Source organism: Micromonospora sp. C97 (genome assembly GCF_018070385.1).
GTDB classification, from domain to species: domain Bacteria; phylum Actinomycetota; class Actinomycetes; order Mycobacteriales; family Micromonosporaceae; genus Micromonospora; species Micromonospora parva.
In genome coordinates this window covers 507382-565052 of sequence record NZ_JAGPXU010000002.1, presented here as the reverse complement: position 1 = coordinate 565052, position 57671 = coordinate 507382, and the positions used below count along the sequence as shown (strand labels likewise).

Sequence of the window (57671 nt, the reverse complement as noted above, 5' to 3'; positions counted from 1 at the left end):
TGACCAGTCGGCCACGCCCCGGCGGCAGTGGTCCGGGCCGGACCGGCCCGACGAGCGCGCCCTCCTCGGGGCTGCCCGCCATCACCAGGCCGGCGGTGGACAGCTCCCGCAGACGCTGCACGATCGGCTCGTACTGGGCGCGGCCCGCCCCACCGGAACGGCGGACCAGCACCAGGTGCAGTCCGATATCCCGGGCGTGCGGCAGGTGCTCCTCCAGCGCCCGCAACGGGTTCGCCGGCCCCGCCGCCACCAGGTCGTAGTCGTCCACCAGCACGAACAGCTCCGGCCCGGACCACCAGGACCGGTCCCGCAGCTGCTGCGGGGTGACCTCCGGCCCCGGTGCCCGCCGCTCCAGGTAACCGGCGGCCGACTCGATCAGGTCGGCGGTGTGCGCGGCGGCGGTGCCGTACCCGATCAGATGTGGTGTCTCGATCGCGCCGAGCAGGCTGCGCCGATAGTCGACGAGGATCACCCGGGCCTGCTCGGGAGTGAACCGGGTGATGATCGACGTGGCCAGCGCGCGCAGGAACGACGACTTGCCGCACTCCGAGTCCCCGAAGACCACGAAGTGCGGCTCGGCGGCGAAGTCGAGCAGCACCGGGCGCAGGTCCGCCTCCGCGATCCCGATCGGCAGCCGCAGCCCGGTCGTCGAGGTGAGGTCCAGATCGGCGTACGGCAGCGCCGGCGGGAGCAGCCGCACCCGGGGCGCCACGGGACCCGCCCACCCCTCGGCGGCCCGCTTGACCAGATCGGCGGTGTCGCCACCGGCGGTACCGAGCTGAGGCAGTGCGGTGAGGAAGTGCAGGCCCTCCGCGGTCACCCCTCGGCCGGGGCGCTCCGGCACGTTCGCGGCGGCACGCCGGGCCACCAGCGAGTCGGCCGGGTCGCCCAGGCGCAGCTCCAGTCGGGAGCCGAACAGGTCCCGGATCGCCGGGCGGAAGTCCAGCCAGCGCAGCGTGGTGGCGACCACGTGCAGTCCGTACGACAGGCCCCGGGTGGCCAGGTCGGTGACGAGTGGCTCCAGGTCGTCGTACTCGCCGCGGATGGTGCTCCACCCGTCGATCACCAGGAACACGTCACCGTACGGGTCGACGCCCGGCTGGCCGGCCGTCCCCGCCGCCGCTCGCCGCTGCCGGTACGCGGCCATCGACTCCACGCCCAACTCCGCGAAGCGGCGTTCCCGATCGACCAGCAGGGTGGTCATCTCGCCGACGGTGCGTCGTACCGCGGTCGGGTCGGCGCGGCCGGTCACACCGCCCACGTGCGGGAGGTCGCGCAGTGCGGCCAGCCCGCCGCCACCGAAGTCGAGGCAGTAGACCTGCACCTCGGCCGGCGTGTGGGTGAGCGTCAGCGCGCAGATCAGCGTGCGCAGGGCGGTGGACTTGCCGCTCTGCGGCGCACCGACCACCGCGACGTGCCCGGCGGCGCCGTCCAGTGCCAGCCAGAGCAGGTCCCGGCGCTGTTCCAAGGGTTTGTCCACGATCGCCATCGGCACGCCGAGTGCGCCGTGCAGCTCCGGGTTGCCGACGGTGAGCCCGCGCTTCGGGTGCACCTCGACCGGGCCGAGCACCTCGTCCAGGGCCGGCGGCTGACCGAGCGGTGCGAGCCACACCTGGTGCGCCGGGGGGCCCTGCCCGACGAGCCGGTCCACCAGCAGGTCGAGCAGCGTGCTGCCCCCCTCCTCCTCCGTCACGACCGGTACGACCGGGGACGCCGGCTCGGCCACCGGTACGACGTGGGTGGTGAAGGTGAGCAGCCGGGCACCCCCCTCGGCGGCGGCGACGCCCGGTGCGGTCCGTCGGCGGACGGCACCGGACACGTACGCGGCCTTGAAGCGGGCCAGCGGGTCGGTGCCGGCGCGCAGGTAGCCGTGGCCCGGCGAGCGGGGCAGCTCGTGGGCGTCCGCGACGCCGAGCACCGTGCGGGACTCCAGCGCCGAGAAGGTGCGCAACCCGATCCGGTACGAGAGGTGGGTGTCCAACCCACGGAGCCGGCCTTCCTCCAACCGTTGGCTGGCGAGCAGCAGGTGCACGCCGAGCGACCGGCCCAGTCGGCCGATCTGCACGAACAGGTCGATGAAGTCGGGCTTGGCGGAGAGCAGTTCGGAGAACTCGTCGCAGATCAGCAGCAGTGACGGCAGCGGTGCGAGCGGGCTGCCGGCCGCCCGGGCCCGCTCGTAGTCGCGCACGCTGGCGAAGTTGCCGGCGCGCCGCAGCAACTCCTGACGGCGGACCAGCTCCCCGTTGATCGCGTCCACCATGCGGTCGACGAGTGGCAACGCGTCGGCCAGGTTGGTGATCACGGCCGCGGTGTGCGGCAGCCGGTCGAACGAGGCGAAGGTGGCCCCACCCTTGAAGTCGACCAGCACGAAGTTGAGCTGCTCGGAGCTGTGCGTGGCGGCGAGCCCCAGCACCAGCGTGCGGAGCAGCTCGGACTTGCCGGACCCGGTCGCCCCGATGAGCAGGCCGTGCGGGCCCATGCCGTCCTGGGCGGACTCCTTGAGGTCCAGCTCGATGGCGCCGCCGTCGGCGCCCACCCCGATCGGCACCCGCAACCGGTCTCGTGCCGAACGCGGCAACCAGCCCTGTTCCGCTGTGAAGCTCTCCGGGTCGCCGAGACCGAGCAGCTCGGGCAGACCCAGGTCGGCCTGGAACGGGGCGTCCGGCCCACGGGCCGTGCCGGCGAGGCGCAGCGGCGCCAACCGTCGGGCGACCGCCTCGGCGTCGGCCAGGTCCAACTGGTCGGCGGTGCCCACCTCGGCGTGCCCGTCGGACGACCACGAGTGCAGCCGTCGGCCGTGCAACTCCAACAGCAGCGCGTACCGGTCCAGCAGTCGGGGCGGCGGAGTGTCCAGGTCCAGCACGGTGACCGCGTCGATGCCGCCGTCGCCGGTCAGCTCACTGGCCCCGGTCAGGTCGCCGCCGTCGAGGACCACCACCACGTGCGGGCCGTCGGTGGCCGGGCCGGCCGGACTGAACCGGGACCGGGTGGCCAGCACGTCGGCCAGCAGCGACTCCAGTTCGGCGGCGGAGCTGGTGACCAGCCGTACCGGGCCGAGCGCGTCGGTGCGGGTGGGGTGGTGGGCGTGCGGGAGCCACTTCACCCACTCCCAGCAGGCACGGCGTTCCGGCCCGGCGCAGACCGCGACGAGCAGTTCGTCGGGGGCGTGGAAGACCGCCAGTTGGGTCAGAACGGCCCGGACCAGCGCCTGCGCCGCCGGGTCCGCGCTGGGGGGCGCGCCGGTGGTCGGGGTGGTCGCCGGGGTGCGGCCGGCGGGTCGCACGTGCACCCGGGCGAAGCTGCGCAGCGACAGCGCCACCGGCAGGTCCGGCACCACTGAGTACGCGTCCAGGAAGCGGCGCAGCGCGCCGGCGGTCATCGGCTCAAGCTCCTCCAACGGTCGGGTGACCGGTGGGACGAGTGGCGTGGCGAGGGTCTGCGGCCCGACGGCGACGCGTACCACGGCGAAATCCCGGTCGGCGGGACGCCGCTCCCAGACCCGGTGGCTGTCCACCGTCGACCAGAGCCGACCCGGATCCGGGTGCCGGTAGTAGAGCCCGGCCCGTTGTTGGCCGGCGGTCCGCCGGACCCGCCGCCGCAGCGTGGCCAGGTGGCGCAGGTACTCCCTGCGGGCGGCCATCATCTCGGACTTCTTCGGGGTGCCGGAGGCGCTGCCCCAGGAGGTCACCAGCATCGCCAACGAGGAGAGCCCGAACATCCCGCCCACCACGTACGAGTAGGCGCCACCCCCGCGGCCGAACATCATCGCCATCGCCACCGTGCCGCCGAGCATGGGCAGCACCATGAGCATCTGCTGCCACCGTCCACCGGTCACCACGGGGATCTCCGGCGGCGCGTCCACCGACACCTCACCGGCGGGAATCTCCGGCGCTGGTCGGCGTGGTGGGCGCTTGATGACGACGGTGGACACTCGGCCTCCTGACAGCGCTGGGTAACCCGAGCCTGGCTCATGGTAGGTAAAGTCCTGTCGTCCGCGCAGCCTCCGATCCCACTCGATATGGAGATCAGTCGATGACTACCGGGCTGGCACGCGTCACCATCAGCGCGCCGCAACGACGGGTGGACGTCGCCCTGCCGGAGCAGGTGCCGCTGGCCGAGCTGCTGCCCGACGTGCTCCGACACGCCGGTGTCGGGCTGGCCGACGACGGCGAGCAGCACGGCGGTTGGGTGCTCCGCCGCACCGACGGGGCGCTGCTGGTGACGGCACAGGCGTTGTTGCCGCAGGGGGTCCGCGACGGTGAGGTGCTGCACCTCGTGCCGGCCCGCGCCCACTGGCCCGAGTTGGAGTACGACGACGTCATCGAGGCGATCGCCGAGGGTGCCCGTCGCCGGGGTGGCGCCTGGTCGCCCACCGCCACCCGGGCGGCCGGTCTGGCCGGTGCTGCCGTACCGCTCGCTGTCGGAGTGCTCGCGCTGCTCGCCGGTGGACCGACCCACCGGGCCGGTTGGCTGGCGGCCGGCGCGGTGGCGCTGGTGCTCACCGTCGCCGCCACGGTGGCCTCCCGGGCCAACGGCGACGGTGCCGCCGGGGCGACGCTCGGCGGCTACGCGCTGCCCTACGCGTTCACGGCCGGAGCCCTGGCGGTCGGCTCCGGCGACCCGGTCGGACCGTTCGGGCCGGCCCGCTGGGTGGGCGCTCCGGAACTGCTGGCCGGCTCGGTCGCGCTGCTGCTGGTGGCGCTGATCGGTTTCCTCGGGGTGGCCAGCCGGCTGCGGGTCTTCGTGGCCGGTGTCACTGTCGGGCTGATCGGTGCGGGGGCCGCGCTCGGTGCGCTGGTGATGACCACGGCCGGCACGGCGGCGGTGCTGCTCAGCGCACTGGTCTTCGCCGTCGGCGTGATCCCGCTGCTGGCCATCCGGCTGGGCAAGTTGCCGCTGCCGCCGATCACCCTGCCGGCTTCGACGCCCGCGCCGGAGCCGGAGCGGGCCCGGGACCTGCCGGACCGGGGCCGGGTGCACGCCGCGGTGATCCGCACCGAGGAGATGCTCACCGGGATGCTGATCGGCCACGCCCTGCTGGCGGCGGCCACAGCGGTCGTACTCGTGGTTTCCGGTGGCACTGCCGGTCGGGTGCTGGTGGCGGTCACGTCGGCCGTGCTGTTGCTGCGGTCGCGGCTGTTCGTGGCGCTGCGGCAGCGGGTGCCGACGGTGCTCGCCGGGCTGGCCGGCTACGCGGTGCTGGGCGCGGCGCTGGTCGGTCGGGCCGACGAGACCGGGCGGTTGGTGCTGGTCCTCGGCGGGGCGGCGCTGGCCGTGGTGGCAGTCGCCAGCGGCACCGGGTACGCCCGCCGGCCGGTCTCGCCGTACGTCGGGAGGGTCGCGGACCTCACCGACACGGCACTGGTGGTCGCCGTGGTGCCGATCGCCTGCGCGGTGCTCGACCTGTACGACCGGGCCCGAGGGCTGCTCGGCTGAGCGGCCCCCGGGCCCGGTGCGTCAACGGTCGGTCAGTGCATGGTTTCGCCGCGCGCCTCGGCGTCCCTGGCCCGCTGGTAGGAGGCGTGGATCTCGGCCTCGGCCTCGGTGCGGCCGACCCAGGTCGCGCCCTCCACCGACTTGCCGGGCTCCAGGTCCTTGTACACCTCGAAGAAGTGCTGGATCTCCAGGCGGTCGAACTCGCCCAGGTGGTGGATGTCGCGCAGGTGCTCCTGGCGGGGGTCCTCGTAGGGCACGCAGAGGACCTTGTCGTCCCCGCCCTTCTCGTCGGTCATCCGGAACATGCCGATGGTGCGGCAGCGGATCAGGCAACCCGGGAAGGTCGGTTCGGGGACCAGCACGAGGGCGTCCAACGGGTCGCCGTCCTCGCCCAGCGTGCCCTCGATGAACCCGTAGTCGGCCGGGTACTGGGTGGAGGTGAAGAGCGTGCGGTCCAACCGGATCCGGCCGGTCTTGTGGTCCACCTCGTACTTGTTCCGGTGACCTTTGGGGATCTCAACCGTCACGTCGAAATCCATCTGCACGCTCCCTCGTCTGCCCACGCTGGCTAACGGAACCACTGGCGGCCCTCCGGACAGGTGAATGCCCACCCGCCGACTCCGGCCGCCGCATAGTCTTCGGACCGAAGTAGTGTCACCCAAGCCGATTTTCGCTGGGGGAGGAGGGGGTCGTGGGGAGGGAAGATTCACACTACCGCCCGGACGGGGGCTCCGCGCACGGTACCGGACGATCCGGCTCGGGCAGTGCCAAGGGACGGGTCCCGGTGCCCGAGGCTCACCTCCCTCGGGCTCCCGAAGCACCGAACACGGCACCGGAGACGGTGCCCGAGCGGCCCCCGCCGCTGCCCTGGCGTCCGCCGGCCGGTCCGGCGTCACCGACCCCGAACACCGGGCACTTCCCGGTAGCCGGCGGTGAGCGGCCGGTGAGCGGCCCGCCACGCGGCAGTGCCACGGTCCCGGTCAGCCCGGCGCCGGTCAGCCCGTCGTTCGGTGCCGGCCCCGGTGGGGTCCCCCCGGTGGGCCCGCCGATCTCCGCGTTGCCGGCACCGGCCGGCGCCACGCCCACCCCCCAGCCCTCGCCCGCGTCGCGCCGCCGGCGGTTGCCGCTGGTGCTGGCCGCCGTGCTCGTGCTGGTGCTCGCCAGCGTCGCAGTGGTGATCACCCGTCCCGGCCCGGTCGCCGGGTGGCTGGGCGACGACGCCGCGGCCGGGCCGAACGCGGGCGGCGTGCCCCCGGACCCCGCCCCGTCGGAGGTGCTGGCCGGCCCCGATTCGAACGCCCCGGTGCCCACCCCCGAGGGGGTCAGTGCCGTGCTCGATCCCCTGGTCGGCGTCGCCGCCCTGGGTGACCGGGTGAACGTCTCGGTCGCCGACGTGATCACCGGTCAGACGCTGTTCGCCAAGGGGGCGGACGACGGCACCGTCCCCGCCTCGGTGACCAAGCTGGTGACCGCGGTGACGGTGCTGGCGGCCCGGGGGCCCGGCTACCGGATCCCCACTCGTGCGGTGGCCGGCGCGAAGGCTGGCGAGGTGGTGATCGTCGGTGGCGGTGACCCGACCCTGGCGATCGACAAGAAGGGCTACTACCCGGGCGCGGCACGGCTCGACGATCTGGCCGCCCAGGTGCGTTCCGCGCTCGGCGGGACACCGCCGACGAGCGTCACCGTCGACGGCTCGGTCTACTCCGGGCCGGTCTACGGCCCCGGCTGGGACGACGACATCCCCACCGGTGGGTCGGGCGGCGCGGTGACCGCGTTGATGACCGACGGCGCGCGTACGGACCCGGGCGTCGAGCACGGGTCCGCCCAGCGCTTCGCCGAGCCGGACCTGGCCGCCGGCAAGGCGTTCGCCCGGTTGCTCGGAGTGCCGACCGACGCCGTGAAGCGTGGCTCGGCCCCGGCCCAGGCCGCGGCGGGCCCCAGCCCGGCGCCGGGAACCGAGTTGGGCGTGGTGCAGTCTCCGCCGCTGATCCGGCTCGTGGACGTGATGATCAGCGAGAGCGACAACCTGGTCGCCGAGGCGCTCGCCCGTCAGGTCGCGTTGGCCCGCAACCAGCCGGCCTCGTTCGACGGGGGTGCCGCAGCCATGGACGCCGAGGTGGCGGAGTTGGGCCTGCCCGCCGACGAGATCAGCGTCTCCGACGGAAGTGGCCTGTCCCGTCGTAACCGGATCAGCCCGTCGCTGCTGACCGATCTGATCCGGTTGGCCGCCAGCCCGGACCACCCGGAGTTGGCAGGTGTCTTCGGTGGTCTGCCGGTGGGCGGTTGGTCCGGGACGCTGAACGAGCGCTACCGCAACACCGCGGGCACCGCCGCCGGCGCGGGTAGCGTCCGGGCCAAGACCGGCACGCTGACCCAGGTGCACTCCATCGCGGGCCTGGTCACCACCGCCGACGGTCGGTTGTTGACCTTCGCGGTGCTCACCGACAAGGTGCCGGGGGGCAGGGAGACCGCCCAGCCGGCGCTGGACCGGATCACCGCCGCGCTGGCCGGTTGCGGCTGCGGCTGACCTGCGCCGCTGCGGCGGGACGCGGTCGCCATCGGTGTCGATCGAGGGCGCGAGCCCGGGCCGGGGTGTCGCGGCGCGGGTACGGTGGGTCCATGGCGCAGTTCGTGGACTGGGATCTGGCCGCCGCCACGGCGGGGGCGTTGAGCAAGTCTGGCCCCCGCGTGTCGTACGCCGAAGCCACCGACGTGGTCGGCGACCTGCGCCGGCTGACCGACGAGGCGGCCGGGCACGTGGCCGACTACACGGGGCTGCGGGCGCAGGTGTCGCATCCGCCGGTCCGGGTGGTCGATCGCCGCGACTGGGCGGCGACCAACATCGCCGGGCTCCGCGAGGTGATCACCCCGCTGGTGAGTCGGCTCTCCGGCGACAAGCAACCGGGAGCGTTGACCGAGGCGATCGGGTCCCGGCTGACCGGGGTGCAGGCCGGCACGGTGCTGGCCTACCTCTCCGGCCGGGTGCTCGGCCAGTACGAGGTCTTCTCGGCCGAGCCGGGCCAGCTGCTGCTCGTCGCACCGAACATCGTCGAGGTGGAACGCAAGCTCGGCGCCGACCCTCGGGACTTCCGTCTCTGGGTGTGTCTGCACGAGGTCACCCACCGCACCCAGTTCACGGCCGTGCCGTGGATGCGGGCCTACTTCCTCAGCGAGGTGCAGGCGTTCGTGGACGCCTCGTCCAGCGGGAGCGAGCACCTGGTCGAGCGGTTGCGGCGCGGGGTGGCCACGTTGTCCGAGGCGGTCCGTGACCCGGAGAGCCGCACCAGCGTGCTGGACATCGTGCAGACCCCGGCGCAGCGGGCGGTCCTGGACCGGCTCACCGCGTTGATGACCCTGCTGGAAGGGCACGCCGAGTTCGTGATGGACGGCGTCGGCCCGCAGGTGATCCCGAGCGTCGAGCGGATCCGGGCGTCGTTCAACCGTCGCCGGGAGGCGGGCAACCCGCTGGAGAAGGCGATTCGCCGGCTGCTCGGGGTGGACGTCAAGATGCGCCAGTACGCCGAGGGGCGCAAGTTCGTGCACGGCGTGGTGGAGCGGGTCGGCATGGACGGCTTCAATTCGATCTTCAACTCGCCGCTGACCCTGCCCCGACTGTCGGAATTGGGCGACCCGGACGCCTGGGTCGCCCGGGTGCACGGCCCGGCCGGCACCGTCCCGGCCGCCGGCTGATCACCCGCCGGTGGCCGCGCTCGCCCCGCCGGTGGCCGCGATCCGGGTGGCGGTACGCCGCGCCCTGACCGGTCTGCCGTCCGGCGGTGTGCTGGTCGCCTGCTCCGGCGGGGCCGACTCGTTGGCGCTCGCTGCGGCCACCGTGTTCGTGGCACCTCGGCTGGGCCGCACCGCGATGCTCGTCACCGTCGACCACGGCTTGCAGGACGGCTCCGCGGCCCGCGCGGAGGCGGTGGCCGCCTGGGGTCGGGAGGTTGGGTTCGCGTCGGCGACCGTGGTCCGGGTGCAGGTGGCCGGGCGCCCCGGCGGGCCGGAGGCGGCTGCCCGCGAGGCCCGCTACCAGGCGCTGACCGAGGTGGCCCGGCAGCAGAACGCGGTAGCGGTGCTCACCGGGCACACCCGCGACGACCAGGCGGAGACGGTGCTGCTCGCGCTCGCCCGGGGCGCCGGCCCGCGCGGGCTGGCCGGGATGCCCGCCCGGCGGGATCTGGGCGGGGTGCCGCTGCTGCGCCCGCTGCTGGAGGTCGGTCGGGAGCAGACCCGGGCCGCCTGCGCCGTGCTCGGGCTGAGTCCGTGGCAGGACCCGCACAACACCGACCCGTCGTACGCCCGGTCGAGGGTGCGGGCTGACCTGCTGCCGGCGCTGGTGCGGGCGCTCGGTCCCGGCGTGGTGGACAACCTCGCGCGTACCGCCCGGCTGGTGGCCGCCGACAACGCCGCGCTCGACGAGTTGGCGGGGGCGGCGCTGGCGGCGGCCCGGTGTCCCGACGGAGGGCTGTCCGTTGCGGCGCTGCTGGGCCTGGTGCCCGCCGTACGCGGTCGGGTGCTGCACGTCTGGGCCCGTGAGTTGGGCGCGCTGCCGGGCGCGCTGTCGCACCGGCACGTCGCCGCACTGGACGCCCTGGTCACCGATTGGCACGGTCAGGGCCCGGCCGACCTGCCCGGGGGTGTCCGGGTGCTGCGCCGCGACGGCCGGCTGACCCCGGGCTGAGCTGTCCGGTCAGCCGCTGTGTGCCCGGTCCCGGAAGGTGGTCCGGTAGCTGTGCGGGGTGGCGCCGACCCGGCGGCTGAAGTGGTGCCGGAGCGCGGCGGCGTCGCCGAAGCCGGACTGGTCGGCGACCGCCTCCACGCTCAACGGGGTCTCCTCCAGCAGCCGGCGGGCGAGCAGCACCCGCTGGTTGGTGAGCCAGTCGTGCGGGGTGGTGCCGGTTTCGGCGCGGAACCGGCGGGCGAACGTGCGGGGTGCCATGCCGGCGCGGGCGGCCAGCTCCTCCACGGTGATCGTCCGGTCCAGGTGGCCCATCATCCACTCCAGCACCGGTTCGAGGGTGGGTGCCTCGGGCGCCTTCGGGATGGGCGCCTCGACGTACTGGGACTGGCCGCCGTCACGGTGCGGCGGGACCACCATCCGCCGGGCCAGCCGGGTCGCGGTGGCCGAGCCGTGTTCCTGGCGGATCAGGTGCAGGCACGCGTCGATGCCGGCCGCGGTGCCGGCGCTGGTGAGGAGCCGGCCGTCCTGGACGTAGAGCGAGTTGCAGCGCACCCGGGCGCGGGGGTGGCGGCGTTGCAGCTCGTCCACGTACCGCCAGTGGGTCGTGCACTCGCGGTCGTCGAGCAGGCCGGCCTCGCCGAGCAGGAAGGCTCCGGAGCAGACGCTGAACAGGTGCGCTCCGCGGGCGTCGGCACGGCGTAGCGCGTCGAGCACCGGGCCGGGGACGGTGGTGCCCTGGCTGTGCGCGGGGATGGCCACCAGGTCGGCCTCGTCGACCGGGCCGAGGTCCGCGTGTGGGGTCAGGTGGAAGCCGGACGAGGTCCGCACGGGATCGCCGTCGGGGCTGCACACCTGGAAGCGGTAGGCGGGGAAACCGTCGGCCGTCCGGTCGGTGCCGAACACCTCGGCGAGAACGCCGAGCTCGAAGGGAGCGACCTGGTCGAGGGCGAGGACGGCAACGGACCGCAGCATGTGACGAGGGTAACCCGACAGGTGGCAGTAAATCGATGACCAATGGCATTCCTGCCACTGTCCGGTTGCTCCGGCAGGTCGCAGACTGGTCTCAGTCCGGTGCGCACCGGCGGCGAAACCGACAGCAATCATGCGAAAGCGAGCGCCGCCATGGAGTTCCTGTTCTTCCTCCTGTTCCTCGTCCTGCTCGTCGCCGCCTCGGCGGCCGGCCTCACCGTCGACAGCCACGACTCGGCCGACTGGAAGCCCAGCGACGACGGCCGCCGCTGGCGGTCACGTACCAACTGATGTGATTGGCGTTGTTTGCCCAGAAAATCCTCGGCGGGACCGCGCGAAAAGGTGCGGCCCCGCCGACGGAGGCCAGCAGACGTACGGCAGGCTAGGAGTCATGGCTGACGGCTCCTGGTACGACGCCGACATCGACCACGTGATCATCTCTGAGGCGCAGATCCGCGAGAAGACGGCGGAGCTGGCCAAGCAGGTCTCCGCCGACTACGCCCACGTGGGCGACGGGCTGCTGCTGGTGTGCGTCCTCAAGGGTGCGGTGATGTTCATGGCGGACTTCGCCCGGGCGCTGGGCCGCAACGGCCCGCCGGCGGAGCTCGACTTCATGGCCATCTCGTCCTACGGCCAGGGCACCACCTCCTCCGGTGTCGTCCGCATCCTCAAGGACCTGGACCGCGACATCGCGGGTCGGCACGTGGTCGTCGTCGAGGACATCGTCGACTCCGGCCTGACGCTCTCCTGGCTGCTGCGCTACCTCGAGTCCCGGTCGGCGGCGAGCGTCGAGGTGGTCGCGCTCTTCCGCAAGCCGGACGCGGTGAAGGTGCCGGTCCCGGTGAAGTACGTCGGCTTCGACATCCCCACCGAGTTCGTGGTCGGGTACGGCCTCGACTTCGGTGAGCGCTACCGGGAGTTGCCCTACGTCGGGGTGCTCAAGCCCGAGGTCTACGCCCGCTCCTGACGACGGGTCCCACCCCGTCGGGGTGGCCCCTCGGGCGTAATGAGCCCAACTCGCATCGGCATCCATCAAGCCGACGTTCAGCGCGCTCTCAGCTGATGCGGTTACCGTGTAGCACGGTGGCCCGGAGGTTACTCCGCGCTCGACCCCCTCGATCGCGTGACCGGGCGCTCGGGTGGCCGAGCCGGACTCCCCGCCACGCCGGCTCCACCCGGACTCGCCGTACGTTGGCTGCGGGGCTGGTGGGCCTGCCCACGGTGCGTGTCGTCGATGTCGAAGGCGCGCCGAGTGCGGAGGCTCGCAGGCTCGCTGTCGGCGTCCTCGGTCTTTTGATGGTGCACGACTGCGGGGCTCGCAAGCTCACTCCTCGCGTACACCGCTGTGATTGTGTACGACTGCGGGGCTCGCAAGCTCACTCCTCGCGTACACGGTGTACCGTCGAATGACCGCGGCGCGGCAGTTTTCGCGTCTCGGGGTCGAGCCGGCCCGCACGGCGGCTCCGGCCGCCGCTCAGCGCGGCGACACCATCAGACGGTCAGGACGTCGATCAGGAGGATGCGGGCGCTCCGGCGCTCGACAACAGTATGGAACGTACGCGTTTCTTCCGCCGACCGGTGGTCTGGATCATCCTGGTCATCCTCGGCGCCGTTGTGCTCAGTCAGCTGTTCACCGCTGGTCCCAGCTACCACCGCGTGGACACTTCCGTTGCGCTCGATCAACTGCACACCGCCAAGATCAATAAGGTTGTCTTCCAGGACAAGGAGCAGACGCTCCAGCTGGATCTGGCCCAGAAGACGAAGTTCGGCAAGACCGAGACCGACCGGATCGAGGCCCAGTTCCCGTACCAGGCTGGCGACCAGATCTGGAACGAGGTGCTGGACGCCAAGGCGGCCAACCGGGTCACCGGCCCCGCCGACGCCAAGGTCTCCTCGGACAGCATCTGGGTGAGCCTGCTGGTCAACCTGCTGCCGATCGCGCTGCTCGTCCTCCTGCTGCTGTTCTTCATGTCGCAGATGCAGGGCGGCGGCTCCCGGGTGCTCAACTTCGGCAAGTCCAAGGCCAAGATGATCACCAAGGACACTCCGAAGACGACCTTCGCGGACGTCGCGGGTGCCGAGGAGGCCGTCGAGGAGCTGCACGAGATCAAGGACTTCCTGCAGAACCCGGCGAAGTACCAGGCCCTGGGCGCCAAGATCCCGAAGGGCGTGCTGCTGTTCGGCCCGCCCGGCACCGGCAAGACGCTGCTGGCCCGCGCGGTCGCCGGCGAGGCCGGGGTGCCCTTCTACTCCATCTCCGGCTCCGACTTCGTCGAGATGTTCGTCGGTGTCGGCGCGAGCCGGGTCCGTGACCTGTTCGAGCAGGCCAAGACGAACGCCCCGGCGATCGTCTTCGTCGACGAGATCGACGCCGTCGGCCGGCACCGCGGCGCCGGCATGGGCGGCGGCCACGACGAGCGGGAGCAGACGCTCAACCAGCTGCTCGTCGAGATGGACGGCTTCGACACCAAGGGCGGGGTCATCCTGATCGCCGCCACCAACCGGCCGGACATCCTCGACCCTGCGCTGCTGCGTCCGGGCCGGTTCGACCGGCAGATCCCGGTCGACGCCCCCGACATGGAGGGCCGCAAGGCCATCCTGCGGGTGCACGCCAAGGGCAAGCCGTTCACCCCCGACGTCGACCTCGACTCGGTGGCCCGGCGCACCCCTGGCTTCAGCGGCGCCGACCTGGCCAACGTGATCAACGAGTCGGCCCTGCTCACCGCCCGTAAGGACCAGCGCGCGATCACCAACGACTCGCTCGAAGAGTCGATCGACCGGGTGATCGCCGGTCCGCAGCGACGGACCCGCGTGATGAGCGACCAGGAAAAGAAGATCACCGCGTACCACGAGGGTGGCCACGCGCTGGTCGCCTGGGCGCTGCCGCACGCCGCGCCGGTGCACAAGGTGACGATCCTGTCCCGTGGCCGCTCGCTGGGCCACACCCTGGTGCTCCCGACCGAAGACAAGTACACCCAGACCCGCGCCGAAATGATCGACACCCTGGCGTACGCGCTGGGCGGCCGGGCCGCTGAGGAGCTGGTCTTCCACGAGCCCACCACCGGTGCCGGCAACGACATCGAGAAGGCCACCCAACTGGCCCGCGCGATGATCACCCAGTACGGCATGAGCTCCAAGCTCGGGGCCATCAAGTACGGCACCAGCGGGGACGAGCCGTTCCTCGGCCGCAACATGGGCCACGAGCGGGACTACTCGGACTCGGTGGCCGCCGAGATCGACGGTGAGATGCGGGCACTTGTCGAGCTGGCGCACGACGAGGCCTGGGAGATCCTGGTGGAATACCGGGACGTCCTGGACAACATCGTGCTCGAGCTGATGGAGAAGGAAACCCTCTCCACCGCCGACATGGCGCGCATCTGCTCCCGGGTGGTCAAACGCCCGCCGCTGGCACCGTACAACGGCTTCGGCAAGCGTCAACCCTCCACCGAGCCGCCCGTGCTCACCCCTGCGGAGAAGGACAAGCTCAAGGCGCAGGCCCAGGCCGACGGCGCGCAGGCGTCGGTCGGCGGCGTGGCGCCGTCCAACAACTCGGACGGCACGCACTGAGCAACGACCCGACGGCGACGACGAACTGGACTACGTGGCCGCGCGGCTGATCAGCGGCAAGCTGACCGGCCGCCCCGTCGAGGACGCTGTCGACCTCGGCCGGATCGAGAAGGCCGTCCGCGAGATCCTGATCGCGGTCGGCGAGGACCCGGACCGCGACGGACTCCAACAGACCCCGGCCCGGGTCGCCCGCGCGTACGCCGAACTCTTCGCCGGCCTGCGGGTCGACCCGGCCCAGGTGCTCAGCACCACCTTCGAGGCCAACCACGAAGAGCTGGTCATCGTCCGGGACATCGACGTGATGAGCCTCTGCGAACACCACCTGTTGCCCTTCCGGGGCAGCGCGCACATCGGCTACATCCCCGGCCCCGACGGGCGGATCACCGGCCTGTCCAAGCTGGCCCGGCTCGTCGAGGTCTTCGCCCGCCGCCCGCAGGTGCAGGAGCGGCTCACCTCGCAGGTCGCCGACCTGCTGATGAGCAAACTCGCACCCCGCGGCGTCGTCGTCGTGCTCGAATGCGAGCACATGTGCATGGCGATGCGGGGCATCCAGAAATCTGGTGCCAAGACCATCACGTCGGCCGTACGCGGCATCCTGCAGACGGACTCCAAGTCGCGGGCCGAGGCGATGGCGCTGATCATCCCCCGCTGACAACCCGACGCACCACGGCCGGCCGACACCCCCTGGCGGGGACGGCCGGCCGTTGCGTCCCTGGTGCCCGTCAGCCGGCGAGCAGGGCCAGCAGCAGCCCGGCCGTGGCCAGCACCGCCGGCACCAGGCACACCAACGCGCCGAAACGCGCCGTACGTTCCAACCGCTCGGTGGGACTGACCCGGAACAACCGTCCGATGCCGATCCAACCCGCGACGAACGCCACCGCCGGCATCGGCAGCCCACAGATCAGCGCCGCCACGGTCGCCGGTCCCACCCCCGTGGCCGCCAGCACCACGACCTGGATCAACGGCACCAGCAGCGCAAACGGCCCGTACACCAGGAGGTTGCGCGCTCGCGCGGGCCAGGACCCCGGCCGGATCCGGCGGCGTGCGGCCAACGCCGCGTCGGCCGCCTCGGCCCACCCCCGCGCGGACCGCAACGCCGCCAGCACGGCCGCCGGACCACCCGCCATCGACCGGGCCGCCTCCGACACCTCCGGCGGCGACGGCACCAGAGAGATCGCCGGTACGCCCAACTCACGCAGCCGTTCCTGCTGGCTCGCCAGCCCGGTACGGAGCACCGTCAACTCCTCCCGCGCGGCCTCCGCCGACCGGGCCTGCTCACCGGCGGCCGCAGCAGCGCTACGGCGTACCCCGTCCAACTGACGGGCGGCCGCAAGATACCCCGCCCAGGCCGTGCTGGGCTCGACAGCCGGCAGCGTGGCGTCCCCGGTCGCCGCAGCGGCCCGCTGTCGCACCGGCCCGGTCACCGTCGCGTTCGAATTCACCTCGGCACCCCCCACCCGCGCCACCCGATCAGCCGGCCCCGTCGGCGAACGGCACCAGGACGGTGCCCCGCTCGTCCGGGCCGTCCCAGAGCACCGCCCGGTCGGGGCGCGCGTGCCACTCGACCGGCCGGCCGAAGACCGCGGTCAGCTGCGCGACCGGCACGTCCAGCACTGCCACCGCAGCCAGCTTGTCGACCTCGCCCGCCGGCTCGAACAACGCCGCGAACGGCGGCACCGCACGCCACCAGCCCAGCAGATGCCTGCCCGCCGGAGGCCCGTCCCGCAGTAGCGACCGCAGCCGGTCCACCGGCAACTCCCGAGGACCCGGCCGGTCCAGCCCGAACACCACAAGGTACGTCGGCAGGTCGTCGGCAGTGTCCGCGAACAGCGTCGGCAGATCCACCAACTCGGCCGAATGCCGGGCCGCCAACTCGGCCGTCAACGCCTGCGCCAACGCCCGGGAGCCCGGGTCCGGTGCCGCCACCAGGAAACGGGCGCCACCCGGTGCGTGGTGAGCCGCTGTGCTCCGCGCCGCCGTCGCCAACAGCCCGCCCGCCGCGGTGCCCGAGCCCAGCACCGCGAGGTTGCGCCCGGCCGCCGGCCCCAACGGCACCGCAACCGTCGAACGGGCCACGTCCACCGCCCGGCCCAACAGGGCGGCCGGCCCGTGCGCCTGCCCCGCCAAGGCCGCCCGATGGCGCGGATCGTTGCCGAGCAGAGGCCGGGCGTAACCAGCGAAGACCACCGGCGGCACCGACCCCGTCGGACGCGCCGCCCACAACTCGTGCCGCAACGCCTCCACGACCTCCGGATGATCCTGCGGATCCGGGTGACGGATCAACCGCTCATGACCCCGGATCGCCCCCCGCGGACCGCCGAGCCCACCGGCCGTGTTCACCACCGCACTGCCCACCGGCAGACCGGCGGCCGAGTCGTTCGTCGGCTCCAGTACCGGACTGCCACCCGGCAGCGCCACCCGAACCGGAAACTGCCCGAGCACCGAATCCCGATGACCGGCGTCGGCGCGCGCACTCAACCCCAACTCACCCGCACCGGCCAACACCAGGTGCACGCCGTACGCCCGGCCGGCCCGGGCCAGCGCGTCCAGCTGGGCGGCCACCTCGGCGGCCAGCCGATCCCGCCCGGCGAACAGCAGCGGCACATTGTCCACCACACAGACGATCCGCGGCAGCGGCTGATGCTGACGCAACTCCGCGAAGCGTTGCCCCCCGGCCCGCGCACCCGCCTCCGTGCGGCGCTGGACCTCGGCCGTCAACTCCTCAAGCAGATCCCTGACGTACTCCCGGTCGGCAGCCATCGCCGCCGCCCGCACCTGCGGAACCCACGACCGGTCCCGCTCGGTCTGCAAAAACTCCACGAAGGACTCGCCGTCGCCGAGATCCGCCAGGTAGAACGCCAGGTCATCCGGGCCGTACCGGGCGGCCAGGCCGAGCAGCGCTGTGGTCAGGAACGCCGCACGGGCCGCCGCAGAACGACCGCTCACCAGCCAGTGCGGGGTCAACTCGGTGAAACCCAGCGACACCGACCGGCCTCCGGCATCGCCGACCGTCGTGGTCAACCCGTCGGCCGAGTCCGACTCCCACAGCCGCTCACCCGTCGGCGGCAGCAGGGCCCCCAACGCCAACCGGGAACCCGCCTCCACCTGCTCGGCGAGCCGCCGACAGACCGCGTCGACCAACTCGGCCGGCGGGTCCGACTCCACGAAGACCGGAGAGTTCAAACCACCCGGCGGATCCGCGCCCGGCCCGGCGAACGACGCCCCCGGCGGGTCACCGAGCAGCGCGTACGCATTACGCAACGCCAGCGCGGTGCTGAGCGGCAGCGGTGCCCGGGCCGAGTACGGGCCGGCGGGAGGCCAACCCGCCACCACCAGGTGCAGCCCCGCTGCCGGCCCCTGCTCGGCCAACGTCTCGATGCGCGCCAGATCGGTCGGACCGGTCGACTCCGGCAACGCGGCCACCACCAGCAACAGCGTCCGGTCGTGACGACGACGCCCACTCGCCCCCGGCGTGACCCACTGCTCGGCCTCGGTCAGCACCGCACGCAGACCCGCCACATCCACCGCCGGCGGCGGCAGCAGACCGGCATCCGCGAGTGCCCCGAACGGCGTCAACACCGCCCCGGTGGCATCCACCGCGCGGATCAACAGGGCACCCGCCGGCGCCGCACCCAACAACCGCAGGAGTACGGCCCGGAGCAACCCCGCCACTCGCGCCTCGCGCGCGTCAACGTCCACGCTGAGATGACCGGTGCCGACAAGTGGCACCAACGCGGGGAAACGAGCGTCGTCCAACGGCGCCGCAGTGCCGACCCGAACGAACGGCGGCGGACCATCACCAGCCGGAGAGTCCACGGAAAGTGAATCCAGCGCCGCGCCCGCCCAACCCGGAGCCACCAACGCCGCAGCCGACCGTAGCCGGTCAGCCACCTCGTACTGACGGCGCTGATCCGCCGGAGCCGGCCGCGTCTCGTCCAGGATCCCGGCAGCCGCGGTCGCGACAGCCGTCGCCCGACGGTGCAGGGCTGCGGCGCGGTTCGTGCGAGCCTTCGGACCGGCCACCGCGTCCACCCCCTCTACCCGAGGTTGGCAACCCCTCCCAAGCAGAGACGGTATCCCAGCCGCGGGCGCACCTCCGGGAGGTGCCTCGGCGCTGCGCCGGTGTTGTCGCGGATCTCACCGGTGGGGAGGGGTCCGTCACGATCCGCTGGATCTGAGGCATTGGCTCCGGAGCGTCCAGCCGATAACTTCAGGAGGTGGAATCAGTGCAGCCCCCCGCCGGTTCCCAGGTCTCCCGCGTACCGGCCCAGCGGACACCGTCCGAGCAGCTGCCGCCCGCCCCGGCAGCGCCGGCACCGCAGCCCCCACGCCGCCGGATGCGGACGGTTCTCACCGTCGCCGCTGGCGTGCTCGCGCTGCTGTGTCTCGGCGGAATCGCCACCGCCTACGTCTGGTACGACCGCGCCTCAGCCCCGGATCGCAGCGCACCCGACGTAGTGGTGGACAACTATCTGCGCGCGTTCCTTGTGGATCGCAATGACACGAGAGCAGACCTCTTCACCTGCGAGAGCGGAGCCGACCTTCAGCCCGTTCGAGACCTGCGAGCTGAGGCTGAGCAGCGTGAGGCGAAGTTCGGGGTCACTGTGCGAGTCAGTTGGGGTGCACTGACTCGCACACAGTCGGGTGCGGGAGAAGTTGTTGCCACCACGCTGACTATTTCCGGCGCTGCCGAGGGTGTCGTCCGAAGCAGTCGCCGAGAGGACTGGACGTTTACTGTCGTCGAGGATGACGGCGGTTGGCAGGTATGTGGCGGCGCACGTGCTGGCTGATGTCACTCGATCCAGAGCAGGTGAACCGGAACCTCCAGCGTGGTGGGTGACTGGCCGCGCCAAGCCCAGCGGTACCACTCCACCTCAGGTGTGATCCGCACGCAGATGTCCCCTTCGGCGCCCGAGTAGGTCTCGGTGACCGCTCGAAGGTCACGGTGCTCCAGGCCATTCTCGACGTGCACCACCCGCCGCCCGGTGACCGCGTCGGCTTCGAAGACCGGCGTGGGAGCCCGGTGTGCCGGGCCGTCCAGCGAGACCAACCGGATGCCGGTGTCCCGGGCACCATCCACCACCGGTCGGCTGCCGACGGTCTCCACCCAGACCCGCTCCACCGGCACCAACGGAGCGAACACCTCGACCTGCTCGGCTTCGGCCCGGTACCACTCGTGCTCGGGAATCACCGGCACGTAGGTCCGGGCGTTCTGCACCACCCGGTCGTCCGCGCGCAGATCGCCACGCCAACCCAGCCCGGGCAACCCGACCAGCACCCGTCGCCCGCGTAGGTCGACCCGCTCCGTCGCGGGGACGATGGCCAGCGGTCGAGGTGGTTGCGGTGCCCAGTCGGGCTGGTCGGCGAACGGGTCGGGCAATGGACCGGTCATCCCTGCGGTGACCTCACTCAGCGGCGCGCAGCGGGGCGCCCCGCTCGCGCATGAACGGGACCGGGTTCACCGCGCCGGAGGCGCTGCGGTTGTTGCGCAGGTGTACCTCGAAATGCAGGTGCGGGCCGGAGGAGTTGCCACTGCTGCCGACCTTGCCGATCACCTGACCGGCCGTGACGATCTGGTCCTTTTTGACGAAGGGCTGGACCACCATGTGGCAGTAACGGGTGATGTAGCCACCGGCGTGCAGCAGGTCGACGAACCAGCCGCAACCCCCCTTGCCGGGAAATCCGTCCACGTTGCAGTCCTGGCGGCCGCGGTGGTCCTCGTCGCAGGTCGAGACCAGCACCCGACCGGTCGCTGCCGCGCGGATCTCGGTGCCCTTGGCCGCGCCGATGTCGACGCCGTTGTGGCTGGGCCGGCTGGCGGTGCGGAAACCGGAGCCCACTCGGCCGGGTATCGGCGCGGTCCAGCCGGAGGCGGCGATCTGGCCGCGTTCCGCCGCGTTGCACACCGCCTTGCCGTTGATCTCGACGGTGCGGGCCGCACCGCCGGCCAGCGCGTCCACGATCCGGCTGGCCACCTCCTCGTGTTTGGCGTACGCGTCCGGGTACGCGCTGACCTGTACCCGCTGCGCGACAACTGTCAGCGGTCGGCCCTGCCAGCCCTGAACCTTGACGAGCTTCTCGTAGAACTTGCGGGCCGCGTACGCCGGGTTCAACCGCTCGGCGACGGAGCCCCACCCCGGACGCTGCTGGAACAGGCCCAGCGAGTCGTGGTCCGCGCCAACGCCCTCGTGGGGCAGGGCCAGGGACTCGGGTACGCCGCTGTTCGCCAGGTTGCGAAGGGCGGATTCCTGCATCGCGGTGGCGAGGGCGATCACCCAGCCGCGCGACGGCACGCCCATGTCCTGACCAACCTTGATGATGATCGCGGCATTGCGGACCTGGCTGTCGCCGTACTCGGCGAACCGCGGCAGCTTGCCCGCGACGTTCACCGCTCGGATCGGTCCGCATTCCATGCCCGCTAGGGCGTCCCCGTTCTCGGCGTCGTCGCCGCCGAGCCCGGTGAGGAAGAACGCCGCGGTGCCGCCCGTGCAGCAGAGCAGGAGCAGCATCCCGGTGAGCACCGCGGCGATCAGGCCGAGCCGGGGCCGGCGGCGAGTGGGGCTATCAACGTCGCTCACGGCCGCTCCCAGTCCAGAACGTCGACCAGCCAACCATCGTCGGAGGTGACCAACTCCAGCCGGAGCCGGCCGGTATCGAGGGGGAGCAGCAGTTCGACGAACGTCTCGGTTCGCTCCCGCATGGTCGGCGGACCGGTGACCTTCTCGGCGGGCACGCTCTCGGGCTCGGCGCCGGTCAACTTCTCCCTCAGCGCCGGTGTGGAGAGCGGCCGCAGGCCAGCCTGCCAGTCTTCGGTGGTCATCCCGGGGCGACCCAGCCAGGCTGCGGCGAAGCGGTCAGCGGTCTGTTCGGGGGTGCGGGCACCCGGCGACGTCACGGGTGACGGCGGAGCCGCGCTGTTGAGCAGGCCGTCGTCCCCGGCTGTCGGGTCCACGGTGATGATCGGGCCATCAGGACGGTTGCTCAACCCATCCGTCGAATCGACCGGGTTGCCGACCAGCCGGGCTGCCCCGAGCACACCGACAACCACCACCCCGATCAACAGGGCAATGCCCAGCCGGGACCGCAGCGCCCGGGTGAAGAGGAACTCCAACGCCCGCCGCATGGCTGTCACCTCGCCTCTGAGCGCACCCGAGGTCCGGTGCGATCCGGCGCTCGTTCGGAGGAGCCCGGGCGGTAGACCACGAACGACGGGTTCTCAGCCGGCACATCGGGTTCGGTCCAGGTCGCCGGCTTTCGGCGTCGGGGCTGCGGTGCCACCGGGCGGCTCCGACCGCGACCCTCCTCGGCCAGCGCATCGTCGGGCCGCTCTCGACCGTCCGGACGCACCGTCTCGCTGCGCCGGCCCTCGGCGGCGGCGGTCGGCACCGGGGCCGGGTCCTCCCGCCGCGCCTCTGGTCGTAGCCGGGTCTGCTCCGCGTCGGGTGACCGTCGACGTCCGCCCACCGGTTCGGCGGTGCCGCCCGGCTCCGCCACGTCCAGCCGCGCTGCGGTCCGCATGTCGCGGAAGAACCTGCGGTGCCAGGAGCCGGCCGAACTCACCGCTTCGCTGCTGTCCTTGCCGCCGAGTTGGGTGATCCGTCGGTACGGCCGCAGCAGCAGCCATCCGACCACCCCACAGAGCCACACCAGCACCACCTGAAGCCAACCCGGCAGGGTGGGGGTGCTCATGATCAGATCGACGGCGAACAGGTAGATAGCGGCGCCAGTGCCGAAGATGGCAATGTTGAACACTGCGGCAACGACCGCATTGGCCAGCCGGCGAAGCCCGGCGCTGGCCGGTCGGAGTAGACCGATGGTGCCGAGAATCGGGGCAGCGATCACCGCCCAGCGGAAGATCAGGAAGCCGAGCAGCACGAGCACCGACGCGGTGAGGTCGAACATCGCGAAGAGCACTGCCGCGAGTACCGCGATGAATCCGGACCCAATCCGGTCCATGTCTCGGGTCCCCGTCAGGAACTCGTACGCCTCCGGGTCTTCGGTCTTGATCTGCTCGGCAACCGTCATCCACTGCTGTTGCTTGGCCTTGATCGTGGCATCCCGGGTGGCCGGGTTGGCACGGAGCTTTTCCGACTCCTCCCAGGAGAGGGCCTTCGCGTCGTAGAGTGCCGGCCCGTACTTACGAGCGGTCTCGCTGTCCGCCGAGCCGAGTACTCCACGCAGCCAGTTGCGGTAGAGCATGGATTCGGTGGCAGTGTCGCTGGCCCGGACAGCCGGCGGTCGGTTGTCCTTGCAGGCCTTAGGATCCGGATCGTCGCATTGATCCGGCGGGGTATCCCTTGAAGCCGGGCCTATGGCGTCGTGCACGACGCCGAGCGAGGTGATCAGAGTGCCGTCGGCGATGTTCGCCGACTTGACCGGCCAGGCCGCCAGCGCGGTGACTGCCACCATCACCAGCAATGCCCACCCTGCGGTGGTCATCGCGTTACTCATGTCCGACTGGCGGGAGCGCCAGAGCAGGTAGAGGCCCACCACGCAGAGCGTGACGATCCCGAAAACGCTGAACACCTTCTGGTAGACGGCTTTGGTGGCCTTCTCCACCAGCGGGTCGGCCCAGTCCCACATCGCGCGTGGATCCCAGGCTCGTTCCCGCAGGGCGTTCGAGGCGCCCACGACCGCAGTGGCGATCATGAGCTCACCGTTGGCGACCGTGGTGGTGAACTTGTAGTCCGGATGGAGAATGGTGGAGGCGCAACCACCATCCACGTCATAGGTGTTGAAGCTGTAACCGCCGTACCCGTAGTCGCTGTAGATGCCCTTCGGCCCGGGCAGCTTTGACGAGTCCGGGCGGGAGGCGAACCAGCCGGCAAGGCCAGAATCCGGGGCGGACGGTACAGGTGGCTTTCGGCAATCGATCTCAGCCTGGCTGACCTGCTTCAGCTTGCCCACGCAGGTGCGGAAGTCGGCCTGCCATTCAGCGGTCGTGCAAAGGTCGGCGCGGGCCTGGGCGGCTGGGGGTGCGGCGGCGGCGGCCTCGGCGCCGATCAGCGGCCAGGTGAGGCTGGCCCCGGCCAGTACGCCGAGGGCGAGCAGGAACGACGTGAGCCTTGCCCAGGCTCCCGGGCCTCGGTCACGGCCCTCCGCCTCGGCTCGACCGAGGACCTTGACCCAGGCCCTAGCCATGTCACGCCTCCAGATCCGGCAGGGGGATGCTCGGCAGCACTCCGGCCGCTGCGGCGATCGCGGCGGGCGTCGTGTCGAGGTGGTCCAGCAGGCCTTCGACGTACGAGACGTCGACGCGGACCTTCTGCACCCGGCCGTCCACGTCACGCATCACGAACTCGCGGAAGCCGAGGCGGGCGGCCGAGTTGGCGTCGGCGGCGGAGAGGGAGGCGAGGGTGGCCTCGTATCCGTCGTTGACCGGCACCCGCAGCAGCCGCAGAGCTTCGGAGGCGATCTCGGCGTCCTCGGCGATGCGGCCGACGAAGACGGTGGAGACGAGGTTCTGCACGTCGAGGCCGAGGATGTCGCGGGGGTTCTGGGAGGCGACCAGCGCAGCCAGGTTCCACTTGCGGGAGTCGCGGGCGAGCCGGACCAGGAAGGAGCGCCCGGAGCGCCAGCCTTCCATGAAGTGCGCCTCGTCGAGGCCGACGAGCTTGCGGGACGACATCGAGCCGCCGTAGCAGCGCCGGACGGCGAGCCGGTGCGCGGTGTGCAGCATCGGCAGGGCCAGTGCTTCCTCGGCTGACCAGTACTCGCGTTCGATCTTGAGGTCAGGCAGCCGTAGCCCGGCCATGGTGATCACGGTGAGTGCCGCGTCGGCACCGAGCAGCCCTTCCGGCGGTCGGCCGAAGAAGAGCATGGCCAGCGGCATCTCGGCGGTGTCCAGCAGGAGGTTCGCCAGTTCCTTGCCGGCGTCGTCGTCGAGCCGCCCGAGGCAGCTCACCACGTCGTCCAGGGTGGAGGTTTCCTCGGCGGGGACCTGCCGGACGGCGTGCCGGAACAGGGTGGCTGTCGACGCCTCCCTGGCCACCTGCGGTGGGACGAGCATCATGCAGATGTCCTGGACCAGCATCCGCCGCTCGGCCCGGGCGTTGGAGACGGCGATTTCGAACTCCCGGTCGCCGGAGGCCCCGGGGCCGAACTCGGAGCGCAGCGGCGTCGGGATGAGTGAGTAGGGCGCCAGGGTGCCGTGCTCCGAACCGGTCAGGTTCAACACCCGGGAGTACGGCCGCAGTTCGGGCATCGCGCAGAGGCGGGCCAGCGGGCCGGACGGGTCGAGCAGGGTCACCTGGACACCTCGGCGGGCGGCCAGGTAGCCCAGGGCGCCGAGCAGTGTCGACTTGCCACCGCCCGGTTCGGCGACGAAGACCGCGAGCCCGGAGCGTTCCCGGACCTCCATGGGGAAGTGCAGGTCGAGGAAGACCGGGCGGCGGCAGGTGCCGGCGGTCCGGCCGATGAGGTCGCCCCGCCGGTCGCCCACGTTCGATGCTGCCTGGGGGAGCGCGGCGGCGAGCAACGGCACCGGCATGCGCCGGACGTAACCGGTGTTGGCGATCGGCTCGCCGGGGATGAATTCGCGGGCCAGCCAGTCCTGGTTCTTCGGGTGCTGCAATGAGATGCGCAGCTCCCGGGAGTAGAGCTGGATGAGCCGGCGGGCCCGCTCCAGGCACTCCTCCCTGGTCCGGCCGCCGACCGCGATCCGGTGCCAGCCGTGCGCTCGGGCCGAGTCGACCGGCAGGCCGGTGGTCATCTCGTCGCCGATCACCAGGGCGCGCTTGGCCAGTCGCTCCAGCTCGGGGGGCGCGTCGATGCCGTGTTCGGCGTAGTCGAGCTGTTGCGAGCGGATCATCCGCAGCCGGTGTTCGAGATTGCGGAAGGAGTCACCGGAGCCGAGGATGTCGACGCGGGTGGAGATCTCCATCGGCCAGGGCAGCCGCTCGTGGAAGTGCAGCCAGGGCTCGTGCCGTTCGGGGATCTCCAGCGGCTCCATCCGGCCGACGGCGAGCACGGCCACGTGCCGCTCCTCACCGGTCATCCGGTTGACCAGCTTCACGGTCGAGCCGTACGGAGTGCGGTAGCGCTCCACCTGCTCGGTCATGGCGAGCAGGTCACCGCGCTCCCAGCGCCCGTCGGTGACGGGGGAGAGGGTGCTCGGCGGCGACATGCACAGCGCCACCGAGCGGTAGAGCAGCCATTCCAGCTCCTGGGCGGTGACCCGCCGGCCGCGCATGCCGAACGCGCCGAGCACCTCGTCGAACTGCTCGACGGTGCGGCCCAGCTTGCGGCGTTCGCCGTCGGCGGTGCCCCGACCGAAGGTGCGCAGCAGCCGCTCGGTGAGCGAGTCGCCGAGTGAGCGGCGGGCGAAGGTGACCCCCAGGTAGGTCTGCCCCTCGGCGTGGTTGACCGCCATCAGGTGGCGTTGGGCGGCGACCAGGTGATCGGCCCAGCCGGTGGTGCCGGGGACGTCGGGCAGCGGTGCCGAGGTGTGCGTGTCGATCGTGCGGGCCCACTCGTCGGCGGGGAACGGCCGGGTGGTGCGGCGCAGGTGCAGTCGGAAGCCGGCCAGGCCGGCGTACTGCTCGGAGATCGCCGACAGCAGCGCCTCACGTTCGGCGTCCGGCCGGAACGCCCAGCGGACCTCGGGCAACCAGTACCAGGCCGTGACGGTGTTCGGCGTGAAGGTCAGGTGGCCGGCGATCTCGGTGATGGCCAACTCGACCGACGGGTCCCGGTCTCCGAACTTGATCTTTGGAGCCCGTACCCGGGTCGGCTTGATCGGTCGGTCCGCTCGGCTCGCCGCACGTTGGCGGGGTGCGGCGACCTCCTTGCCGGTGGACGCGGTGCCGGTGCTCCTGGGGCGACCCGGGTCGGCCGCCCGCCGCGCCGTGCGTTCCAGGGCTGGGCGGTCAGTGCCGGCGATGCTGGCCGGCTGCGGGGCCGGTGCGGTGGGCCGGGCCGCCTGTGCCGGGGGTCGGCTCGGCGGGGCGCCGGCTGGCCGGCCGGCGGGGTCGGTGGTCGCCGCCGATGGCCCAGGGCCGGTGGCCGGGGCGGGCTCGTCCGGCGGACGCCGCATCGGCCGTCGATCGCCGGCCTGATGCGGCACCCGGGACTCGGTCGGGTGGCCGCCTCCGTGGCGTGCCTCGACGGGTCGGACACCGCTGCCGGGCTGGTCGGCGGGCGTCCACGGCGGCTCCACTTCGGGAACCGCACGGGCTGGTGCCGGGCTGGCGGTGGGTGGCGGCTGGTGCGGGATCGCCGGTTGCTCGCGGGTGCTCGGGCCGGCCGTGACGGCTCGGGTCGCGCCGGGCCGGGCCCCGCCGCCGAAGAGGTCCAGGAAGGGGGAGTCGATGTCGGCGTTCTCACCGGCCGACACGGTGCTGGGTTCGGCCGGTGGGGTCCGGCGGGGGACCGGCCGGGGGGCCTGGAACACGCCGACGGCACCGTGACCGGGCGACGTCACCAGCGCGGGGTCGAGGGCGACCTCGTCCTCGTCTTCGGTGTAGTCGAATGAGTGCGCACGGTGACCGGCCGGCGCGCCTGGGCGGCCGGCCGGGGAACCCGGCGTGGAGGAGCGGCTCATGCCACCGCCTCAGCGACTGTCGGCAGACCCGTGCCCGCGTCCGGTGACGGACCGTTCGCCATGCTTCCGGTCATGCCAGCTCCTCCCGAATCCTGATCCGGCTGCCGACCAGACGCGGATCGCGCTGCTCGACCGCCGGCTCCCGGGTGCGTCGCCAGTCGGTCAGCGCGGTGCGGATGACCACCCGCGCCGGCCGGTCGGGGTCGACGTGCCGGAAGATGAACGACGTGGTCACGATGGCGAGCGCGATCTCCCAGGCCGGGAAGAGCTCGACCGTCAACGTGAACAGCCAGTGGATGAACATGTAGAGGGGGACCAGCAGGATGAAGAGCCCGTACTGGGCGTAGGGCAGGTGGACCGGAAGGGTGTAACCGGGCGGCCCGAGGTAGACCAGGCGGGCCCGGTAGATGTCGTCGTCGGTGCGCAGCCGCATCTGGTGAACGCGCCTATTCGAAGATCAGGTCGATCAGGTAATCGCCGACGAAGAAGAGTGTTGCCGCGCCGGCGATGAAGGCGAGCCCGACGATGGCGATCGCGGAGCTGGTCAGCACCTTGGAGATCTCGCCTCGGCTGGCACGGCCGATGAAGATGACGCCCAGGACGGCGAGCAGGATCGGCGCGATCTTGCTGGCGAAGAAGGTGACGACACTGTTGGTGTCGATCCCCTTCGGTGCCGGCTCCGCGAGTGGAGCCGACGCCAGGGTGGAGAGCGCGTGGGCGACGCCGGACGACGCCGTCTCCATGAGCTCGAAGGCGATCACTGGAACCTCCCCATAGCGCGGCCGGCGGTGCCGCGGCGGTGCAATAGGCAAGCCTTGCGGGAAAAGTGCTCCACAGGGCATGGCGTTCTTGACCCTGTGTTCGTTACTCACCACGGAGGGTGGCGAGGTTTGGGCGGATTTCCCCCGCTTCGGCCCTCCCTCCAAGCTTCGCCATCTCGATGCTGGCCAATTCCAAAGCGTACGGGCCGCCCCGGATTGCGACAAGCCGCGAAGGGCCTGCCTGATGCTGCCCGGATGACCGATCGTACACCTGTTCTAATCGGCACGTCAGGGGCAGTGCCGCAGGGTCGACCCGGGTCGCTGGGCGCCGCTGCCGCGACCGGTACCGTCTAGTCGTGACCGATCTGGTGCGGGCCTCGGGCCCGGTGGTGATGGGCGTCCTCAACGTCACGCCGGACTCCTTCTCCGACGGCGGACGGTACGCCGACCTGGACGCTGCCGTCGGACACGGCGTCCGTCTGCGCGACGCCGGCGCGCACCTGGTCGACATCGGCGGCGAGTCGACCCGTCCGGGCGCTGAGCGGATCGACGCCGCGACCGAGGCGGAGCGGGTGTTGCCGGTCATCCGTGAGCTGACCGCCGCCGGTGTGACGGTGAGCGTCGACACCAGCCGCGCCCGGGTGGCGGAGGCCGCGTTGGCCGCCGGCGCGGCCGTGGTCAACGACGTCTCCGGCGGCCTGGCCGACCCGGACATGGCCCGCGTGGTCCGCGACGCGCGCTGCCCGTGGGTGCTGATGCACTGGCGTGGCCACTCCCGCGCGATGCGCGAGCTGGCCACCTACACCGACGTGGTGGCCGACGTGCGGGCCGAGTTGGCCCAACGGATCGACGCGGCGCTGGCCGCCGGGGTGGCCGCCGACCGTCTCGTCGTCGACCCCGGGCTCGGCTTCGCCAAGACGGCCGCCCACAACTGGGAGCTCAGCGCCCGCCTGCCGGAGCTGCTGGACCTCGGCTACCCGCTGCTCTTCGGGGCCAGCCGGAAGTCGTATCTCGGCGGCCTGCTCGCCGCAGCGGACGGCACGCCCCGACCGACCGCCCAGCGGGAGGCTGCCACCGTGGCCACCAGCGTGCTGGCGGTCGCCGCGGGCGCCTGGGGCGTACGTGTGCACGACGTACGGGCCACCACCGACGCGCTCGCCGTCTGGGCCGCCACCGGCAGCCCCCGTCTCGCCGCCGCATCCCGCGACCACTGGCGAGCGCAACACGATCACGAACACGAGGTACGGCGATGACGACGGACCGGATCCAGCTGACCGGCCTGCGGGCGCACGGCCGGCACGGGGTGTACGACTTCGAACGCGCACAGGGGCAGGACTTCGTTGTCGACGCCGTCCTGGAGCTGGACCTCGGCCCGGCCGCAGCCACCGACGACGTCACCGCCACCGTGCACTACGGCGAGCTGGCCGAACGCCTGGTCGCGGTGGTGACCGGGGAACCGGTCAACCTGATCGAGACCCTCGCCGACCGGCTCCTCACGGTCTGCCTGGCAGACGAGCGGGTCGACTCCGCGACGGTCACCGTGCACAAGCCGGAGGCCCCGGTGCCGCACACCTTCACCGACGTGGCCGTCACCATGACCCGGGCGCGTGCCCGGTGACCCGGGCGGTCCTCTCGCTCGGCAGCAATCTGGGCGACCGGCTGGAGCACCTGCGTACGGCCGTCGCCACCCTCGGCGACGCGGTGCTCGTGCTCTCCGGGGTGTACGAGACTCCACCGTGGGGCGACACCGACCAGCCCGCGTACCTCAACGCGGTGGTGCTGGCCCAGGACGACAGCGCGACCCCGCGCGACTGGCTGGAGCGGGCCCGCGACGCGGAGCGTGCGGCCGGTCGGGTCCGGGACCCGCAGCGGCGGTTCGGGCCGCGCACCCTCGACGTGGACGTGATCGCGGTCTGGGGCGACGACGGCGAGCCGGTGCTCAGCGACGACGCGGAGCTGACCCTGCCGCACCCCCGGGCCCACCTGCGCGCCTTCGTGCTGCGCCCGTGGATCGACATCCAGCCGTACGGTCAGCTGCCCGGTCACGGCTGGCTGACCGACCTGCTGACCACCGGCCCGGCGGCGGACGAGGCGTTGGAACTGCGTCCGCGGCCGGAGTTGGCGTTAGAGTCGACGGCATGACCGAGCGGAACCGGCCGGCATGACGCAGGCGAAGCCCCCACCCCGCGGGTCGGGCCCGGACGGGTCCCGGATGGGCCCCACCCGGATCTCGACACTGGTCGTGGCCGGGCTGGCCGCGGCGGCGGTGGCCTGGCTGCTGATCAGCACCCTCTACTACAGCGGCATTCCCCGGTTGCCCTGGCTGCCGGTGGTGACGCTGGCCGGGCTCGCCGTGCTGGAGGCGTACGCGGCGATCAACACGCGGGGTCGGATCGAGCGCAAGCCGGGCCGGGACCCGGTCAACCCGCTGATGGTCGCCCGCTTCGTGGTGCTGGCCAAGGCGTCGGCACTGGCCGCGGCGATCTTCGCGGGCTTCTACGCGGGGCTCACCGGTTGGCTCTTCGTGGAGACCACCCGGGCCGCCCTGGACGATCGACCGGCCGCCGGTGGGGGCCTGCTCGCCGCACTGGCCCTGGTCGGCGCCGCGCTCTGGCTGGAGCGCTCCTGCCGGGTGCCGGAACGCCCGGACGACGAGCGCGAGCAGGACCCACGCGAGAGCCGCCCCGGCCAGCGCTGAGCAGGGGGTTACGCCCGGCTGCGGGCGCGGGTACGGTGCCTGCGATCAGAGAGCGAGGCCGCCCAGGGTCCGTCCGTGCGCCGGACCGGGGGCGGTCGGCCACCGGGAAGGCGGCGTCATGGGGTACGAAGAAGCGGGCCGGGACCGGTCGGCCGAGCCCTCGTCGGGGGTGCCGGCCGCGGTACTGGAGAACGTCTTCGACGACCCCACCCACGGTGAACCCGGCCGGGACCGGATCGGCGTACACCTGGGGTGGGAGCTGGTGCTGCTGGCCGGTCTGGCGGCCGTGAGCTGGCTGCTCTGGCAGGAGGACCCGGCCGCGGTGCGCGACGGCAACCTGCGCACCCTGCTGATCGACGCGGTCGGGTTGGGGCTGCTCGCACTGGCCGCTGGGCTGAGTCTGCGGACGGCCGCGCCCAACCTGGCCATCGGCCCGGTCGCGGTGGCGGCTGCGCTGCACTACGCCGAGCAGGGTGACCGGGGCCTGCCGGCGTCGATCGGCCCGGCGGTGGCGGTCGCGGCGGTGGGCGGGCTGGTGCTGGCGCTGGCCGTGGTGGTGCTGCACGTGCCGGGTTGGGCCGCCAGCCTGGCCGGTGCCGCCGCCGTGGTGGTGTACATCGAACGCCGTTCGGCGCCCGTGCTGGTGCAGGGTGACTACGAACCGACCAGAAGCGCCGGGTACCTCTTCGCCGGCTTCGCCGCGGTGGCCGTCCTCGGTGGGCTGTTCGGCGCGATCCGGGCGATCCGCCGGCTCGTCGGCCGGTACCGGCCGGTCGCCGACGCGGCCCGCCGCCGGGGTGCGGTGGCCGCCGTGGTGACCGCTGTCGCGCTGGTCGTCTCCACGGTGCTGGCCGCTCTCGCCGGTGTGCTGCTCGCCGCGAACGACCCCGGGCCGGTGGCGCCGACCTCGGGGTTGGACTGGACGGTGCTGGCAGTCGGCGTGGCCCTGCTCGCCGGCACCAGCGCGTACGGCCGCCGGGGCGGGGTGTTCGGCACGCTGCTGGCGGTCGGTCTGGTCGCCGTCTTCCAGGTGTACGCCTCGGAACGCGACTGGACGTTGAGCAACTGGGTGGTCGGCGGGGCCGCGCTCGGCGTCGGGCTCCTGGCGACCCGGCTGGTCGAGACGCTCGGGCGGCCCCGGGCGGGCGGCCCCGAGCAGCCCGAGCCGGTCAGTGACGGCACGATCAGCTCGGGTTGGACGATGCCGCAGCAGCAGTCGGTCGACAACTGGCCGCCCACCCTGCCGACCCAGGCCGCGCCCCCGCCCGCCGACCCGTGGCGGGATCCGCGCTGGGAGGACGGCCCGCGGCAGTGGGACACCGACGGTCGGTGAGCCGCGTCGCGTCCGCCGAGCCGGAGCTGATCTCGACAGTTAGGCTCGGCGACATGACCGACACACCTGCCGCCACCCCCGGCGGAACCTCGTTCGAAGAGCTTGACGCGTTGCCCACCGAGGAACTGCGGGAGCGGGCGTTCGCCCTGGCCCGGGAGCGTCGCGACGTCAAGTTCTACTGGTCGGTGATCCGCCACCTGCCGAACGCGGACGAGGCCACCGTGCTGGACGGCGCCCCGAACTCGATCGGCCCGACGATCGACGAGGCCAACGCGTTGTGGCGGGAGCTCACCGGTCACGGGTACGAGGAGTCGGCGCCGCTGCTGCGGGCCGCCTTCATCGACTACCTGATGAAGCACTGAGCCGCCCGGGGCAGCCCAGGTCCGCCCGATCCAACGGTGCGGGGGCTGGGCGGATGGCGTCGTTCCTGCACCGTTCCGGCCCGGTCAGCCGCTACGGCACGGCCGCCGGCACCGGAGCGCTGGCCGTGTTGCTGCTGGTTGGCATCTGCGGCAGTCCGGCGTACACCGGTTGGGCCGCCACCCTGACCGACCCGGAGTCGGGCGGTGCCTTCTACGCGCGCCTGCTCGCCTGGCCGGCCTGGCGGTTGGACGCGGACGGGCAGGCCGGCGGGTTGTTCGCCGCCGACGTGCGGGCCGTGCTGCTGGTGGTCCTGGCGGTGGCCCTGCTCTACCTGCTGCCCGCCGCCCAGGTCGCCCGGGTGCCGGGCCCGGTCAGCCAGTTCTTCTCCGGTTGGGCCGCGTACGTGCTGGCCGCCGGGCTCGCGGGCCTGCTGGCGACGCTGTTCGGCCCGACGTCGTCGCTGCTGGGTGCTTTGGAGGCCGCCAGCACCGGTGCCGGTTACGGCTTCCTCACCGGGTGGATCATCGGCGTCGCCAGCCTGGGCGGTCGCGCCTGACCGACCCGACCGAGGCGGGGTCAGCCTCGGTCGGGTCGGTCAGGTGGTCTGTCGGCCGAGGTCGAGGAGGCGCTGTCGGCTGAGCGTGCCGACCGGGCGGCCGGCGTCGGTCACCAGGAGCCGGTCCCGGCCCGAGGTGAGCAGGACCGCCAGCGCGTCGTACGCGGAGCCGTCCACCGTCACGGTGGGCAGGTCCGCTGCGGTGCCGTCGGGCACCGGCTCCAGCGCGTCACGGTCCAGTGGGGTCACCGCCAGTCGGCGGATGCCCCGGTCGGCGCCGACGAACTCGCGTACGAATTCGGTGGCGGGTGCGCCGAGCAGGGCGGCCGGGGTGTCGTACTGCTCCAGGTGCCCGCCCGCGGAGAGCACCGCGATCCGGTCGCCGAGTCGGACCGCCTCGTCGAGGTCGTGGGTGACCAGCACGATCGTCTTACGCACCTCGGCCTGAAGGCGCAGGAACTCCTCCTGGAGGCGGGCCCGGACGATCGGGTCGACGGCCGAGAACGGCTCGTCCATCAACAGCACCACCGGGTCGGCGGCGAGTGCGCGGGCCACCCCGACGCGCTGACGCTGGCCACCGGACAGCTCGTGCGGGTAGCGACCACCGAACTCGGCCGGGTCCAGCCCGACCAGGTCGAGCAGCTCGTCCACCCGGGCCCGGGTCTGGCTCTTGGGCCAGCGGAGCAGGCCCGGCACCGTGGCCACGTTGGCCCGCACCGTCTGGTGTGGAAAGAGGCCGACGTTCTGGATCACATACCCGATCCGACGGCGTAGGCGCACCGGGTCGACGTCGGTGACGTCCTCGTCGCCGAGCGTGATGCGGCCGGCGGTCGGTTCGATCAGGCGATTGATCATCCGCAGCACTGTCGACTTGCCGCAGCCGGACGGGCCGATCAGCACCACCAGTTCGCCGGCCCGGACGTCCAGGCTGAGGTCCCGGACAGCTTCGGTGCCGTTCGGATAGCGCTTCTGGATGCCGTGCAGGGAGATCGACGCCGCGCGAGGTGACTGGGCCACGCTGGCAGCCTCCGGGGTAACGTCCACGTATGTCCTTCCGCCTGAGCTACCTGGCCGACCCGGGTAACCCCTGGTTCTCCTGGCAGTACGTGCGGGACAACTCTGACACGATCCTCGCCGCGGTGCGCGAACACGCCTCCCTCACCGGGCGGGCGGTGTTGATCGCGGTGCTGATCGCCCTGCCGTTGTCGGTGCTGGCGTACTGGTTCCGTCCGCTCGCCGGCCCGATCCTCGCTGTCAGCGGGGTGGTCTACACCATCCCGTCCCTGGCGCTCTTCGCGTTCATCGCCCCGTACCTGGGCACCGGTGCGACAACGGTGCTGGTCGGGCTGGTCCTCTACGCGCTGCTGCTGATCGTGCGCAACGTGGTGGCCGGTCTCAACCAGGTGCCGCCGGAGGTTCGCGAGGCCGCCGAGGGCATGGGTTACGGCAGGTGGAGGCGCCTGTTCCGGATCGATCTGCCGCTGGCGCTGCCGGGCATCGTGACCGGCGTACGGCTGGCGACCGTCTCGACGGTGGCGCTGGTCACGGTCGGGGTGCTGGTCGGGCACGGCGGGCTCGGGCAGTTGATTTTCGCGGGCTTCCAGAACAACCTCTACAAGGCCGAGATCATGACCGCCGCGCTGCTCTGCGTGGCGCTCGCGGTAGTGCTCGACCTGCTGCTCATCCTGGTCGCCCGGCTGGTGACCCCCTGGTCCCCCCGGAGGGCGCGGTGATCATGGCGGCGAACCCGATCGGGCAGGCGATCACCTGGATCAACGACCCGCTGAACTGGACCAACCCGGGCGGCATGCTGGACCGGCTCGGCGAGCACCTGACGATCTCCGCCCTGGCGGTGGCGCTCGGGTGCCTGGTGGCCTGGCCGCTCGGGCTCTGGCTCGGGCACCTCGGCCGAGGTGGCGGCCTGGTGGTGCTGATCTCCAACGCGACCCTGGCCATCCCCACCCTGGCGTTGCTGACCATCCTGCCGGTGGTCTTCGCCAGCGGCTTCGGGAAGACGCCGGTAGTGGTGGCGCTGGCCGTCTTCGCCGTGCCGCCGTTGCTGGCCAACGCGTACACCGGGGTGCGGCAGGCGGACCCGGAGGCCCGGGACGCGGCCCGGGGGATGGGTCTGTCCAGCGCGCAGTTGCTGCGCCGGGTGGAGTTGCCGCTGGCCGTGCCCTATCTGGCGGCCGGCTTCCGGACCGCAGCGGTTCAGGTGATCGCGACCGCCGCGCTGGCGTCCTTCGTCAACGGCGGGGGCCTGGGCCAGATCATCCGGACCGGCTTCGGGATCGGTATCGCGGCCGGCGGCGGGCAGATCGTCGCGGGCGGTGTGCTGGTGGCCGGGCTCGCGCTGCTCGCCGAGGTGGTCCTGGGCGGTGTCGAACGGCTGGTCACCCCCAAACCACTGCGACGCGGGCGGCAGCGCCTGGGACGCCCCCGGGCCGCCGACGCCACCGGCAGCGCGTGACCCGTCGGGGTGGGCCGGCGTCGAACTGACCACCCCGCCCGGTTCGTTCGGTGACGATGGGGTGACGAAGTCCATCCCAAGTTGTCGGTCGGTTGCGGAGGATGTTGGGTGGATATTCGCGGGCGGCCGACAGTCAGGATCGCCCGTCGGACACGCGGCCGGCCCGGGACGGGCCGCGCCGGGACACGGAAGGCGGGCACATGCGCGCACGTACACGTCTGGCGATCGGGGCGGTCAGCGCCGTCGCCGGGGCAGCGCTCCTCACCGGCTGCGGTGACGCCGGCTCGTCCGGCACCGACGCACCGCAGTCGAGCGCCTCCGGCGCCGGGTGCGCCCCGGTCGCCGGTCAGCAGCTCATCGCTCTGCAGGACGACAAGAAGCTCCAGAACTCCGACAACGTCATTCCGGCGGTCAACAGCAAGGCGGCCAACCCGCAGTTGATCGCGGCACTGGACAAGGTCTCCGCCGCGCTCGACACCCCGAAGTTGATCCAGCTCAACAAGGCGGTGAACGAGGACCGCAAGACCCCCAAGGTGGCGGCCGAGGAGTTCGCGTCCGCCAACAACCTCACCGCTGGCATCGCCAAGGGCCCGGGCGGCGACATCACCGTCGGTGCCGGCAACTTCGCCGAGAGTCAGATCCTCGGCGAGCTGTACCGGATCGCGCTCACCGCCGCCGGTTACCAGGTCAAGGTGCAGCAAATCGGTAACCGGGAGCTCTACGCGCCGGCTCTGGAGAAGGGCGAGATCCAGGTCGTCCCGGAGTACGCGGCGACCATGGCCGAGTTCCTCAACACCAAGGCCAATGGCCAGAACGCCCAGCCGATCTCCTCGCCGGACATCAACACCACGGTGACCGCGCTCAAGGCCGAGGGCGACAAGGCCGGCCTCAACTTCGGCACCCCGGCCGCCGCGCAGGACCAGAACGCCTTCGCGGTGACCCAGGCCTTCGCCGACAAGTACGGCGTGCGGACCCTCTCCGAGCTGGCGGCGAAGTGCTCCGGCAGCGCGACGGTGCTGGGCGGGCCGCCGGAGTGCGAGCAGCGTCCGTTCTGCAAGCCGGGCCTGGAGAAGACGTACGGGCTGTCGGTCGGCAAGTTCTCCTCGCTGGACCAGGGCGGGCCGCTGACCAAGAGCGGGCTGCGCGACGGTTCGATCAGCGTGGGCCTGATCTTCTCCTCGGATGGTGCCTTCGCCACCAGCTGAGCCCTCCCCGCACGCGCTGTGGACGCCCCCGCCCCCGACCGGGCGGGGGCGTCCGCGCGTCCCGGGGACCCGTTCCCTCCGCCGGACATCGTGGGTAGGCTGCACATCCATGCCAGCCCCGGCCACCCCCGACGCCCGGCGTCAACCACCGCTGCTGACCATGCTCTTCTGGGCGGGCGTCGCCCTCGCCCCGGTGGCGGCGCTGATCCTGCTGGTGGCCGACGGCAACGGCCCGCTGCGCTTCGCCGCCGTGCTCGCCATCCTCGCGGTGGTGTTGATCGGTCTGTCCATCGCGCTGCGGCCCGAGGGCGAGGTCGACTCGGTGCGGACCGACGAGCTGCTGGACGAGATCGAAGGGCTGCGTCGGGAGCTGCGCAGCGAGATCGTGGCCGCCGCGCAGCGCGGCAACCAGGCGCTCGACCAGGCGCAACGGGCCCAGGAGGCGATCGCCGCGGTGCGTCGCCGACTCGACGTCAGCGGTGCCGCTCTCGCCGGTGCCGCCCCCGCTGTCGAACCAGCGGGCGCCGGGCGGGCGCGGGTGGCTGCCGTCGAGCCGCCGGTGGACGACACGCCGGCGGCCCGTAGCCGGGTCCCGGGTGACGCGTCGGCCGGCCGGGCCCGGGTGTCGAGCCCCGACGACGCGCCCCGGTGGGGGCGCTCCGAGCACCCGGACGACGACGAGCCGGGGTACGCGCGGGCAGCCCCCGAGCCACCGGCCACCGCCGGGACGTACGGCGGGGAACGACCAACGGCCGCCGCGTACGGCTCAGCCCGACCCCGGGAGCACGACCGCCCCGAACCGGCCCACCGGCCGGGTGGCGTGGTCAGGCACACCGAGACCGTGCACGTCACCACTCGGCACACGGTGGTGGACGGCGGCGCGGCCGAACCCGCCGGGCGCTACGGCGGCGGGTACGCCGGCCAGTGGACCCCGCCCGCGCAGGAGTGGACCCGGGGCGGCGACGCGGACGAGCGCCCCCGGCCGGCCGGCCGGGCGAGGCACGAGCCGGACGAGCGCCCCCGAGCCGGGTACGGCGACGAGCCGGGCTGGACGGGCCGCCGCGACGAACCAGAGTGGACCGACCGGCGCGACGGGTACGCCCCACGCGACGAGCCCACCCCGCCTTCCCGGTCGCACCGCACCCCGGAGCGGCCGGCGGCCGCCTCCTGGGACAGCCCGGACGATCGGGGCTGGTCGGAGCAGCGTGACCGGGCGGCTGCCGCGCCGCAGCCCGGGCCGCCCCTGCGGGCTGACGACACCGGCGAGTACTGGTCGCAGTTGCGGACCGGTGACCGGTGGGCCGCCGTCCGCGACGACGAGAACGGCCGCGAGCTGCGGGTCGGCGAACGTCGGGCCGAGGTGCACGCCGACGCCACCGGCACCGAGTACCGGATGGCCGACCGCTGGGCCGCCGTCCGCCACGAGGAGCCGCGCCGCCAGGAGGACGCCGGCGGTTACGAGGAGCCGCGCCGCTACGAGGACGCCAGCGGTTACGAGGAGCCGCGCCGCCACGAGGAGGCCGGCGGTTACGAGCCGGCGCGTCGCCGCGACCGCGACGGTGGCTGGCGGGACGAGCCGGGCCGGCCCGCGCTGCCGGCGGGCGGTGTGCCGGTGCCCGACGAGTGGCGTCCACCGCGCCAACGCGGCCACCAGGCGGAACCCGCGCCGGAACGGACCGGCCGGCGGCGGGTCGACGAGCGTTACGGCTACCCGCCCCAGGACGACGTGCCGCGCGCCGGGGGCGCGCCACCCGCCGACCGCTGGCGCTGACCGGTCAGCCGGCTCGGGTCACTTGTCGATGTCGCCGACCACGAAGAACATCGAGCCGAGGATCGCGATCAGGTCCGGGACCAGGCAGCCGGGGAGCAGGGTGGCCAACGCCTGCACGTTCGCGTACGAGGCGGTGCGCAACTTCAACCGCCACGGCGTCTTCTCGCCCCGCGACACCAGGTAGTAGCCGTTGATGCCGAGCGGGTTCTCTGTCCAGGCGTACGTGTGTCCCTCCGGCGCCTTGAGCACCTTCGGCAGCCGGGTGTTGATCGGCCCGGTCAGCCGATCCACCCGGTCCAGGCACTGCTCGGCGAGATCCAGCGACGCGTACACCTGGTCGAGCAGCACCTCGAACCGCGCGTGGCAGTCCCCGGCCGTCCGGGTGACCACCGGCACGTCCAGCTCGTCGTAGGCCAGGTAGGGGTCGTCGCGGCGCAGGTCCAGGTCGAGCCCGGAGGCTCGGGCCACCGGGCCGGACGCACCGAACGCGGCGGCGTCCGCGGCGGACAGCACACCCACGCCGACGGTGCGGGCCAGGAAGATGTCGTTGCGGCGGATCAGGTGGTCCAGGTCGGGCAACCGGCGGCGTACCTCACCGATCGCCGCGCGGGCCCGCCCGGTCCACCCGTACGGCACCTCCTCCTTGAGGCCACCCACCCGGTTGAACATGTAGTGGATCCGGCCGCCGGAGACCTCCTCCATCACCGCCTGGATGGTTTCGCGTTCCCGGAAGGCATAGAAGATCGGCGTGATCGCGCCGATCTCCAACGGGTACGAGCCGAGGAACATCAGGTGGTTGAGCACCCGGTTCAGCTCCGCGAGGGCCATCCGCAGCCAGGTGGCCCGCTCCGGCACCTCCATGCCCATCAGGCGTTCCACAGCGAGCACCACACCCAGCTCGTTGGAGAACGCCGAGAGCCAGTCGTGCCGGTTGGCCAACACGATGATCTGCCGGTAGTCACGCACCTCGAAAAGCTTCTCCGCGCCCCGGTGCATGTAGCCGACGATCGGTTCGCAGGCGACCACCCGCTCGCCGTCGAGCACCAGCTTCAACCGCAGCACACCGTGCGTGGAGGGGTGCTGCGGGCCGATGTTCAGCACCATGTCGGTGCCGAGCTGCTGATCACCGGTGCCGGCGACCAGGCCGGCCCCGGTGCCGACGGTCAGTTCACGAAGGTCCCCGGCGTCGGTGGTCATGCCCGTCATCGTGCCACGACCGACCCGAGCGGGATGCCGACCGGCTGGCGCAACCACAGGTGCCCGCCGAGCCCGGCCGGGTCGGTCAGCTCGGCCACCGCCGACGCGGCGGCCAGCGCCCGCACGTAGCCGGCCGGGTCGGTGCCGGCCAGGCTGAGCGGCGGTCGCCCACCGTCGGCCCCGAGCGCCCGCAGCGCCTCCCGCTGCGGAACCATTGAGTACGCGCACCGGGCGACCGCCGCACCGGCGGAGGCGACCGAGTCCATGGCCACGTGGGCTGTCACATCACTCGTCCCGTCCGGCACCGGTGGCACCTGCCGCCCACCCCGGTACCCGGTCAACGTCCCGTCCACGGGCCGGTCGCCGCTCAGGTGCCCGTAGTCCACAGCCACCGCGAGCCCTCGGCTGATCTTTCCGACCGCGTTGGCCCAGGCTTCGTCTCTCGTCCTTCCGATTTCGGCCCTTCCTTGGTCGCCGCTGGGGGTTTCGGGGCAGCCCGGCCGGCTCCGGGCGGTCAGGCTTGATCCCTGCGCCGGCCGGCCTGCCCCGAAACCCGACCCGCTGTCGCTGGTCGCGTCGGTCCAGGTCAGCCCCGGCCTCGGGTCACTGTCCGTAACGGGCGAGGGGTCGGGGCTGGGCCACCAGGTGGTCAGCCAGTCGAGGTCGTCGGGGGTGACCGGCTCGCCAATCGATTCGGCACCGCTGCCGGGGTCGACCAGGACATATCGCCAGCCGTCGCCGGTGTGCACCGCCACGTCCAACGGGACGTTGTCCAGCCATTCGGTAGCGATCAACAGTCCGGTGATCCCGTCGGGAATCTCAGCGGTCCAGCTGATCTCTTCGGGCAGGTTCTCGGGGCGGTCGGCGTACTCGACTGCTGTGAAGCGGATGCGTTCCGCAAGCGACGGACGGACATTGCCGGACGGCGGCTCCCCGCCCAGCGGACGGGCGGAGGCCGTGGGAGTCAGGGTTTCCGGGGAGCCCGACCACGCAGGGATCAAGCCTGACCGCCCGGAGTGGGCGGGCTCCCCGGAAACCCCCACCGCGAGCCCGACGAGAGCCCGCAGCAGCTCGCCTCGCCCAGCCCCCACGTCGACCACGTCGAGCCGCGACGGATGCCCCAGAGCGGCGTCGACCTGCGTGAGCAGGCGCAGCAGGGCGGTGGTGAACGCCGGGGACGCGTGCACGCTGGTCCGGAAGTGGGCGGCCGGCCCGCCGCCGGCCACGAAGAAGCCGCCCGGCCCGTAGAGGGCCTGGTTCATGGCGTCCCGCCAGCGGATCGGCATCAGGTCAGGGTGCGTCACCGTGCCGACCCTACGGTCACCGGTTGTGGGCCGACCCGTGATCCCCGCCCGGGGTCGTGCCGTTCATGCCGTCCGGAAGTAGTGCCCTTCGTGGAGGTCGGCGATCAGGTCGGGGTGGGTCGGGGTCCAGCCCAGCAGGTCGCGGGTGAGGGCGGACGACGTGGGGTTGTCGATCTGCACGAACGAGCCGAGGAAGCCGAAGTGTTCGTCGGCCTCGGCGGGGCTGATGCTTCGGACCGGGAGGCCGAGGTTGTCGCCGATGGCTGCCGCGATCTGTCGGAAGGGGACGCCTTCGTCGGCGGCTCCGTGCAGGCGCGTGCCGGCTGGGGCCTTTTCGAGGGCGAGTCGGTAGAGCACTGCCGCGTCGAGGGTGTGGACGGCCGGCCACCGGTTGGTGCCCTCGCCGACGTACGCGGCGTAGCCCTTGCGTCGGGCCGCGGCGATGATGGTGCTGATGAAGCCGTAGCGGTCGAGGGAGCTGTGCACCGTGGGTGCGAGCCGGACGATGGAGGAGCGCACACCGCGGGAGCCGAGGCCGGCCACGAAGTTCTCCGCGTCGATCCGGTAGCCGCCGCCCGGGAAGGTGTCGTGTTCGGTGCCGGGGCGGCCGACGATGCCGCCCATCACGAGCATGGCCGTCCCGCCGGTGCCGACCAGGGGTTTGCCGGAGCCGGCCAGGCCGTCGGCGAGTGCGGTGAGGGCGTCCAGGTCGGTCCTGGCGGCACCGGCCAGGTCGCCGTTGACCATGAGGTCGTGGCGGAACGCCAGGTGGATCACGCCGTCGGCGGCGACCGCCTGGTCCCGAAGCACGTCGAGGTCGGCCAGGTCGCCGCGGTGTGCGTGGGCGCCGAGCTTCTCGATGGCGGCGGCGGATGTGTCGGAGCGGGCGAGGCCGACGACCTCGTGCCCGGCGGAGAGCAGTTCCGGGACGACTGCGGAGCCGAGGTGGCCGGAGGCGCCTGTGACGAATACGCGCATGGTGGTTCCTTCGTGAGTGCCGATGTCACCTTGCGACATAACCGTATACCGAGTGATGTCACATCGCGACATCCGGACGAACTTAATGTCGCAGTGTGACGTCGGATACCATCGCCGCATGGCCCGCTGGCAACCGGACGCGCGCGGCCGCCTGGAGGCGGCCGCCTTCGAGCTGTTCCGCGAGCGCGGCTTCGAACAGACCACCGTCGCCGACATCGCCGCCCGTGCCGGCCTCGACAAACGCACCTTCTACCGGCTCTTCGGGGACAAGCGCGAGGCGCTCTTCAGCGGCAGTGGGCGCGTCGAGGAGGTCCTGGTCCAGGCGGTGACCGAGACCGACGCCGGCCCGTTCGAGGCGGTCGTCGCCGCCTTCCGCCGGGTGGCGGAGGAGCTTTTCGCGGACCGTCTCGAACTGGTCCGGGCGCGGCAGGCCATCATCGAGAGCAGCCCGGAGCTGCAGGAGCGTGAACTGCGCAAGACCGGCTCACTCGCCGCCGCCGTCACCGCCGCCCTGCGCGCCAGGGGCCTCGACGAGACCACTGCCACCCTGGCCACCGAGTCGGGCGCGACGGTCTTCCGGGTCGCGTACGCCCGCTGGGTCGCGCCCGGCAGCGACGCCCCGCTCAGCGACCTGATCGCCGAGGTGGCCGCCGAGCTACGCGCCATCACGTCAGCCCCTACCGAAACGCCCTGACGAGCCGTCTCGTCGGTGGTGAAGGTTTTCACACATGCTTGTCCCGGTTCGGCGGGCCGGGCGCATACTTGCGATCGACCGGTACCCCTTCTCGAGGACTGGATCATCGACATGAGCGCACCGATGCGCCCGCGTCCGGCCGCCCCACCCGGGCCTGCCGCGTCGTGGGACAGCGCCGTTCCCGGCGCCCGCGCCACCTCCCGTCTGCTCACCGTCGGTGTCGTCGGCGCGGGCCGTGTCGGCGCCGTGCTGGGTGCCGCGCTCGCCGCCGCCGGGCACCGGGTGGCCGCCGTCTCCGGCAGCTCCGGAGCCAGCCGCGCCCGCCTCGCCCTGCTGCTGCCCGAGGTGCCCCGCCGCCCGGCCGCCGCGGTGGCCCACGCCGCCACCGACCTGCTGCTCGTCGCGGTACCGGACGACCGGTTGGCCGCCGTGGTGGCCGACCTCGCCCAGCGGGGTGCGCTGCACCCGGGCCAGATCGTCGCGCACACCTCGGGAGCGCACGGCCTGGCCGTGCTGGGGCCGGCCGTCTCGGCCGGAGCCCGCCCGCTCGCCCTGCACCCCGCGATGACCTTCACCGGTACGCCGGACGACCTGCCCCGCCTCGACGGCATCTCGTACGGGGTGACCGCCCCGGCGGAGTTGCGCCCGCTGGCCGCCCGACTGGTCGCCGACCTCGGCGGCGTGCCCGAGTGGGTGGCCGAGTCGGACCGCCCGCTCTACCACGCCGCGCTGGCCCACGGCGCGAACCACCTGGTGACCCTGGTCAACGAGGCGACCGACCGGTTGCGCGACGCCGGGGTGTCCCGGCCGGAGAAGGTGCTCGCCCCGCTGCTGCGGGCCGCCCTGGAGAACGCGCTGCGGCTCGGCGACGACGCGTTGACCGGCCCGGTCTCCCGTGGCGACGCGGGCACCGTACGGCGGCACCTGGACCGGTTGGTGGCCACCGCGCCGGAGTCCGTCCCCGCGTACCTGGCGTTGGCCCGTCGTACCGCCGACCGGGCGATCGCCGCCGGCCGCCTCCGGCCGGTGGACGCACAGTCGCTGCTCGGTGTGCTGGCCGACAGCGGTCGGGAGGTGGCGGCATGACCCAGGTGGTGCACACGCGGGCCGAGTTGGCCGAGGCCCGGGCCGGGCTGAAGGGCACGGTCGGGGTGGTGATGACCATGGGTGCGCTGCACTCCGGGCACGAGACGCTGCTGCGCGCGGCCCGGGAACAGGCCGACCACGTGCTGGTGACGATCTTCGTGAACCCGTTGCAGTTCGGGCCGAACGAGGACTTCGACCGCTACCCGCGCACCCTCGACGCCGACCTGGAGGTGTGCCGGCGGGCGGGCGCCGATCTGGTCTTCGCCCCGTCGGTGGCGGACATGTACCCGGACGGGCAGCCCCGGGTCCGCCTCGACCCGGGTCCGCTCGGCGCTGAGCTGGAGGGGGCGAGTCGTCCCGGCTTCTTCCACGGCGTGCTCACCGTGGTGCTGAAGTTGCTCCAGCTCACCCGGCCGGACCTGGCGTTCTTCGGCGAGAAGGACTACCAGCAGCTGACCCTGGTCCGACGGATGGCCCGGGACCTGGACGTGCCGGTCGAGGTGGTCGGCGTGCCGACCGTCCGCGAGCCGGACGGGCTGGCCCTGTCCAGCCGCAACCGCTACCTGAGCGAGTCGGAGCGGGCCGCCGCGCTGAGCCTGTCCGCCGCGTTGCGGGCCGGCGCGCGGGCCGCCGACGACGGTCGGGACGCGGGGGCGGTGCTGACCGCGGCGCACGCCGCGTTTGGTGCCGGTACGCCCGGTGCCCGCCTCGACTACCTGGTGCTCACCGACCCCGACCTGGAACCGGGACCGGTGTCCGGGCCGGCCCGGTTGGTGATCGCCGCCTGGGTGGGTGCCACCCGGTTGATCGACAACGCGGCGATCCACCTCGCCCCGCGCCCCTGACCCGGCCGCACCACCCTCCACCAATCCCGCGAAAGGCCACCCCGATGTTGCGGACCATGCTCAAGTCGAAGATCCACCGAGCCACGGTGACCCAGGCCGACCTGCACTACGTCGGTTCGGTGACGGTGGACGAGGACCTGCTCGACGCCGCCGACCTGCTCCCCGGCGAGCAGGTGGCGATCGTGGACATCACCAATGGCGCCCGGCTGGAGACGTACGTGATCCCGGGCGAGCGGGGCAGCGGCGTGATCGGTATCAACGGTGCCGCCGCGCACCTGGTGCACCCCGGTGACCTGGTCATCCTGATCTCGTACGGGCAGATGGACGACGCCGAGGCCCGGTCGTACCGGCCTCGGGTGGTGCACGTCGACGCCGACAACCGGGTGATCGAGTTGGGTGCCGACCCGGCTGCGGCGGCACCCGGCACGGCCGGGAACCCGGTGCCCAGCCCGTTGGCCGTGTCCGGAGTCTGATCCCGGGTACCACGATTCCGGTCTGTCACCGGACTGTCATTTCCGGTTACCCTGGGCCCGCTGGCGGAAGCCGGTCGGTGGCTGGGGGAGGCCGCGATGCGCCGTGCCATGACGACCCTGTTCGCCGCTGTTGCCGCGGCGGCGCTGCTGGTGGCCTGTGCCGGGTCCGACGGCCTGGACGGTGATCTGACCGACGACTGGGCGGCCCTGCCGGCGCCGTCGGCGTTCACCCCGGCAGCCGGCGTGTGTCACGCCGCCGACTTCACCGATCTGGTCAGCCTGGCCAGCTACCAGCCGGTGGACTGCGCCGGCCCGCACCGGCTGGAGACCGTGCACGTGGGGGCGTTCCCGGTCGAGCGGACGACCGCCCCGGCGGGTGGTTCGGCGGAGTTGCGCGGCGCGTTCGCCGAGTGCGACACCCGGGCGGCCGGCTACCTGGGTGACGACTGGCGGTCGGGCCGGCTGCGGCTGTCAGTGGCGCTGCCCAACGGGCCGGGTTGGGCGGCGGGTTCCCGGTGGTTCCGCTGTGACGTCACCGAGCTGACCACCGTCGAGGCGGCGGCCACCGTGGTGGTCCGGTCGGGCAGTCTGCGGGACGCCTTGAAAGGGCCCACCGCGCTGCGCCTGGGTTGCCAGCAGACCCGCGCGGGCGCCGGCCGGGGGGTGCAGACGTTGATCCCGGTGGAGTGCGGCGCACAGCACGACGCGGAGTTCGTCGGGGTGTGGCGGGCACCGGATCGGCCGTACCCGACCCGGGACGCCGATTGGCTGCCGCTCTACACGGGTTGTCGCAGCGTCCTCGCCCGGTACGCGGGCGTACCGGACGACGCCACGCTGCGTTTCCGCAGCGGGGTGGTGGTCCGGCCGCCGGGGGCGGGGCGGTGGAAGGTCGGTGATCGGGGGATCCGCTGCTATCTGTGGCTCAGCGACCGTACGGTGACCGCCTCCCTGAAGGGCGCGGGCCCGGTGGGTCTGCCGGTGCGGACGAAGTGACAGTGGCCTGACGGTCGACGCGGCGCGGCGGGCGCCGGACGGCGTCGCCCAAACCACTCGTCCCGCCCCCGCCGCCCCGGGCGAGGACGGTTCGGGTTGACTGGGGGAATGCGTTTCCCGACCGTCGACCTGCCCGCCCTGCCCACGCTGCTGGCCGCGCCAGCGCCCGGCTGGGTGGAGACCACCGACGTGATCGTGGTGGGTTCCGGCGTGGCCGGGTTGACCGCGGCGCTGCACCTGCGCGAGGCGGGTCTGCACGTCACGGTGGTCACCAAGGTCAACATCGACGATGGCTCGACCCGCTGGGCGCAGGGCGGCATCGCCGCCGTGCTCGACCCGGCCGACTCCCCGGCGGCGCATGCCCGGGACACCGAGGTCGCCGGGGTCGGGCTGTGCGACCCGGCGGCGGTCCGGGTGCTGGTCGAGGAGGGCCCGACCCGGCTGCGTGAGCTGATGCGGATCGGCGCCGAGTTCGACAGACACCCGGACGGCTCGTTGATGTTGACCCGCGAGGGCGGGCACCGGGCGGACCGGATCGTGCACGCTGGCGGGGACGCCACCGGCGCGGAGGTGCAGCGTGCCCTGCACGCCGCCGTGCAGCGCGACCCGTGGATCCGGCTGGTCGAGCACGCCCTCGTGCTGGACCTGCTGCGCGCGCCCGGCGACGGCCCGGACGGGCTCGGCCCGGCGTGCGGGATCACCCTGCACGTGTTGGGTGAGGGCAGCGAGGACGGCGTCGGCGCACTGCTGGCCCGCGCGGTGGTGCTCGCCACCGGCGGAATGGGGCAGGTCTTCTCGGCCACCACCAACCCGGCGGTCTCCACAGGGGACGGGGTGGCGCTGGCGCTGCGGGCCGGCGCGGCGGTGACCGACGTGGAGTTTGTCCAGTTCCACCCGACCGCCCTGATCACCCCGGCCGGCGCGGGGGTGCCCGGGGCCGGGCACGCGCAGCAGCCGCTGGTCTCCGAGGCGTTGCGCGGCGAGGGCGCGTACCTGGTGGACGCGGACGGCAAGCGGTTCATGGTGGGCCAGCACGAGTTGGCCGAGTTGGCCCCCCGGGACGTGGTGGCCAAGGGCATCCACCGGGTGTTGGTGGCCACCGGCGCGGACCACGTCTTCCTCGACGCGCGGCACCTGGGCGGCGACTTCCTGGCCGGTCGGTTCCCCACCATCGTGGCGTCCTGCCTGGCGATCGGCGTGGACCCGGCGACCGACCTGATCCCGGTGGCGCCGGCCGCCCACTACGCCTCCGGCGGGGTCCGGACCGACCTGCGCGGCCGTACCTCCATCCCCGGCCTGTACGCCTGCGGCGAGGTGGCCTGCACCGGCGTGCACGGCGCGAACCGGCTGGCCAGCAACTCGCTGCTGGAAGGGCTGGTCTTCTCCCGGCGGATCGCCGAGGACATCGCGGCCGGCCTGCCCGAGCAGGCCCAGCCGGCGGACGTCGGCGCCTGGCGTGGCGGCACGGGCTGGGTGCTGCCGGCGGAGGTGACGCCGACCCTGCAGCGGGCGATGACCCGGGGGGCCGGGGTGCTCCGATCCGCGGCGACGCTGGCCGAGACGGCCGGGACGTTGACCGAGCTGGGTGTTGCCCGGGGTCGCCCGCGCACCGCCGACTGGGAAGCGACGAACCTGCTGACCGTGGCGTCGACGCTGGTCGCCGCCGCGTACGCCCGTGGTGAGACTCGGGGCTGCCACTGGCGGGAGGACTTTCCGACGGCCGACGAACGGTGGCTGGGCCATCTCGTCGGGGCGGTCGGGGCGCAGGGCCGGGTGACGCAACAGTGGGAGGGGAGTTCACGGTGAGCGCGACGGAGATGGCGTTGACGGGGCCGACGGCGGTGGCGTTGCAGGCGGCCGGACTGGAGCCGGCACAGGTGCGGCAGGTGATCGAGGGCGCGCTGGTCGAGGATCTGGGCCCGGACTTCCTGGACGTCACCAGCGTGGCCACCGTCCCGGCGGAGCAGACCGACACGGCCGACCTGGTGGCCCGCGCGGACGGGGTGTTGGCCGGGATGGCGGTGGCCGCCGCCGTGTTCGAGCTGGTGGGTGAGGTGACGGGCTTCGGTCGTACCGTCGAGGTGTCGGTGCTGGCCCGCGACGGTGAGCGGGTGGCCCGCGGTGACGTGCTGGCGACGGTGACCGGCCCGACCCGGTTGCTGCTGACGGCCGAGCGGACGGCGCTCAACCTGCTCTGCCGGATGTCCGGGGTGGCCACCCACACCCGGGCCTGGGCGGACGCGCTGGCCGGTACGAAGGCGATGGTGCTGGACACCCGCAAGACGACGCCGGGCCTGCGGGCTCTGGAGAAGTACGCGGTGCGGGCGGGCGGTGGCACCAACAAACGGATGGGCCTCTACGACGTCGCCATGATCAAGGACAACCACAAGCTGGCGGCCGGGGGCATCACGGCGGCCTACCGGCGGGTCCGGGAGGCGTTCCCGGAGGTGCCGGTGCAGGTCGAGGTGACCAGCGTCGACGAGGCGGTGGAGGCGGTGGAGGCCGGGGCGAACTTCCTGCTCTGCGACAACATGACGCCGGAGGCGCTGGCCGAGGCGGTGGCCGCGGTGGGTGACCGGGCGGAGCTGGAGGCGACCGGTGGGCTGACCCTGGAGGTGGCCGGCCGGTACGCGGCCACCGGCGTGGACTTCCTCTCGGTGGGCGCGTTGACGCACTCGTCGCCGATCCTGGACATCGCGATGGACCTGCGTACCGACTAGTTGTCTAGGCTGCGTGCGTGCTGCTCTGCATCGACATCGGAAACACCAACACCGTGCTGGCGACCTTCGACGGCGACAAGCTGGTGCACTCCTGGCGGATCAAGACCGATGCCCGCTCGACGGCGGACGAGCTGGGCCTGAAGTTCCGGGGTCTGCTCGCCGGGGACAACGTCGAGATCACCGGCGTGGCCGCCTGCTCCACCGTGCCGGCCGCGTTGCGGTCGCTGCGGACCATGCTCGGCCGTTACTACGCCGACCTGCCGAGCGTGATCGTGGAGCCCGGTGTGCGGACCGGCGTGCAGTTGGCGATCGACAACCCGAAGGAGGTGGGCGCCGACCGGGTGGTGAACACCCTGGCGGCGTACACCCTCTACGGCGGCCCGTCGATTGTTGTGGACTTCGGCACCACCACCAACTTCGACGTGATCAGCGAGCGCGGTGAGTTCCTGGGCGGCGCGTTCGCCCCGGGTATCGAGATCTCCTTCGACGCGCTGGCCGCTCGGGCGGCGCAGTTGCGCAAGGTGGAGGCCACCAAGCCCCGCTCGGTGATCGGTAAGAACACCGTGGAGTGCCTTCAGGCCGGCCTGTACTTCGGCTTCGCCGGGCAGGTGGACCGGATCGTCGAGCGGATGACCGAGGAGTTGGGCGAGGTGCGGGCGGTGATCGCCACCGGCGGCCTCGCCTCCCTGGTGATCAACGAGTGCCGCACCATCACCCACCACGAGCCGATGATCACGCTGATCGGCCTGCGGATGGTCTACGAGCGCAACCGGTGACCCCGGCCGCCGTCGGGGGCGGCCGTCGGGTGGACCTCAGCGGCGTCGGGCGCGCAGCACCAGCGTCCGGTACGGCAGCTCGATGGTGTCCCGGCCAGCGAGGGCGGGGTGGGTGTTCAGGAGTTCGGTCAGTTCCCGCTCGACCCGCCGTTGATCGTCCGTGGTGGCGGTGAGCCAGTACGAACGGGTGCGGACCACGCCGCGCAGCTCGTCCGGCGTGAGCGTGCTGTGGTGCCGGAACTCGCGCCGCTCGATCGGGTCGAAGGCGGAGCCGAAGTCGGGGTGGTCGTTGCCCGCCAGGCTGGCTGAGTTGTCGCCGAAGTGGGCGATACGACCCAGCTCGGCCACCCAGTCGACGCTGTCGTCACGGATGTTCCACAGGGGGGCGAAGGTGCCACCGCCACGGAGCACCCGGGCGATCTCGGCGTGCGCGGGCTCCCGGTCGAACCAGTGGTACGCCGTGCCCACCAGCACCGCGTCCGCGGCCGAGTCGGGCAGCGGCAGGGCCTCGGCGGTGCCCGCCAGCGCGGTCGTGCCCGGGGTGCTGACGGCGAGTTGCGCCCGCATCCCCGGATCGGGCTCGACCGGTACGACCTGGTGGCCCAGGGCCAGCACGGCGCGGGTCAGGATGCCGGTGCCGGCCGCGAGATCCACCACTTGGCCCGCCCGCAGCCCGCCGAGGGCCCAGCGGACCGCAGCTTCGGGATAACGTGGCCGAAAGCGGTCATAGTCACTCGCCGCGACGCCGAAGGACAGGGCGTGAGTGTGATCCGCCATGACGGGCAGGTTATCCGGTAACAGCCACCTGAGCGCTTGAGTACGCTCGGGCCTGACCCCCCGTAGTCATCGTGACGAGGAAGCGTGCCGTGAGCGAGCAGAACCCCGTGCCAGTGGACCCCGCCGACGACCTTCCCGAGCAGATGAAGGTCCGCCGGGAGAAGCGGGACCGGATGCTCGCCGAGGGTGTCGAGCCCTACCCGGTCGGCTTCCCCCGCACCACCACCCTGGCGCAGGTCCGGGCGGCCTACGCCGACCTGCCGACCGACACCGCGACCGGCGACCAGGTCGCTGTCACCGGCCGGGTGATCTTCGTACGCAACACCGGCAAGCTCTGCTTCGCGACCCTGCGGGACGGCGACGGCACCGAGTTGCAGGCGATGCTCTCGCTGGACCGGGTCGGGCCGGAGCGGCTGGAGGCGTGGAAGCGCCTGGTCGACCTCGGCGACCACGTCGGCGTCACCGGTGAGGTGATCACCAGCCGCCGGGGTGAGCTGTCGGTGTTGGCCCAGCACTGGGAGATGACGGCGAAGGCGCTGCGACCGTTGCCGGTGGCCCACAAGCCGCTGTCCGAGGAGGCGCGCGTCCGGCAGCGTTACGTCGACCTGATTGTCCGGCCGCAGGCACGGGAGATGGTGCGTACCCGGGCCGCCGCCGTACGCAGTCTGCGCGATTCACTGCACGGGCAGGGCTTCATCGAGGTGGAAACGCCGATGTTGCAACTGCTGCATGGCGGCGCGACGGCTCGACCGTTCGTGACCCACAGCAATGCGTTGAACACCGATCTGTATCTGCGAATCGCTCCCGAACTGTTTCTCAAGCGCGCTGTGGTCGGCGGCGTCGACCGCGTCTTCGAGATCAACCGCAACTTCCGTAATGAGGGTGTCGACTCTTCGCACTCGCCGGAGTTCGCGATGCTGGAGACGTACCAGGCGTACGGCGACTACGACACGATCGGCGAGTTGACCCGTAATCTCGTGCAACAGGCGGCGATCGCGGTGAGCGGTTCGACTGTGGTGACCCACGCCGACGGGCGCGAGTTCGACCTCGGCGGCGAGTGGCGGTCCGTGACGTTGTTCGGTGTGCTTTCCGAAGCGCTGGGCGAGGAGGTCACGGTCCGCACCGAACGCTCACGCCTGGTGGAGTACGCGGACAAGGTCGGATTGGCGGTGGACCCGAAGTGGGGCCCGGGCAAGCTGGCCGAGGAGTTGTTCGAGGAGCTGGTCGTTCCCGGCCTGGAGGCGCCCACCTTCGTCCGGGACTACCCGGAGGAGACCAGCCCGCTCACCCGGGGCCACCGCAGCGAGCCGGGGTTGGCCGAGAAGTGGGACCTCTACGTGCTCGGCTTCGAGCTGGGCACCGGGTACTCCGAGCTGGTCGACCCGATCGTGCAGCGGGAGCGGCTGGTCGCCCAGGCGCAGTTGGCCGCCCGTGGCGACGACGAGGCGATGCGTCTCGATGAGGACTTTCTTCGGGCGATGGAGTATGGAATGCCGCCGGCCGGCGGTATGGGAATGGGAATCGACCGGCTGTTGATGGCGCTGACCGGCCTCGGAATTCGGGAAACGATCCTCTTCCCCTTGGTCCGCCAGGAGTAGTCCGGGCCGGAGCTCACGGCGGGCCGTAACGGGGTCCTATTGACGCGACGAGCGGCGCGGGGGTTATTGTGCTCTAGTTAGCAGGAGCGCCCTGCTCGAAAGGAATGTGGGACGTGGCCAAGCAGATCATTCACAAGCTGGTCGATGACCTGGACGGCGGGGACGCGGACGAGACCGTCAAGTTCGCCCTCGACGGCGTTCAGTACGAGATCGACCTGTCGAGCGCCAACGCCGCGAAATTGCGTGATGCATTTGCCGCGTACGTTGGCGCCGGCACCAAGGTCGGCCGTGGTGGTGTCGTGATCGGTGGGCGGGCTGCCCGCGGTCGCGGTGGCGCGACCGCCGATCGGGAACAGAACAAGGCGATCCGGGAGTGGGCCAAGAAGGCCGGCAAGGACATCTCGGACCGGGGTCGTATCCCCCAGGAGATCGTGGACGAGTTCCACGCGAAGCGCTGACCTGTCAGCAGCGTGGTGGCCAGCCGCCACCGCAGGCGACACCGACGCCGGGCCGGAGGAGTTCTCCGGGCCGGCGTCGCCGTATCCGGGATGTCGCGTCGTGTGCCCGTTCGGGGTGAGTGACCGTTTCGCCGCTGGGGTCGCGGTGGCCGCTCGGGGGTGGCGTCGTCGGGTCCGGTCCGGGCCGGGAAGCAATTCGAGCCGACCGTCGTTGTCCACAACCAGTGGACCAGCTGTCCACAACCTGTGGACAACCTCCCCAGGGTCCGGCGCGACGCTTGTCGCGACCGCCGGTCCGGCCGCCCGGAGCCTCCGGGAGCGCTTCCGGACCCCGGATCGGGCTTCGGTGGCGCCAGTCGGATTTCGCTCTGCGCGTAGCGACAGGGCCACCGGAACACCTCCTGAGCGCGGACGGTTGTTCAAAACGACGTGGAACTGACCCAGACCGGAGACACACGACCTCAGCTGAGTCGGTCAGCGACGATAGAGTAAGGAGGCACGGACGCCCGTCCTGGACGTTCGTGCACCGGCCCCGCCAAGATCTTGACCATCAAGGCGCACGGCACGTGAGGAGCACGAGGGCATGTTCGAGCGGTTCACCGACCGAGCGCGACGGGTTGTCGTCCTGGCCCAAGAAGAGGCCCGGATGCTCAACCACAACTACATCGGTACGGAACACATCCTGCTGGGCCTGATCCACGAAGGTGAAGGCGTCGCGGCTAAGGCCCTGGAGAGCCTCGGCATCTCCCTGGAGGGCGTCCGCCAGCAGGTCGAGGAGATCATCGGCCAGGGCCAGCAGGCGCCGAGCGGGCACATCCCGTTCACGCCGCGGGCGAAGAAGGTGCTGGAGCTGTCGCTGCGCGAGGCGCTGCAGCTCGGCCACAACTACATCGGCACTGAGCACATCCTGCTCGGGCTGATCCGTGAGGGCGAGGGCGTCGCCGCCCAGGTGCTGGTCAAGCTCGGCGCCGACCTCAACCGGGTCCGCCAGCAGGTGATCCAGCTGCTCTCCGGCTACCAGGGCAAGGAGCCTGCCGCGGCGGGCGCCGCGCCGGGTGAGGCCGCGCCGTCGACCAGCCTGGTGCTGGACCAGTTCGGCCGCAACCTGACCCAGGCCGCCCGCGAGGGCAAGCTCGACCCGGTCATCGGGCGCGAGAAGGAAATCGAGCGGGTCATGCAGGTGCTCTCCCGCCGTACCAAGAACAACCCGGTCCTGATCGGTGAGCCCGGCGTCGGTAAGACCGCCGTGGTGGAGGGGCTGTCCCAGAAGATCATCAAGGGCGAGGTGCCCGAGACCCTCAAGGACAAGCAGCTCTACACGCTCGACCTGGGTGCGCTGGTCGCGGGTTCCCGCTACCGCGGTGACTTCGAGGAGCGCCTCAAGAAGGTGCTCAAGGAGATCCGCACCCGCGGCGACATCATCCTGTTCATCGACGAGATCCACACCCTGGTGGGTGCGGGTGCCGCCGAGGGCGCCATCGACGCCGCCAGCATCCTCAAGCCGATGCTGGCCCGTGGCGAGCTGCAGACCATCGGTGCCACCACCCTCGACGAGTACCGCAAGCACCTGGAGAAGGACGCCGCGCTCGAGCGCCGGTTCCAGCCGATCCAGGTGGGTGAGCCGTCGCTGGCCCACACCATCGAGATCCTCAAGGGTCTGCGCGACCGGTACGAGGCCCACCACCGGGTGAGCATCACCGACGCGGCGCTCGTGGCCGCCGCGACGCTGGCCGACCGGTACATCTCCGACCGCTTCCTGCCGGACAAGGCGATCGACCTGATCGACGAGGCCGGTGCCCGGATGCGGATCCGCCGGATGACCGCGCCGCCAGACCTGCGTGACTTCGACGAGCGCATCGCCCAGGTGCGTCGCGACAAGGAGTCCGCGATCGACGCGCAGGACTTCGAGCGCGCCGCCCAGCTGCGCGACAAGGAGAAGCAGCTGCTCGGCCAGAAGGCCCAGCGGGAGAAGGAGTGGAAGGCCGGTGACCTGGACGTCGTCAGCGAGGTTGACGACGAGCAGATCGCCGAGGTGCTCGGCAACTGGACCGGCATCCCGGTCTACAAGCTGACCGAGGAGGAGACCTCGCGCCTGCTGCGCATGGAGGACGAGCTGCACAAGCGCGTCATCGGCCAGGAGGACGCGGTCAAGGCGGTCTCGAAGGCGATCCGGCGTACCCGGGCCGGCCTGAAGGACCCGAAGCGCCCGTCGGGCTCGTTCATCTTCGCCGGCCCGTCCGGTGTCGGTAAGACCGAGCTGTCCAAGGCGCTCGCCGAGTTCCTCTTCGGCAGCGAGGACGCCCTCATCCAGCTGGACATGTCCGAGTTCCACGACCGTTACACGGTCTCCCGGCTCGTGGGTGCCCCTCCCGGCTACGTCGGTTACGACGAGGGCGGGCAGCTGACCGAGAAGGTGCGGCGTCGGCCGTTCTCGGTGGTCCTCTTCGACGAGATCGAGAAGGCCCACCCGGACGTGTTCAACACGCTCCTGCAGATCCTCGAAGACGGTCGGCTCACCGACGGTCAGGGTCGGATCGTGGACTTCAAGAACACGGTCATCATCCTGACCACCAACCTGGGCACCCGAGACGTCGCCAAGGCGGTGTCGCTGGGCTTCCAGCAGTCGGAGGACTCCGAGTCCAACTACGACCGGATGAAGCAGAAGGTCAACGACGAGCTCAAGCAGCACTTCCGGCCTGAGTTCCTCAACCGGATCGACGACACCATCGTCTTCCACCAGCTGCGTCAGACCGAGATCCTCTCGATCGTGGACATCATGATCCAGCGGATCGAGGGCCAGCTGCGGAACAAGGACATGGGTCTGGAGCTGACCGACAACGCCAAGAAGTACCTGGCCGCGAAGGGCTTCGACCCGGTGCTCGGTGCCCGTCCGCTGCGTCGCACGATCCAGCGCGACATCGAGGACAACCTCTCCGAGCGGATCCTGTTCAACGAGCTGACCCCCGGTCAGATCGTGGTGGTCGACTGCGAGGGCGACCCGGACGACATCGACAAGTCCAAGCTCGTCTTCCGGGGCTCGGACAAGCCGGTCGACGTTCCGGACGCCGTCCCGGCCGATCTCGGTGGCACTGCCGCTGGCACCGCCGCCGCAGGCGTGGACGAGTAGCACAACCGGCAAGGGGCGGGGCCCCGGTGGCGCAAGCCACCGGGGCCCCGCCTTCGTGCGCCACCCGCACGAACAACACCCGCCACCCCGCCGCCGCCCGGCCGACCACCCTCCAGGACCGCCCGACCCGCCCGACCCGTCGCACCCGCTCGGCCCGCCCGCTCGGCGGTGGCCTCGTCCCGGTGGAGCGCTTCCGCCCGCAAGATCGCACAACATCCAGGATGTAGTGGCATCCGTCGCGCCTGACACCACTACTTCCAGGATCGAGCACGATCTTGCGGACGGTCAGGTCGTGAGGTCGGCCGTTGGCAGGGAGGGGCCGTCACCGACCAGGCGGAAGGAGTCGGTGCCGGCGGGCTCGACCAGCCCGTCCTGCACCAGGCCGGCGAGGGCGCGGGCGCGCTGCACGTCGTCGGTCCAGACCTGGTCCAGCCGCTGGTGCGGAACCGGCCCGGTGCTGTCCCGCAGCACCCCGAGCAGCAGGCCGCGTACCTGTCGGTCGGTACCCGCGTACCGCTGGGGCCGACGGGTCGGCCCCGCCGGTGCCTGCTGGCCGGACGCCCGCCAGGCGCAGGTCGACTCGACGGGGCAGGCCGTGCAGCGCGGCGACCGGGCGGTGCAGATCACCGCTCCCAGCTCCATGAACGCGGCACTGGCCAGCGCTGCCGCTGCCGGTTCCAGTGGGAGCAGTTCTTCGGTGGCGACCAGGTCGGCGGGTCGGGTGACCGGCCCGGCGTCCGGTTCACCGGCCACTGCCCGGCACACGACCCGGCGTACGTTGGTGTCGACCACCGGGTGCCGCTGCCCGTACGCGAAGGCGGCCACCGCCCGCGCGGTGTAGGTGCCGACGCCGGGCAGTGCCAGCAGGTGCTCCAGCCGGTCCGGCACCTGGCCGGCGTGCCGGTCGACGATCGCGACCGCGCATTCGCGCAGCCGCACCGCCCGACGGGGGTAGCCGAGGCGTCCCCACATCCGGATCGCCTCGGCGGGGGTGTCCGCCGCCAACGCGGCCGGCTCCGGCCATCGCGCCAGCCAGGCCTCCCAGGCCGGCACCACCCGGACGACTGGCGTCTGCTGAAGCATGACCTCGCTGACCAGGATGGCCCACGGGGTGACACCGGGCTCGCGCCACGGCAGGTCCCGGGCGTGCTGCTGGAACCATCGGCTGACCGCTGTGGCGAAGTCGGGTTGAGTCATGGCGTCGTCGATGATGTCACGCCCGGCGTTCCCGTTGGGTGGGCGGCTCGGGCGGGGTGCCACGACGTCGTCCGGCGGACGGGGGAGAATGCCCGGATGAACGAGCTCGCGATCACCGTCATCGGTCGGGACCGGCCGGGCATCGTGGCCGACGTCGCGGAGGTGCTGGCCCGACTGGGCGCGAACCTCACCGACAGCACGATGACGCGGCTGCGGGGGCATTTCGCGATGACCCTCATCTGCACCGGCCCGGCCGCCGCCGAGGTCGAGGCCGCACTGGCGTCACTGACCGCCGAGGGCCAGCTGCTGGCGACGGTACGCGCGGTCACACCGGACGGCGACGTGCCGCCGGCCGGTGAGCCGTACGTGATGGCGGTGCACGGTTCGGACCGGATGGGGATCGTCGCGGCGATGACCCGGGTGCTGGTGGACGCCGGGGGGAATGTCACCGACCTGAGCACCCGGTTGACCGGTGAGCTCTACGTGGTCCTGGCGGAGGTCGAGTTGCCGGCCGGGGTGGCGGACACTCTGGTTGACCGGCTACACCGGACGGCTGCCGAGCTGGGCGTGGAGGTCACCCTCCGGCCGGCGGACCCGGATCTGCTGTGACGGGCGAGGAGCGCGTGCCGGACGTCGAGGCGTACACCGGTCTGGGTGACTGGACGCCGGACTCGCTGTTGGTGCCTGGCGTGGTGCGGCCGGTGGTGTCCGCCCCGCACGCGGTGTTGAGCCGGGCCTCGGACGAGGTCGATCCCACCGCCGCGGAGACGGTCCAGTTGGCGGCCGACCTGGTGGCCACGATGCGGGTCTCGCCGGGCTGCGTCGGGCTGGCCGCACCGCAGGTCGGGGTGGGCGCTCGGGTCTTCGCTGTCGACGTGACCGGGCATCCGAAGGCGGTGACGGTGCACGGCACGTTCGTGCTGTGCAACGCGCGGGTGGTCGAGGCGACCCGGTGGAAGCCGGGCCGGGAGGGCTGCATGTCGGTGCCGGACCTGACCGGTGACGTGAAGCGGGCCAGCCGGCTGGTGGTGGAGGGTGACCTGCCGGGCAGTGGCGAGCCGGTCCGGTTGGTGACCGACGGCTTCGAAGCTCGGGCG

At 72.2% G+C, this 57671-nt stretch carries 51 protein-coding genes (2 of these 51 only partly in view); 33 read left to right on the top strand and 18 right to left on the bottom strand.

Annotation, left to right across the window (positions count from 1 at the left end; all coding sequences use genetic code 11):
* On the bottom strand, positions 1-3931 hold the 5' portion of the coding sequence (eccCa, locus tag KBX26_RS05825) for a type VII secretion protein EccCa (RefSeq protein WP_210864879.1). Its footprint begins 53 nt before the window's first position; only the first 3931 of its 3984 coding nucleotides appear in the window; it begins with the start codon at positions 3929-3931; its stop codon lies beyond the left edge, outside the window.
* Positions 3932-4032: 101 nt separating this feature from the next.
* On the opposite strand from eccCa, the gene eccD reads away from it, so the two are divergent.
* Positions 4033-5436 carry a type VII secretion integral membrane protein EccD gene (eccD, locus tag KBX26_RS05820; RefSeq protein WP_210864878.1) on the top strand — a complete coding sequence of 468 codons (1404 nt, stop codon included), beginning with the start codon at positions 4033-4035 and terminating at the stop codon, positions 5434-5436.
* A gap of 32 nt (positions 5437-5468) precedes the next feature.
* Here eccD and KBX26_RS05815 read toward each other — a convergent pair whose 3' ends face one another.
* The gene (locus KBX26_RS05815; protein WP_210864877.1) at positions 5469-5975 is read right to left on the bottom strand and encodes an inorganic diphosphatase; all 507 of its coding nucleotides are present in this window, start codon (positions 5973-5975) and stop codon (positions 5469-5471) included.
* A 497-nt stretch (positions 5976-6472) separates the two neighbouring features.
* Here KBX26_RS05815 and dacB point away from each other — a divergent pair, with 497 nt between their 5' ends.
* The 3 genes from dacB to tilS all read left to right on the top strand — a co-directional run bounded on the left by dacB (position 6473) and on the right by tilS (position 10117).
* Positions 6473-7963: a D-alanyl-D-alanine carboxypeptidase/D-alanyl-D-alanine-endopeptidase gene (gene dacB, locus KBX26_RS05810; RefSeq protein ID WP_307857756.1), complete on the top strand. Its 1491-nt coding sequence runs from the start codon at positions 6473-6475 to the stop codon at positions 7961-7963.
* Positions 7964-8055: 92 nt separating this feature from the next.
* Positions 8056-9126, top strand: a complete 1071-nt coding sequence (locus KBX26_RS05805; protein WP_030328010.1) for a zinc-dependent metalloprotease — start codon at positions 8056-8058, stop codon at positions 9124-9126.
* 10 nt (positions 9127-9136) lie between these two features.
* Positions 9137-10117, top strand: coding sequence for a tRNA lysidine(34) synthetase TilS (tilS, locus tag KBX26_RS05800; RefSeq protein ID WP_210864875.1), 981 nt, complete (start codon positions 9137-9139; stop codon positions 10115-10117).
* Positions 10118-10126: 9 nt separating this feature from the next.
* Here the strand turns inward: tilS and KBX26_RS05795 are convergent, their stop codons facing one another.
* Entirely contained in the window at positions 10127-11089 is a 963-nt protein-coding gene (locus KBX26_RS05795) for a GlxA family transcriptional regulator (protein ID WP_030328007.1), read from the bottom strand.
* Between the two features lie 150 nt (positions 11090-11239).
* On the opposite strand from KBX26_RS05795, the gene KBX26_RS05790 reads away from it, so the two are divergent.
* The 4 genes from KBX26_RS05790 to folE all read left to right on the top strand — a co-directional run bounded on the left by KBX26_RS05790 (position 11240) and on the right by folE (position 15305).
* The gene (locus KBX26_RS05790) at positions 11240-11377 is read left to right on the top strand and encodes a hypothetical protein (RefSeq protein ID WP_210864874.1); all 138 of its coding nucleotides are present in this window, start codon (positions 11240-11242) and stop codon (positions 11375-11377) included.
* Positions 11378-11477: 100 nt separating this feature from the next.
* A complete protein-coding gene (gene hpt / locus KBX26_RS05785) occupies positions 11478-12053 on the top strand; it encodes a hypoxanthine phosphoribosyltransferase (protein WP_030328005.1) in 576 nt (191 codons plus the stop codon).
* A gap of 581 nt (positions 12054-12634) precedes the next feature.
* Positions 12635-14653 carry an ATP-dependent zinc metalloprotease FtsH gene (gene ftsH, locus KBX26_RS05780; RefSeq protein WP_030328003.1) on the top strand — a complete coding sequence of 673 codons (2019 nt, stop codon included), beginning with the start codon at positions 12635-12637 and terminating at the stop codon, positions 14651-14653.
* Positions 14654-14687: 34 nt separating this feature from the next.
* On the top strand, positions 14688-15305 hold the full coding sequence (gene folE / locus KBX26_RS05775; RefSeq protein ID WP_112601529.1) for a GTP cyclohydrolase I FolE: 618 nt from the start codon (positions 14688-14690) through the stop codon (positions 15303-15305).
* Between the two features lie 70 nt (positions 15306-15375).
* On the opposite strand, the gene KBX26_RS05770 is transcribed toward folE, so the two are convergent.
* Positions 15376-16095, bottom strand: coding sequence for a hypothetical protein (locus KBX26_RS05770; protein WP_210864873.1), 720 nt, complete (start codon positions 16093-16095; stop codon positions 15376-15378).
* 28 nt (positions 16096-16123) lie between these two features.
* Complete coding sequence (locus KBX26_RS05765) at positions 16124-18685, bottom strand: FtsK/SpoIIIE domain-containing protein (protein WP_210864872.1); 2562 nt, start codon at positions 18683-18685, stop codon at positions 16124-16126.
* Between the two features lie 194 nt (positions 18686-18879).
* Here KBX26_RS05765 and KBX26_RS05760 point away from each other — a divergent pair, with 194 nt between their 5' ends.
* Positions 18880-19443 (top strand): hypothetical protein, encoded by a 564-nt coding sequence (locus KBX26_RS05760; protein ID WP_081883661.1) that lies wholly within the window; start codon positions 18880-18882, stop codon positions 19441-19443.
* A 2-nt stretch (positions 19444-19445) separates the two neighbouring features.
* On the opposite strand, the gene KBX26_RS05755 is transcribed toward KBX26_RS05760, so the two are convergent.
* From KBX26_RS05755 to KBX26_RS05725, 7 genes are all read right to left on the bottom strand, one after another.
* A complete protein-coding gene (locus KBX26_RS05755) occupies positions 19446-20045 on the bottom strand; it encodes a hypothetical protein (RefSeq protein WP_210862880.1) in 600 nt (199 codons plus the stop codon).
* A 13-nt stretch (positions 20046-20058) separates the two neighbouring features.
* Positions 20059-21231: a M23 family metallopeptidase gene (locus tag KBX26_RS05750; protein WP_030327993.1), complete on the bottom strand. Its 1173-nt coding sequence runs from the start codon at positions 21229-21231 to the stop codon at positions 20059-20061.
* The gene (locus KBX26_RS05745; RefSeq protein ID WP_036410627.1) at positions 21228-21785 is read right to left on the bottom strand and encodes a hypothetical protein; all 558 of its coding nucleotides are present in this window, start codon (positions 21783-21785) and stop codon (positions 21228-21230) included. Before KBX26_RS05745 ends, KBX26_RS05750 begins: the two co-directional genes overlap by 4 nt.
* Positions 21782-23794: an MFS transporter gene (locus tag KBX26_RS05740; RefSeq protein WP_247675869.1), complete on the bottom strand. Its 2013-nt coding sequence runs from the start codon at positions 23792-23794 to the stop codon at positions 21782-21784. The genes KBX26_RS05745 and KBX26_RS05740 overlap by 4 nt, the downstream gene beginning before the upstream one ends.
* Before the next feature lies 1 nt (position 23795).
* Positions 23796-27194: an ATP-binding protein gene (locus KBX26_RS05735; RefSeq protein ID WP_210864871.1), complete on the bottom strand. Its 3399-nt coding sequence runs from the start codon at positions 27192-27194 to the stop codon at positions 23796-23798.
* Positions 27195-27264: 70 nt separating this feature from the next.
* Positions 27265-27627 carry a hypothetical protein gene (locus KBX26_RS05730; protein WP_030327985.1) on the bottom strand — a complete coding sequence of 121 codons (363 nt, stop codon included), beginning with the start codon at positions 27625-27627 and terminating at the stop codon, positions 27265-27267.
* Between the two features lie 13 nt (positions 27628-27640).
* The gene (locus KBX26_RS05725) at positions 27641-27955 is read right to left on the bottom strand and encodes a hypothetical protein (RefSeq protein WP_030327982.1); all 315 of its coding nucleotides are present in this window, start codon (positions 27953-27955) and stop codon (positions 27641-27643) included.
* Between the two features lie 356 nt (positions 27956-28311).
* On the opposite strand from KBX26_RS05725, the gene folP reads away from it, so the two are divergent.
* From folP to KBX26_RS05690, 7 genes are all read left to right on the top strand, one after another.
* Positions 28312-29208: a dihydropteroate synthase gene (gene folP / locus KBX26_RS05720; RefSeq protein WP_030327980.1), complete on the top strand. Its 897-nt coding sequence runs from the start codon at positions 28312-28314 to the stop codon at positions 29206-29208.
* Entirely contained in the window at positions 29205-29573 is a 369-nt protein-coding gene (gene folB / locus KBX26_RS05715; protein WP_210864870.1) for a dihydroneopterin aldolase, read from the top strand. The genes folP and folB overlap by 4 nt, the downstream gene beginning before the upstream one ends.
* A complete protein-coding gene (folK, locus tag KBX26_RS05710; protein WP_030327977.1) occupies positions 29570-30097 on the top strand; it encodes a 2-amino-4-hydroxy-6-hydroxymethyldihydropteridine diphosphokinase in 528 nt (175 codons plus the stop codon). Before folB ends, folK begins: the two co-directional genes overlap by 4 nt.
* 19 nt (positions 30098-30116) lie before the next feature.
* Positions 30117-30653, top strand: a complete 537-nt coding sequence (locus KBX26_RS05705) for a DUF3180 domain-containing protein (RefSeq protein WP_030327975.1) — start codon at positions 30117-30119, stop codon at positions 30651-30653.
* 118 nt (positions 30654-30771) lie between these two features.
* Complete coding sequence (locus KBX26_RS05700; RefSeq protein WP_210864869.1) at positions 30772-31986, top strand: ABC transporter permease; 1215 nt, start codon at positions 30772-30774, stop codon at positions 31984-31986.
* Positions 31987-32039: 53 nt separating this feature from the next.
* Positions 32040-32348: a hypothetical protein gene (locus tag KBX26_RS05695; protein WP_030327972.1), complete on the top strand. Its 309-nt coding sequence runs from the start codon at positions 32040-32042 to the stop codon at positions 32346-32348.
* 53 nt (positions 32349-32401) lie between these two features.
* On the top strand, positions 32402-32905 hold the full coding sequence (locus KBX26_RS05690; protein WP_210858991.1) for a hypothetical protein: 504 nt from the start codon (positions 32402-32404) through the stop codon (positions 32903-32905).
* Between the two features lie 39 nt (positions 32906-32944).
* Here KBX26_RS05690 and KBX26_RS05685 read toward each other — a convergent pair whose 3' ends face one another.
* Entirely contained in the window at positions 32945-33949 is a 1005-nt protein-coding gene (locus KBX26_RS05685) for an ABC transporter ATP-binding protein (protein ID WP_210858990.1), read from the bottom strand.
* A 2-nt stretch (positions 33950-33951) separates the two neighbouring features.
* Between KBX26_RS05685 and KBX26_RS05680 the strand changes: the two genes are divergently transcribed.
* The 4 genes from KBX26_RS05680 (at position 33952) to KBX26_RS05665 (ending at position 38351) form a co-directional block, all read left to right on the top strand.
* Complete coding sequence (locus KBX26_RS05680; protein WP_210858987.1) at positions 33952-34638, top strand: ABC transporter permease; 687 nt, start codon at positions 33952-33954, stop codon at positions 34636-34638.
* A gap of 2 nt (positions 34639-34640) precedes the next feature.
* Positions 34641-35375, top strand: coding sequence for an ABC transporter permease (locus tag KBX26_RS05675; RefSeq protein WP_210858995.1), 735 nt, complete (start codon positions 34641-34643; stop codon positions 35373-35375).
* Between the two features lie 200 nt (positions 35376-35575).
* The gene (locus KBX26_RS05670) at positions 35576-36580 is read left to right on the top strand and encodes a glycine betaine ABC transporter substrate-binding protein (protein ID WP_210858986.1); all 1005 of its coding nucleotides are present in this window, start codon (positions 35576-35578) and stop codon (positions 36578-36580) included.
* Positions 36581-36689: 109 nt separating this feature from the next.
* Positions 36690-38351, top strand: coding sequence for a hypothetical protein (locus KBX26_RS05665; RefSeq protein ID WP_210864868.1), 1662 nt, complete (start codon positions 36690-36692; stop codon positions 38349-38351).
* 18 nt (positions 38352-38369) lie between these two features.
* Here the strand turns inward: KBX26_RS05665 and KBX26_RS05660 are convergent, their stop codons facing one another.
* The 3 genes from KBX26_RS05660 to KBX26_RS05645 all read right to left on the bottom strand — a co-directional run bounded on the left by KBX26_RS05660 (position 38370) and on the right by KBX26_RS05645 (position 41830).
* Positions 38370-39557 (bottom strand): NADH-quinone oxidoreductase subunit D, encoded by a 1188-nt coding sequence (locus tag KBX26_RS05660; RefSeq protein WP_209444462.1) that lies wholly within the window; start codon positions 39555-39557, stop codon positions 38370-38372.
* On the bottom strand, positions 39554-40834 hold the full coding sequence (locus tag KBX26_RS05655; RefSeq protein WP_247680271.1) for an SAM-dependent methyltransferase: 1281 nt from the start codon (positions 40832-40834) through the stop codon (positions 39554-39556). Before KBX26_RS05655 ends, KBX26_RS05660 begins: the two co-directional genes overlap by 4 nt.
* Before the next feature lie 81 nt (positions 40835-40915).
* Positions 40916-41830, bottom strand: coding sequence for an SDR family oxidoreductase (locus tag KBX26_RS05645; protein ID WP_210864867.1), 915 nt, complete (start codon positions 41828-41830; stop codon positions 40916-40918).
* Between the two features lie 118 nt (positions 41831-41948).
* Between KBX26_RS05645 and KBX26_RS05640 the strand changes: the two genes are divergently transcribed.
* From KBX26_RS05640 to KBX26_RS05605, 8 genes are all read left to right on the top strand, one after another.
* Positions 41949-42524: a TetR family transcriptional regulator gene (locus tag KBX26_RS05640; protein WP_210864866.1), complete on the top strand. Its 576-nt coding sequence runs from the start codon at positions 41949-41951 to the stop codon at positions 42522-42524.
* 111 nt (positions 42525-42635) lie between these two features.
* The gene (locus KBX26_RS05635; protein WP_030327948.1) at positions 42636-43610 is read left to right on the top strand and encodes a Rossmann-like and DUF2520 domain-containing protein; all 975 of its coding nucleotides are present in this window, start codon (positions 42636-42638) and stop codon (positions 43608-43610) included.
* The gene (panC, locus tag KBX26_RS05630; protein ID WP_210864865.1) at positions 43607-44455 is read left to right on the top strand and encodes a pantoate--beta-alanine ligase; all 849 of its coding nucleotides are present in this window, start codon (positions 43607-43609) and stop codon (positions 44453-44455) included. The genes KBX26_RS05635 and panC overlap by 4 nt, the downstream gene beginning before the upstream one ends.
* Before the next feature lie 44 nt (positions 44456-44499).
* Entirely contained in the window at positions 44500-44928 is a 429-nt protein-coding gene (panD, locus tag KBX26_RS05625) for an aspartate 1-decarboxylase (protein ID WP_030327945.1), read from the top strand.
* A 96-nt stretch (positions 44929-45024) separates the two neighbouring features.
* Positions 45025-45921, top strand: a complete 897-nt coding sequence (locus KBX26_RS05620) for a septum formation family protein (protein WP_210864864.1) — start codon at positions 45025-45027, stop codon at positions 45919-45921.
* A gap of 108 nt (positions 45922-46029) precedes the next feature.
* A complete protein-coding gene (locus tag KBX26_RS05615) occupies positions 46030-47727 on the top strand; it encodes an L-aspartate oxidase (protein ID WP_030327941.1) in 1698 nt (565 codons plus the stop codon).
* An 11-nt stretch (positions 47728-47738) separates the two neighbouring features.
* On the top strand, positions 47739-48641 hold the full coding sequence (gene nadC / locus KBX26_RS05610) for a carboxylating nicotinate-nucleotide diphosphorylase (RefSeq protein ID WP_247675554.1): 903 nt from the start codon (positions 47739-47741) through the stop codon (positions 48639-48641).
* A gap of 17 nt (positions 48642-48658) precedes the next feature.
* Entirely contained in the window at positions 48659-49417 is a 759-nt protein-coding gene (locus tag KBX26_RS05605; RefSeq protein WP_030327937.1) for a type III pantothenate kinase, read from the top strand.
* Positions 49418-49453: 36 nt separating this feature from the next.
* Here the strand turns inward: KBX26_RS05605 and KBX26_RS05600 are convergent, their stop codons facing one another.
* Positions 49454-50074 (bottom strand): class I SAM-dependent methyltransferase, encoded by a 621-nt coding sequence (locus KBX26_RS05600; RefSeq protein WP_307857751.1) that lies wholly within the window; start codon positions 50072-50074, stop codon positions 49454-49456.
* Positions 50075-50283: 209 nt separating this feature from the next.
* Between KBX26_RS05600 and lysS the strand changes: the two genes are divergently transcribed.
* The 3 genes from lysS (at position 50284) to KBX26_RS05585 (ending at position 55377) form a co-directional block, all read left to right on the top strand.
* Entirely contained in the window at positions 50284-51792 is a 1509-nt protein-coding gene (gene lysS, locus KBX26_RS05595; RefSeq protein WP_030327934.1) for a lysine--tRNA ligase, read from the top strand.
* Positions 51793-51905: 113 nt separating this feature from the next.
* The gene (locus KBX26_RS05590; RefSeq protein ID WP_081883668.1) at positions 51906-52250 is read left to right on the top strand and encodes an Lsr2 family protein; all 345 of its coding nucleotides are present in this window, start codon (positions 51906-51908) and stop codon (positions 52248-52250) included.
* 583 nt (positions 52251-52833) lie between these two features.
* Positions 52834-55377 (top strand): ATP-dependent Clp protease ATP-binding subunit, encoded by a 2544-nt coding sequence (locus tag KBX26_RS05585; RefSeq protein ID WP_210864862.1) that lies wholly within the window; start codon positions 52834-52836, stop codon positions 55375-55377.
* Positions 55378-55662: 285 nt separating this feature from the next.
* On the opposite strand, the gene KBX26_RS05580 is transcribed toward KBX26_RS05585, so the two are convergent.
* Positions 55663-56574: an A/G-specific adenine glycosylase gene (locus tag KBX26_RS05580; protein ID WP_030327928.1), complete on the bottom strand. Its 912-nt coding sequence runs from the start codon at positions 56572-56574 to the stop codon at positions 55663-55665.
* A 96-nt stretch (positions 56575-56670) separates the two neighbouring features.
* Between KBX26_RS05580 and KBX26_RS05575 the strand changes: the two genes are divergently transcribed.
* Both KBX26_RS05575 and KBX26_RS05570 read left to right on the top strand, forming a co-directional pair.
* Positions 56671-57183 (top strand): glycine cleavage system protein R, encoded by a 513-nt coding sequence (locus KBX26_RS05575; RefSeq protein WP_030327926.1) that lies wholly within the window; start codon positions 56671-56673, stop codon positions 57181-57183.
* A protein-coding gene (locus KBX26_RS05570) for a peptide deformylase (protein ID WP_245233493.1) crosses the window boundary here: on the top strand, positions 57180-57671 show its 5' portion. Its footprint extends 93 nt past the window's final position; the window shows 492 of its 585 coding nt (coding positions 1-492); its start codon is at positions 57180-57182; its stop codon lies off the right edge, out of view. Before KBX26_RS05575 ends, KBX26_RS05570 begins: the two co-directional genes overlap by 4 nt.

Coding starts and splice junctions, on each gene's coding strand:
- KBX26_RS05740 (WP_247675869.1), bottom strand. CDS start 23,794: ATGGCTAGGGCCTGGGTCAAGGTCCTCGGTCGAGCCGAGGCGGAGGGC.
- KBX26_RS05730 (WP_030327985.1), bottom strand. CDS start 27,627: ATGCGGCTGCGCACCGACGACGACATCTACCGGGCCCGCCTGGTCTAC.
- KBX26_RS05705 (WP_030327975.1), top strand. CDS start 30,117: ATGACGCAGGCGAAGCCCCCACCCCGCGGGTCGGGCCCGGACGGGTCC.
- panC (WP_210864865.1), top strand. CDS start 43,607: ATGACCCAGGTGGTGCACACGCGGGCCGAGTTGGCCGAGGCCCGGGCC.
- eccD (WP_210864878.1), top strand. CDS start 4,033: ATGACTACCGGGCTGGCACGCGTCACCATCAGCGCGCCGCAACGACGG.
- KBX26_RS05815 (WP_210864877.1), bottom strand. CDS start 5,975: ATGGATTTCGACGTGACGGTTGAGATCCCCAAAGGTCACCGGAACAAG.
- KBX26_RS05655 (WP_247680271.1), bottom strand. CDS start 40,834: ATGCCGATCCGCTGGCGGGACGCCATGAACCAGGCCCTCTACGGGCCG.
- KBX26_RS05620 (WP_210864864.1), top strand. CDS start 45,025: ATGCGCCGTGCCATGACGACCCTGTTCGCCGCTGTTGCCGCGGCGGCG.
- KBX26_RS05575 (WP_030327926.1), top strand. CDS start 56,671: ATGAACGAGCTCGCGATCACCGTCATCGGTCGGGACCGGCCGGGCATC.
- KBX26_RS05580 (WP_030327928.1), bottom strand. CDS start 56,574: ATGACTCAACCCGACTTCGCCACAGCGGTCAGCCGATGGTTCCAGCAG.
- KBX26_RS05660 (WP_209444462.1), bottom strand. CDS start 39,557: ATGACGGGCATGACCACCGACGCCGGGGACCTTCGTGAACTGACCGTC.
- nadC (WP_247675554.1), top strand. CDS start 47,739: ATGGCGTTGACGGGGCCGACGGCGGTGGCGTTGCAGGCGGCCGGACTG.
- KBX26_RS05635 (WP_030327948.1), top strand. CDS start 42,636: ATGAGCGCACCGATGCGCCCGCGTCCGGCCGCCCCACCCGGGCCTGCC.
- KBX26_RS05755 (WP_210862880.1), bottom strand. CDS start 20,045: ATGACCGGTCCATTGCCCGACCCGTTCGCCGACCAGCCCGACTGGGCA.
- KBX26_RS05700 (WP_210864869.1), top strand. CDS start 30,772: ATGGGGTACGAAGAAGCGGGCCGGGACCGGTCGGCCGAGCCCTCGTCG.
- KBX26_RS05675 (WP_210858995.1), top strand. CDS start 34,641: ATGGCGGCGAACCCGATCGGGCAGGCGATCACCTGGATCAACGACCCG.
- hpt (WP_030328005.1), top strand. CDS start 11,478: ATGGCTGACGGCTCCTGGTACGACGCCGACATCGACCACGTGATCATC.
- KBX26_RS05645 (WP_210864867.1), bottom strand. CDS start 41,830: ATGCGCGTATTCGTCACAGGCGCCTCCGGCCACCTCGGCTCCGCAGTC.
- KBX26_RS05665 (WP_210864868.1), top strand. CDS start 36,690: ATGCCAGCCCCGGCCACCCCCGACGCCCGGCGTCAACCACCGCTGCTG.
- KBX26_RS05585 (WP_210864862.1), top strand. CDS start 52,834: ATGTTCGAGCGGTTCACCGACCGAGCGCGACGGGTTGTCGTCCTGGCC.
- KBX26_RS05735 (WP_210864871.1), bottom strand. CDS start 27,194: ATGAGCCGCTCCTCCACGCCGGGTTCCCCGGCCGGCCGCCCAGGCGCG.
- KBX26_RS05805 (WP_030328010.1), top strand. CDS start 8,056: ATGGCGCAGTTCGTGGACTGGGATCTGGCCGCCGCCACGGCGGGGGCG.
- KBX26_RS05615 (WP_030327941.1), top strand. CDS start 46,030: ATGCGTTTCCCGACCGTCGACCTGCCCGCCCTGCCCACGCTGCTGGCC.
- KBX26_RS05790 (WP_210864874.1), top strand. CDS start 11,240: ATGGAGTTCCTGTTCTTCCTCCTGTTCCTCGTCCTGCTCGTCGCCGCC.
- panD (WP_030327945.1), top strand. CDS start 44,500: ATGTTGCGGACCATGCTCAAGTCGAAGATCCACCGAGCCACGGTGACC.
- KBX26_RS05640 (WP_210864866.1), top strand. CDS start 41,949: ATGGCCCGCTGGCAACCGGACGCGCGCGGCCGCCTGGAGGCGGCCGCC.
- KBX26_RS05795 (WP_030328007.1), bottom strand. CDS start 11,089: ATGCTGCGGTCCGTTGCCGTCCTCGCCCTCGACCAGGTCGCTCCCTTC.
- ftsH (WP_030328003.1), top strand. CDS start 12,635: ATGGAACGTACGCGTTTCTTCCGCCGACCGGTGGTCTGGATCATCCTG.
- KBX26_RS05690 (WP_210858991.1), top strand. CDS start 32,402: ATGGCGTCGTTCCTGCACCGTTCCGGCCCGGTCAGCCGCTACGGCACG.
- KBX26_RS05680 (WP_210858987.1), top strand. CDS start 33,952: ATGTCCTTCCGCCTGAGCTACCTGGCCGACCCGGGTAACCCCTGGTTC.
- KBX26_RS05695 (WP_030327972.1), top strand. CDS start 32,040: ATGACCGACACACCTGCCGCCACCCCCGGCGGAACCTCGTTCGAAGAG.
- folB (WP_210864870.1), top strand. CDS start 29,205: ATGACGACGGACCGGATCCAGCTGACCGGCCTGCGGGCGCACGGCCGG.
- KBX26_RS05670 (WP_210858986.1), top strand. CDS start 35,576: ATGCGCGCACGTACACGTCTGGCGATCGGGGCGGTCAGCGCCGTCGCC.